Annotated in this window: 47 protein-coding genes, 2 tRNA genes, 5 pseudogenes and 1 riboswitch (1 of these 55 running past the window's edge); of the genes and pseudogenes, 19 read left to right on the top strand and 35 right to left on the bottom strand. The window is 69.7% G+C overall.

Going from position 1 to position 57,671, the window contains the following annotated elements:
• Positions 1 to 400: the 5' end (the start) of an RNA-guided endonuclease InsQ/TnpB family protein gene (locus VS93_RS09065; RefSeq protein WP_046469523.1), read on the bottom strand. The gene continues 818 nt to the left of window position 1, outside the view; only the first 400 of its 1,218 coding nucleotides appear in the window; it begins with the start codon at positions 398 to 400; its stop codon lies off the left edge, out of view.
• Between the two features lie 78 nt (positions 401 to 478).
• Here VS93_RS09065 and VS93_RS09060 point away from each other — a divergent pair, with 78 nt between their 5' ends.
• Together VS93_RS09060 and VS93_RS09055 are read left to right on the top strand one after the other, a co-directional pair.
• Positions 479 to 682: a helix-turn-helix transcriptional regulator gene (locus tag VS93_RS09060; protein WP_046469522.1), complete on the top strand. Its 204-nt coding sequence runs from the start codon at positions 479 to 481 to the stop codon at positions 680 to 682.
• A gap of 109 nt (positions 683 to 791) precedes the next feature.
• Positions 792 to 2,023: pseudogene (locus VS93_RS09055) on the top strand (hypothetical protein).
• 117 nt (positions 2,024 to 2,140) lie between these two features.
• Here VS93_RS09055 and VS93_RS09050 read toward each other — a convergent pair.
• Positions 2,141 to 3,588: pseudogene (locus VS93_RS09050) on the bottom strand (LVIVD repeat-containing protein).
• 246 nt (positions 3,589 to 3,834) lie between these two features.
• Between VS93_RS09050 and VS93_RS09045 the strand changes: the two are divergent.
• Entirely contained in the window at positions 3,835 to 4,524 is a 690-nt protein-coding gene (locus VS93_RS09045) for a DUF305 domain-containing protein (protein ID WP_046469521.1), read from the top strand.
• Positions 4,525 to 4,558: 34 nt separating this feature from the next.
• On the opposite strand, the gene clpX is transcribed toward VS93_RS09045, so the two are convergent.
• The 5 genes from clpX to VS93_RS09020 all read right to left on the bottom strand — a co-directional run bounded on the left by clpX (position 4,559) and on the right by VS93_RS09020 (position 9,447).
• Positions 4,559 to 5,833 (bottom strand): ATP-dependent Clp protease ATP-binding subunit ClpX, encoded by a 1,275-nt coding sequence (gene clpX, locus VS93_RS09040; RefSeq protein ID WP_046469520.1) that lies wholly within the window; start codon positions 5,831 to 5,833, stop codon positions 4,559 to 4,561.
• A 289-nt stretch (positions 5,834 to 6,122) separates the two neighbouring features.
• Positions 6,123 to 6,785 (bottom strand): ATP-dependent Clp protease proteolytic subunit, encoded by a 663-nt coding sequence (locus VS93_RS09035; protein ID WP_046469519.1) that lies wholly within the window; start codon positions 6,783 to 6,785, stop codon positions 6,123 to 6,125.
• Positions 6,786 to 6,832: 47 nt separating this feature from the next.
• Positions 6,833 to 7,435 carry a ClpP family protease gene (locus tag VS93_RS09030; RefSeq protein WP_082126746.1) on the bottom strand — a complete coding sequence of 201 codons (603 nt, stop codon included), beginning with the start codon at positions 7,433 to 7,435 and terminating at the stop codon, positions 6,833 to 6,835.
• A 256-nt stretch (positions 7,436 to 7,691) separates the two neighbouring features.
• Positions 7,692 to 9,146 carry a trigger factor gene (gene tig / locus VS93_RS09025; RefSeq protein ID WP_046469518.1) on the bottom strand — a complete coding sequence of 485 codons (1,455 nt, stop codon included), beginning with the start codon at positions 9,144 to 9,146 and terminating at the stop codon, positions 7,692 to 7,694.
• Between the two features lie 226 nt (positions 9,147 to 9,372).
• A tRNA-Pro gene (locus tag VS93_RS09020) sits at positions 9,373 to 9,447 on the bottom strand.
• A gap of 112 nt (positions 9,448 to 9,559) precedes the next feature.
• Here VS93_RS09020 and VS93_RS09015 point away from each other — a divergent pair.
• The 3 genes from VS93_RS09015 to VS93_RS09005 all read left to right on the top strand — a co-directional run bounded on the left by VS93_RS09015 (position 9,560) and on the right by VS93_RS09005 (position 12,390).
• Positions 9,560 to 9,630 (top strand) — tRNA-Gly (locus tag VS93_RS09015).
• A 206-nt stretch (positions 9,631 to 9,836) separates the two neighbouring features.
• On the top strand, positions 9,837 to 10,334 hold the full coding sequence (locus VS93_RS09010; protein WP_082126745.1) for an adenylyltransferase/cytidyltransferase family protein: 498 nt from the start codon (positions 9,837 to 9,839) through the stop codon (positions 10,332 to 10,334).
• A 169-nt stretch (positions 10,335 to 10,503) separates the two neighbouring features.
• Positions 10,504 to 12,390, top strand: coding sequence for an ABC transporter ATP-binding protein (locus VS93_RS09005; RefSeq protein WP_394298806.1), 1,887 nt, complete (start codon positions 10,504 to 10,506; stop codon positions 12,388 to 12,390).
• Positions 12,391 to 12,413: 23 nt separating this feature from the next.
• Here VS93_RS09005 and VS93_RS09000 read toward each other — a convergent pair whose 3' ends face one another.
• From VS93_RS09000 to VS93_RS08985, 4 genes are all read right to left on the bottom strand, one after another.
• A complete protein-coding gene (locus VS93_RS09000) occupies positions 12,414 to 12,911 on the bottom strand; it encodes a hypothetical protein (protein WP_046469550.1) in 498 nt (165 codons plus the stop codon).
• 261 nt (positions 12,912 to 13,172) lie between these two features.
• Entirely contained in the window at positions 13,173 to 13,385 is a 213-nt protein-coding gene (locus VS93_RS08995; RefSeq protein ID WP_046469516.1) for an antitoxin, read from the bottom strand.
• Positions 13,386 to 13,487: 102 nt separating this feature from the next.
• Positions 13,488 to 14,831 carry a magnesium transporter gene (mgtE, locus tag VS93_RS08990; protein WP_046469515.1) on the bottom strand — a complete coding sequence of 448 codons (1,344 nt, stop codon included), beginning with the start codon at positions 14,829 to 14,831 and terminating at the stop codon, positions 13,488 to 13,490.
• A gap of 327 nt (positions 14,832 to 15,158) precedes the next feature.
• Positions 15,159 to 16,262, bottom strand: a complete 1,104-nt coding sequence (locus VS93_RS08985; protein ID WP_046469549.1) for a PP2C family protein-serine/threonine phosphatase — start codon at positions 16,260 to 16,262, stop codon at positions 15,159 to 15,161.
• A 364-nt stretch (positions 16,263 to 16,626) separates the two neighbouring features.
• On the opposite strand from VS93_RS08985, the gene VS93_RS08980 reads away from it, so the two are divergent.
• Positions 16,627 to 17,895: a GNAT family N-acetyltransferase gene (locus tag VS93_RS08980; protein WP_046469514.1), complete on the top strand. Its 1,269-nt coding sequence runs from the start codon at positions 16,627 to 16,629 to the stop codon at positions 17,893 to 17,895.
• Between the two features lie 434 nt (positions 17,896 to 18,329).
• Here VS93_RS08980 and VS93_RS08975 read toward each other — a convergent pair whose 3' ends face one another.
• The 5 genes from VS93_RS08975 to VS93_RS08960 form a co-directional block, all read right to left on the bottom strand.
• A complete protein-coding gene (locus tag VS93_RS08975; protein WP_046469548.1) occupies positions 18,330 to 18,797 on the bottom strand; it encodes a ribose-5-phosphate isomerase in 468 nt (155 codons plus the stop codon).
• Positions 18,798 to 18,880: 83 nt separating this feature from the next.
• Entirely contained in the window at positions 18,881 to 19,024 is a 144-nt protein-coding gene (locus VS93_RS08970; protein ID WP_236700430.1) for a hypothetical protein, read from the bottom strand.
• Positions 19,025 to 19,176: 152 nt separating this feature from the next.
• A complete protein-coding gene (locus VS93_RS08965) occupies positions 19,177 to 20,604 on the bottom strand; it encodes an aldehyde dehydrogenase family protein (protein ID WP_046469512.1) in 1,428 nt (475 codons plus the stop codon).
• 56 nt (positions 20,605 to 20,660) lie between these two features.
• A complete protein-coding gene (locus tag VS93_RS30040; RefSeq protein WP_173434282.1) occupies positions 20,661 to 20,825 on the bottom strand; it encodes a hypothetical protein in 165 nt (54 codons plus the stop codon).
• 45 nt (positions 20,826 to 20,870) lie between these two features.
• Positions 20,871 to 21,482, bottom strand: a complete 612-nt coding sequence (locus VS93_RS08960) for a mycothiol-dependent nitroreductase Rv2466c family protein (protein WP_046469511.1) — start codon at positions 21,480 to 21,482, stop codon at positions 20,871 to 20,873.
• A 242-nt stretch (positions 21,483 to 21,724) separates the two neighbouring features.
• On the opposite strand from VS93_RS08960, the gene pepN reads away from it, so the two are divergent.
• Positions 21,725 to 24,286 carry an aminopeptidase N gene (gene pepN, locus VS93_RS08955; protein WP_046469510.1) on the top strand — a complete coding sequence of 854 codons (2,562 nt, stop codon included), beginning with the start codon at positions 21,725 to 21,727 and terminating at the stop codon, positions 24,284 to 24,286.
• Between the two features lie 40 nt (positions 24,287 to 24,326).
• On the opposite strand, the pseudogene malQ reads toward pepN, so the two are convergent.
• Positions 24,327 to 26,383 (bottom strand): annotated as a pseudogene (malQ, locus tag VS93_RS08950) (4-alpha-glucanotransferase).
• A gap of 38 nt (positions 26,384 to 26,421) precedes the next feature.
• Here malQ and VS93_RS32455 point away from each other — a divergent pair.
• Positions 26,422 to 26,751 (top strand): hypothetical protein, encoded by a 330-nt coding sequence (locus VS93_RS32455; RefSeq protein ID WP_046469509.1) that lies wholly within the window; start codon positions 26,422 to 26,424, stop codon positions 26,749 to 26,751.
• Positions 26,752 to 26,759: 8 nt separating this feature from the next.
• Here the strand turns inward: VS93_RS32455 and VS93_RS08940 are convergent, their stop codons facing one another.
• The gene (locus VS93_RS08940) at positions 26,760 to 28,184 is read right to left on the bottom strand and encodes an amidase (protein WP_046469508.1); all 1,425 of its coding nucleotides are present in this window, start codon (positions 28,182 to 28,184) and stop codon (positions 26,760 to 26,762) included.
• A 319-nt stretch (positions 28,185 to 28,503) separates the two neighbouring features.
• Here VS93_RS08940 and VS93_RS08935 point away from each other — a divergent pair, with 319 nt between their 5' ends.
• Both VS93_RS08935 and ilvD read left to right on the top strand, forming a co-directional pair.
• A complete protein-coding gene (locus tag VS93_RS08935) occupies positions 28,504 to 29,172 on the top strand; it encodes a nuclease-related domain-containing protein (RefSeq protein WP_236700433.1) in 669 nt (222 codons plus the stop codon).
• Between the two features lie 291 nt (positions 29,173 to 29,463).
• A complete protein-coding gene (gene ilvD, locus VS93_RS08930; protein WP_082126743.1) occupies positions 29,464 to 31,323 on the top strand; it encodes a dihydroxy-acid dehydratase in 1,860 nt (619 codons plus the stop codon).
• A gap of 85 nt (positions 31,324 to 31,408) precedes the next feature.
• On the opposite strand, the gene VS93_RS08925 is transcribed toward ilvD, so the two are convergent.
• Entirely contained in the window at positions 31,409 to 31,909 is a 501-nt protein-coding gene (locus VS93_RS08925; protein WP_046469507.1) for an HNH endonuclease, read from the bottom strand.
• Between the two features lie 342 nt (positions 31,910 to 32,251).
• Here VS93_RS08925 and VS93_RS08920 point away from each other — a divergent pair.
• The 4 genes and pseudogenes from VS93_RS08920 (at position 32,252) to VS93_RS08910 (ending at position 36,259) form a co-directional block, all read left to right on the top strand.
• Positions 32,252 to 34,358, top strand: a pseudogene (locus VS93_RS08920) (prolyl oligopeptidase family serine peptidase).
• An 81-nt stretch (positions 34,359 to 34,439) separates the two neighbouring features.
• On the top strand, positions 34,440 to 34,910 hold the full coding sequence (locus tag VS93_RS08915) for an acyl-CoA thioesterase (RefSeq protein ID WP_046469506.1): 471 nt from the start codon (positions 34,440 to 34,442) through the stop codon (positions 34,908 to 34,910).
• Between the two features lie 204 nt (positions 34,911 to 35,114).
• Positions 35,115 to 35,288: a hypothetical protein gene (locus VS93_RS32880; RefSeq protein WP_338022700.1), complete on the top strand. Its 174-nt coding sequence runs from the start codon at positions 35,115 to 35,117 to the stop codon at positions 35,286 to 35,288.
• The gene (locus tag VS93_RS08910; protein ID WP_338022699.1) at positions 35,285 to 36,259 is read left to right on the top strand and encodes an MFS transporter; all 975 of its coding nucleotides are present in this window, start codon (positions 35,285 to 35,287) and stop codon (positions 36,257 to 36,259) included. Before VS93_RS32880 ends, VS93_RS08910 begins: the two co-directional genes overlap by 4 nt.
• A gap of 121 nt (positions 36,260 to 36,380) precedes the next feature.
• Here VS93_RS08910 and VS93_RS08905 read toward each other — a convergent pair whose 3' ends face one another.
• From VS93_RS08905 to VS93_RS08850, 15 genes and pseudogenes are all read right to left on the bottom strand, one after another.
• Positions 36,381 to 36,893 (bottom strand): globin, encoded by a 513-nt coding sequence (locus VS93_RS08905; protein WP_082126742.1) that lies wholly within the window; start codon positions 36,891 to 36,893, stop codon positions 36,381 to 36,383.
• A 152-nt stretch (positions 36,894 to 37,045) separates the two neighbouring features.
• Positions 37,046 to 38,710 (bottom strand): energy-dependent translational throttle protein EttA, encoded by a 1,665-nt coding sequence (ettA, locus tag VS93_RS08900; protein WP_046469504.1) that lies wholly within the window; start codon positions 38,708 to 38,710, stop codon positions 37,046 to 37,048.
• Positions 38,711 to 38,749: 39 nt separating this feature from the next.
• Positions 38,750 to 39,082 carry a DUF4192 family protein gene (locus VS93_RS33320; RefSeq protein WP_394298805.1) on the bottom strand — a complete coding sequence of 111 codons (333 nt, stop codon included), beginning with the start codon at positions 39,080 to 39,082 and terminating at the stop codon, positions 38,750 to 38,752.
• Positions 39,076 to 39,852 (bottom strand): annotated as a pseudogene (locus VS93_RS08895) (DUF4192 domain-containing protein); the annotation flags it as partial. The pseudogene VS93_RS08895 and the gene VS93_RS33320, both read right to left, overlap by 7 nt.
• A gap of 86 nt (positions 39,853 to 39,938) precedes the next feature.
• A complete protein-coding gene (locus VS93_RS08890; protein ID WP_046469503.1) occupies positions 39,939 to 41,285 on the bottom strand; it encodes a GGDEF domain-containing protein in 1,347 nt (448 codons plus the stop codon).
• 470 nt (positions 41,286 to 41,755) lie between these two features.
• Positions 41,756 to 44,005, bottom strand: a complete 2,250-nt coding sequence (locus tag VS93_RS32875; RefSeq protein ID WP_082126741.1) for a GTPase — start codon at positions 44,003 to 44,005, stop codon at positions 41,756 to 41,758.
• 301 nt (positions 44,006 to 44,306) lie between these two features.
• Positions 44,307 to 46,307, bottom strand: a complete 2,001-nt coding sequence (locus tag VS93_RS08880) for a GTPase (RefSeq protein WP_046469544.1) — start codon at positions 46,305 to 46,307, stop codon at positions 44,307 to 44,309.
• A gap of 32 nt (positions 46,308 to 46,339) precedes the next feature.
• Entirely contained in the window at positions 46,340 to 47,641 is a 1,302-nt protein-coding gene (gene cobA / locus VS93_RS08875; protein ID WP_046469502.1) for a uroporphyrinogen-III C-methyltransferase, read from the bottom strand.
• A gap of 322 nt (positions 47,642 to 47,963) precedes the next feature.
• Complete coding sequence (cobT, locus tag VS93_RS33705; RefSeq protein ID WP_449353792.1) at positions 47,964 to 49,307, bottom strand: nicotinate-nucleotide--dimethylbenzimidazole phosphoribosyltransferase; 1,344 nt, start codon at positions 49,305 to 49,307, stop codon at positions 47,964 to 47,966.
• Positions 49,226 to 50,473 carry a nitroreductase family protein gene (locus tag VS93_RS33700; RefSeq protein ID WP_449353791.1) on the bottom strand — a complete coding sequence of 416 codons (1,248 nt, stop codon included), beginning with the start codon at positions 50,471 to 50,473 and terminating at the stop codon, positions 49,226 to 49,228. The genes cobT and VS93_RS33700 overlap by 82 nt, the downstream gene beginning before the upstream one ends.
• A gap of 224 nt (positions 50,474 to 50,697) precedes the next feature.
• Positions 50,698 to 51,759, bottom strand: a complete 1,062-nt coding sequence (gene cobC, locus VS93_RS08865) for an Rv2231c family pyridoxal phosphate-dependent protein CobC (protein WP_046469501.1) — start codon at positions 51,757 to 51,759, stop codon at positions 50,698 to 50,700.
• A 106-nt stretch (positions 51,760 to 51,865) separates the two neighbouring features.
• Complete coding sequence (locus VS93_RS31300; RefSeq protein ID WP_236700429.1) at positions 51,866 to 52,450, bottom strand: CbiX/SirB N-terminal domain-containing protein; 585 nt, start codon at positions 52,448 to 52,450, stop codon at positions 51,866 to 51,868.
• 175 nt (positions 52,451 to 52,625) lie between these two features.
• Positions 52,626 to 52,772, bottom strand: a complete 147-nt coding sequence (locus VS93_RS31290) for a sirohydrochlorin chelatase (RefSeq protein ID WP_236700428.1) — start codon at positions 52,770 to 52,772, stop codon at positions 52,626 to 52,628.
• 64 nt (positions 52,773 to 52,836) lie between these two features.
• Positions 52,837 to 53,436 carry a precorrin-8X methylmutase gene (locus VS93_RS08855; RefSeq protein WP_046469500.1) on the bottom strand — a complete coding sequence of 200 codons (600 nt, stop codon included), beginning with the start codon at positions 53,434 to 53,436 and terminating at the stop codon, positions 52,837 to 52,839.
• A gap of 73 nt (positions 53,437 to 53,509) precedes the next feature.
• Positions 53,510 to 53,728: a DUF362 domain-containing protein gene (locus VS93_RS08850; RefSeq protein WP_046469499.1), complete on the bottom strand. Its 219-nt coding sequence runs from the start codon at positions 53,726 to 53,728 to the stop codon at positions 53,510 to 53,512.
• Between the two features lie 176 nt (positions 53,729 to 53,904).
• A riboswitch (cobalamin riboswitch) is annotated at positions 53,905 to 54,123 on the top strand.
• Positions 54,124 to 54,156: 33 nt separating this feature from the next.
• Between VS93_RS08850 and VS93_RS08845 the strand changes: the two genes are divergently transcribed.
• The 4 genes from VS93_RS08845 to VS93_RS08830 are packed head-to-tail and all read left to right on the top strand — an operon-like array spanning position 54,157 to position 56,927.
• Complete coding sequence (locus VS93_RS08845; RefSeq protein WP_046469498.1) at positions 54,157 to 54,876, top strand: energy-coupling factor ABC transporter permease; 720 nt, start codon at positions 54,157 to 54,159, stop codon at positions 54,874 to 54,876.
• Positions 54,877 to 54,879: 3 nt separating this feature from the next.
• Positions 54,880 to 55,311, top strand: a complete 432-nt coding sequence (locus tag VS93_RS08840; protein WP_082126740.1) for an energy-coupling factor ABC transporter substrate-binding protein — start codon at positions 54,880 to 54,882, stop codon at positions 55,309 to 55,311.
• A gap of 12 nt (positions 55,312 to 55,323) precedes the next feature.
• Positions 55,324 to 56,070 (top strand): cobalt ECF transporter T component CbiQ, encoded by a 747-nt coding sequence (cbiQ, locus tag VS93_RS08835; RefSeq protein ID WP_046469497.1) that lies wholly within the window; start codon positions 55,324 to 55,326, stop codon positions 56,068 to 56,070.
• Positions 56,067 to 56,927 (top strand): energy-coupling factor ABC transporter ATP-binding protein, encoded by an 861-nt coding sequence (locus VS93_RS08830; protein WP_046469496.1) that lies wholly within the window; start codon positions 56,067 to 56,069, stop codon positions 56,925 to 56,927. The genes cbiQ and VS93_RS08830 overlap by 4 nt, the downstream gene beginning before the upstream one ends.
• A gap of 3 nt (positions 56,928 to 56,930) precedes the next feature.
• Here VS93_RS08830 and VS93_RS08825 read toward each other — a convergent pair whose 3' ends face one another.
• A complete protein-coding gene (locus VS93_RS08825; RefSeq protein WP_052745623.1) occupies positions 56,931 to 57,539 on the bottom strand; it encodes a Uma2 family endonuclease in 609 nt (202 codons plus the stop codon).
• Positions 57,540 to 57,671 lie beyond the last annotated feature (132 nt).

Genomic DNA, 57,671 nt, shown 5'->3' with positions numbered 1-57,671 from the left:
GCCCATTGTCCCGGACACGAAACCCGCCCGAATGCAGGCGGATGGCCTGCCGGTGATCCTTGCGGGAGCGGAACCGAGGGGCTCCCATGCGGGCACCGCGCCGGTGTCCGTTGAAGGAGGCGAAGAAGTTGCGATACGCAGTCTCGGCATCCCGGGCGGCCTGCTGGAGCACGATGTTGGACACCTCGCTCAGCCACGCGCGTTCAGGGGTCTTCTTCGCCTCGGTGATCAGCTTCTTCTGAAGCGCCCCACCGGAGGGGGGTTTCTCCCCGGCCCGGTGGGCCTGGTCGCGTGCGGCGACGAAGTCGTTGAATACGACCCGGGCGTACCCGAATGCGCGGGCGAGCGCGACGCACTGCCCGGGAGTGGGGTAGAGCCGGTACCGGTATCTGAGCCGCATCCCACACCCCCGATCGAGTACCTGAACCACCCCGAATTTACCAGTAGTTGAACTACTGTTCGCCGTTACCGTGGACTCATGGACCTGTCCGACTACCTCACTTCTGAGCAGGCCGCGCAGCGGCTCGGTATCCACCGGCAGTCCCTGTACAACCTCGCCAACCGCGACCCCGACTTCCCCCGGCCGACCAAGATCGGCCGCACCTCGCTTTGGCCGATCAAGGAACTTGACGCCTGGCGCGAACGACACCCAGCACGGCGGCACGGCTACCCCCACGCCTAAAGGCAAGGGCCTACACCGCGCAGAACCAACGGTCATGCGCTGGGTCGGTGTGCACACTTCTCCAGCCTACTCATTCGCACGCCGGCCCCGGCCTGCTGTACTGGGAACCATGGCGAGTATCGACGTCTTCTTCCAGGAGTGGCGGGAGCGCCGCCCGGGCCGGCAGCGGAGCCTCTCCCGGGCCGCCGACCTCATGCGCGAGCTGGGGTTTCCCGAGCCGTCCGGCGTTCCCGTCCTCGGGGTCGTGGGCTCCAAGGGCAAAGGGACGACCGCGACCTACGCCTCGGCGCACCTGGCCGCCGCGGGCCTGCGTGTGGTGACGGTCACCGGTCCCAGCTTCCGCGCTCACCGCGAGCGTGTCCGGGTCAACGGGCTCGCCTCCGGCGACGCCGAGATCGCCGCCCTCGCCGAGGAGATCGAGGCCGCGCGCCGCCGGCTGCTCCCCGCGGACGGCGGCTACCTCGCTCCCAGCGGACTGTTCCACATCGCCGGCCTGCTGCGGGCGCGCCGCTAAACGCCGATGCCTGCGTGCTGGAGGCCGGTATGGGCGGCCGCGGGGACGAACTGCGCCTGATCGGTCCGCGCGTGGTCGCGATGGCCAGCGTGTTCGCCGAGCACATCGGCGTCCTCGGCGACACCGTGGCGGAGATCGCCGAGGAGAAGGCGGCCGTGGCCGGCACCGGCACCGAGGCGTTCCTGCGCCTCCCCCAGTCCTCCGAGATCGCGGAGGTCGTCGACCGGATGGTGCGCAAGGTCGCCGCTGAGGGCACCCGGCCGCAGACCGTGCGCCCGCCGGACACCGGCCCGACGGGGTGGACTCCGCCCCACGGCCTCTCCGCCGCCTCGGCCCACCTGGGCGAGGCGGCCGCCCGGCGGCTGCTGGAGCTCCTGGGGCGTCCCCCCGCGGCGCCGCACCGGATCGCGGAGGTGCTGTCCTCCGTGCGTCTCCCGGCACGGCTCTCCCACCACCGGATACCCGGTGCCGAGCTGATCGTGGACTCGGCGATCAACCGCACCGGTGTCGCCGCGGCGATCGCGCACGCCCGGAGGCACTGGGGCGGGATCGACCACGTTCTGCTGTGCCTGCCCGACCACAAGGACGTCGACGGAGCAGCGGCCGAGCTCGACGGACTGCCCGTCACAGCCGTGACACTGGCCGAGGCCCACCTGCGCTTCGGTCACAGGGCACCGGAGCACTGGGGACGCAGGAACGCCGCGAGCCTGACCCCGGAGACGCTCGCGGGACTCGGCGACCGGGTACTGGTGCTGGGCACGGTCTATTTCACCGGCCGGATCCTGGATCTCATCGGCGCCGACACCGAGCGGCTGTTCACCGCATAGAAAAGTGCCGAGAGGGACCGACGGCCTTGGCCCGCCTCCATCGGCCGAGGCCGGAAACGCGATCAGCCCGGCCCACCCCTTCCGGGGTGGGCCGGGCTGCGTGGGCCGGGCGCCGCGTCAGCGGCCGTAGCGCGGTTGGCTCTGCGGGTTGAACTCGTCGTAGGTGACGTCCTCGGCCGGGTCGGTCCGTTTGTCGGTCAGTTTGAGGACGTCGAAGCCCTTCGTGATGTCCGACGAGTAGATGTGGCCGTTGTAGTAGTACGCCGACCAGGAGCCGCCGGTGACCAGGTTCTCGTCTGAGACCGGCCCGCGCTCGAAGTAGCCGATCTCCTTGGGTTTCTTGGACTTGTTGAAGTCCAGGACGGAGACGCCTCCCTGGTACCAGGCCTGCACGAAGAAATCCTTACCGGGCACCGGGATCAGCGATCCGTTGTGGGCCACGCAGTTCTCGGTGTCGGACTGGTGCCGCGGGAGCTTGAAGTAGCCGTCGAACTTCAGCTTCGGCGGCTTCTTGCCCCTGTCGAACTTGCCCTTGACGGAGTAGAAGGCGTTCGCGCCGCGCTCGGGGCCGACCTCCTCGTTGCAGGTGGCCGCGACACCGCCGCCGAGCTCGTCGGTGAAGAACACGGTGGAGGCGTCGTTGCCGAAGGTGGCCGAGTGCCAGAACGCGAAGTTCTCATCCTGCACCTGCTCGATGACCTCGGGTTCGAGCGGGTCGCTGATGTCCATCAGGATCCCGTCGCCCATGCATGCGCCCGCCGCGACGTCGAGTTCGGGGTAGGCCGTGATGTCGTGGCAGCCCTCGGTCGGCCGGAGCAGGCCGTCCTGGTCCTCGTTGCCCCCGTCCGGGAACAGCACCGGGGCGTTGGCGACCTCGGCCGAGGCCGGGTCGCTGCGCGGGACCTCGATGATCGAGATCTTGTCGTGCGGCGGCTGGCAGTTCGGGAAGTCCTCGGAGGGGGCGTAGGACGACACGTAGATGTAGTCGGTCTCGCCGTCCTTGCCCGGGACCAGCGTGTTGGTGTGCGAACCGCAGTCGGTGCGCACCGCCGAGACGTACTGCGGCTGGGTCTTGTCGGAGATGTCGAAGATCCGGATCCCCTCGAAGGCGTCCGGGTCGGCCGGGCTGCTCTCAGGGCTGCCGCACTCTTCCCCCTCGCGCGGGTAGTCCACCGAGAAGTACAGCAGGTCGCCGCTAACCGAGACGTCTCCCTGACCACCCTCGCACAGCACCCGGCTGACGGCCTGCGGGTCGGACGGGGTGGAGATGTCGTAGACGACGAAGCCTTGTAGTTGCCGGCGATGGCGTAGTCACCGGTGAAGGCCAGGTCGGTGCCGGTGGAGCCCGCCCCGTCCAGGGGCGGCTGGTGCGGGACATTCGCCAGGTGCTCGATGTTGTCGCTGGTGACGACCTCGTCCACCGGCGGGATATCGGAGGCGCCGGCCGCGGAGGGCAGGAGCGCCATGCTCAGGGTCAGGGCGGCCGTACCGAGGAGCGCGATCCCAGCGCGCCCCGCTCTTCGACCCGAACCCGGTCTTCTGGATCGTACGGGGGATGTCGGCATGTGAACTCCTTGTCCGGTGCACACCGAAAACATGAAAAAAATACACAGGTCAGTATTCCGGTGTACAGAGGAGCAGAATATTCGGTTTTGTCTTGAACATATTGCCGCAGATCAGCCGGGTAAACTACACACCGTGACAGGAAGGAAACTTTCCTCACCCTGGACAGGGCACCAGGGCAATGATGTAGAACCTGGAGGGAGCACCCAGGAGAAACATCCTCCTGGACTGCGGCGGAAGGAGCGCTCGTGCACCGTTGGGTTCTGGCAGCGGGGGCCGCGACGCTGGTCGCGGTGTCAGCCTGTACGGGATCGGACTCCGCCGAGGGCCCGCCCGTCCTGGACCCCGGTGCGCCGGGGGACTCTCCCTCCCCCGCGAGCGAGGAGCGGCTTGAGTCCGCGGCGGAGGACGGCGGCCACAACGAAGCCGACGTCGAGTACATGGCCAAGATGATCGAGCACCACAAGCAGGCGCTCGAGATGTCCGAACTGGCCGAGGACCGCGCCGAACACGACGGGGTCAAGGGGATCGCCGACCGTATCTCCGTCGCGCAGAGCTCTGAGATCGAGGCGATGGAGGGGTGGCTGGAGACCAACGTCTACGGCCCGGCCAAGGAGAACCCCAACCACCAGAACTACTGCGGGCTCGACGAGGAAGGGACCTCCCACCACGACGAGGACTGCCCCACTGACGTGGACCACTCCGACATGCCGGGGATGGCCACCGAGGCGGAGCTGGCGGAGCTGGCGGAGGTGACCGGGGCCGAGTTCGACGAACTGTTCGTCGAACTAATGGTGGACCACCACGAGGGCGGCGTCTCAATGGCCGAGGACATCCTCGTCGACGGCGACAGCTCCGCGATCCGCACGATGGCCTCTGACGTCATCGCCGAACAGAGGGCCGAGATCGCGCGGATGCGCGGCATGATCGAGGACTGACGCTCCTGGGGCCCGCCCCTGGGCGGGGATCCGCTCAGGCGCTCTTCTCCTCGCGCTCGGAGGCGAGCTTGGCGCGGGGCACGATGGTCGGGTTGACGTGCTCCAGCACCGCCTCCCGGGTGATGATCACCTGGCCGACGTCCTCGCGGCTGGGCACCTCGTACATCACCGAAAGCAGGACCTCCTCAATGATCGCACGCAGGCCGCGGGCACCGGTGCCGCGGATGATGCCCTGCTCGGCGATCGCGTCGAGGGCGTCGTCGCTGAACTCCAGCTCGACGTTGTCCAGCTCGAACAGCCGCTGGTACTGCTTGACCAGGGCGTTGCGGGGTTCGGTCAGGATCCTGATGAGGGCTTCGCGGTCGAGGTTGTGCACGCTGGTGATGACCGGCAACCGCCCGACGAACTCCGGGATCAGCCCGAACTTCAACAGGTCCTCGGGCATGACGTCGGAGAACTGGTCGGCGGCGTCGCCCGTGTCCTGCGAGTGCAGCACGGCGTTGAAGCCCATGCCCTGCTTGCCCACGCGCGACTCGATGATCTTCTCCAGGCCGGCGAAGGCGCCGCCGCAGATGAACAGCACGTTCGTGGTGTCGATCTGGATGAACTCCTGGTGCGGATGCTTGCGCCCGCCCTGCGGGGGCACGCTCGCGGTGGTGCCCTCCAGGATCTTCAGCAGCGCCTGCTGCACGCCCTCGCCGGAGACGTCCCGGGTGATCGAGGGGTTCTCGCTCTTACGGGCGACCTTGTCGACCTCGTCGATGTAGATGATCCCGGTCTCGGCCTTCTTGACGTCGTAGTCGGCCGCCTGGATCAGTTTGAGGAGGATGTTCTCGACGTCTTCGCCCACGTACCCGGCCTCGGTGAGCGCGGTCGCGTCGGCGATCGCGAAGGGGACGTTCAGGATCTTGGCCAGGGTCTGGGCGAGCAGCGTCTTCCCGGAACCTGTGGGGCCCAGAAGCAGGATGTTGGACTTGGCGATCTCGACATCCTCGTCGCGCGGGCGGTCGCCCTCGGACTGCACCCTCTTGTAGTGGTTGTAGACCGCGACCGACAGCGCCTTCTTCGCGGTCTCCTGGCCGATCACGTACGAGTCGAGGAACTCGTAGATCTCCCGAGGTTTGGGAAGGGTGTCCCACTTCAGCTCGGTGGTGTCGGCGAGCTCCTCTTCGATGATCTCGTTGCACAGGTCGATGCACTCGTCGCAGATGTAGACACCGGGGCCGGCAATGAGCTTCTTCACCTGCTTCTGGCTCTTGCCGCAGAACGAGCACTTCAGCAGGTCTCCACCGTCGCCGATGCGTGCCACCCAGCTACTCCTTAAAACGTAGGCCGTCCCGCCAGCGAGCCACCGAAGCGGTAAGGGGTCGTCCCTCGCGGGCGTCCCCGTATCCCGGAGGCGGTATCACGCCCTTCTCGTGCGCAAGCTACCGCTCTTGCAGGATATGCGCTCCCGGTGCCGATTTCGGACGGGCGGGCTGTGCGTCGTTCCCCCGAGACTAAGCGAAAAAGCGGGCCGGCTTCACCACGTAGCACTCTCCGGCGTGTGTTCCGCCGACCCGATTCGCTCGAACGGTTTCGGGAGCGACCTGCTCGCCTCAGCCCTTCAAGGACGCTTTGCGGTACGGGAAGACGTAGTCGATCAACCCGTACTCCACGGCCTCGTCGGCGGTGAGGATCTTGTCTCGCTCGATGTCCTTGGAGATCTGCTCCGCCGACCGGCCGGTGTGCCGGGCGAGCGTCTTCTCCAGTTGCTCCCGGATCCGCATGATCTCGTTGGCCTGGATCTCGATGTCGCTGGCCTGGCCGTACGTCCCCTCGGTGGCCGGCTGGTGCAGCAGGATCCGAGCGTTGGGCAGGCAGCCCCGCTTGCCCTTGGACCCCCCGGCGAGCAGCACCGCGGCGGCCGAGGCCGCCTGGCCGATGCACACTGTCTGGACGTCCGGGCGCACGAACTGCATCGTGTCGTAAATGGCCATCAGCGACGTGAAGGACCCACCCGGCGAGTTGATGTACATCTGGATGTCCCGATCGCTGTCGATCTGCTCCAGTGTGATCAGCTGCGCCATGATGTCGTTGGCGGAGGCGTCGTCGATCTGCACGCCGACGAAGATGATCCGTTCCTCGAAGAGCTTGTTGTACGGGTTCATCTCCTTCACGCCGTACGACGTGCGCTCGACGTAGGACGGGAGGATGTACCGGCTCTGCGGGGCCATCGGTGCCATGCCGCCGCCGTAAGGGCTTGGGTTGTACTCGGTCATGTTCGGGCCTTCCACACTGCACCTATCCAAACGGGCTGGATCTCCGATCAACTGCTCTCACCGGCTACGTCGAGCGTGCCCTCTAGCACCTCGTCGATGAAGCCGTAGTCCCGGGCCTCCCGCGCGGTGAACCAGCGGTCCCGGTCGGAATCCTTCTCGAGCTGCTCCACGCTCTGGCCCGTGTGGAACGAGACCCGCTCCATGAACAGCCTCTTCACGTACAGGAGTTGGTCGGCCAGGATCCGGATGTCGGAGGCGGTACCCCCGATACCACCCGAAGGCTGGTGCATCATGACACGGGTGTGCGGGAGCGCGTAGCGCTTCCCCTGCGTCCCGGCGCACAGCAGCATCTGCCCCATGGAGGCGGCCATCCCCATGCCCACGGTCCGGACATCGTTGGGGATGTACTGCATGACGTCGTAAATCGCCATACCGGCGGTCACCGAACCGCCCGGCGAGTTGACGTAAAGCGTAATGTCCCGGTTCCTGTCCTCGGCGGACAGCAGTAGCAGTTCTCCCACGATGCGGTTGGCGATCTCGTCGTCGACCTGCTGGCCGAGGAAGATGATGCGCTGGCGCAGCAGGCGCTGAGACGTCTGCTCGTAAAGCGAGGGAAGAGGCGACTCGACCGTACGGGCGTCGATTCGCATGGACTCATCATTGGTCGGCGGCACTCTCGTCACCTGCTCCGAAATCGAAACGGTTGCGACGCTTGCGACACTAACGCTCCTCGCCCCCCTGCTTGGTACGGATGGCAGCGCTGTTCGCTTTGAGCGCAGGTATAAAGCCGTTTGACGTGCGGTTTCCGCAAAAAGTGAACGCGCCCCGCGCCGACTCCTGAACAGGATGGCGCGGGGCGCGGGCTCCGCGTCCGCGCGGCCGCGGACCGAGGAGGCCGGGGCGAGCTTACTTCTCGGTGTCCTTCGCCTCCGCGCTCTCGGTCTCCGTCGCTTCAGAGGCCGTCTCGGAGGCCGCCTCCGGGGCGTCGCCCTCCGGGGTCTCGGTGGGCTCGCCCTCCTCGGCGTCGGCGGTGTCCTGCTCGGTCTGCCGCTCTTCGCTCTCCTGCTCGATCACGTTGCCCGACTCGTCGGTGATCCTGGCCTTCTCCAGGACCAGTTCCATCGCCTTGGCGCGGACGACCTCAGTGTAGGCGACGCGGATCTGGTTGGACTCGACGAGATGCTGCGCGAGCTGGTCCGGAGAGACTCCCATGCGCTGGGCCTGCTCGACGACGTACTGGCTGAGCTCGCTCTGGTCGGCGGACAACTCCTCCTGCAGAGCGAGCTGGTCGAGGATGAACCCGGCCTTGACGGCGGTGTGCGCGCCCTTGGTGAGCTCCTCCTCGAACTCCTCCTCGGTCTGCTCCTGCGACTCGAGGTAGGCCTCCTTGGTCAGGCCGCTCTGCTCAAGCTGCTTCTCCAGGCTCTCGCGGCGGCGCGTGATCTCGTCCTCGACGACCGACTCCGGCAGCGGCACGTCGATGGACTCGACGAGCTGCTCCAGCGCCCGGTCGCGCGCCTGGGAGAGCTGCTGCAGATGGCGCGTCTGCTCCATGCGGGAGCGGACGTCGTCGCGCAGCTCCTGGATGGTGTCGAACTCGCTCGCCATCTGAGCGAACTCGTCGTCGAGCTCGGGAAGCTCCTTGACCTTGACGGTGTGGACGGTGACGGTGACGTCGGCCTCCTTGCCTTCGTACTCACCGCCGACGAGCGTCGTCGCGAACGTCTTCGACTCACCCTCCGACATGCCTTCCAGGGCATCGTCGAGCCCTTCGAGCATGGTGTTGGTGCCGACCTCGTAAGAGATCCCGCTGGCCTGCACGTCCTCCAGCTTCTCACCGTCGATGGCGGCGGAGAGGTCGATGGAGAGGTGGTCGCCTCCCTGCACCGGGCGGTCCGCGCCGACGAGGGTGGAGAAGCGCTCACGCAGGTTGGAGACCTGCTCATCGACCTGTTCGTCGGTGGCCTCCGCGTCGTCGACGGTCACCTCAAGGCCCTCGTAATCGGTGACCTCGAACTTCGGCCGGACGTCGACCTCGGCGGTGAACGCGAGCTCGTCGTTGTCCTCGAGTTTGGTGATCTCCACGTCGGGCTGGCCGAGCGTGAAGAGCTCCTGCTGCTGGACGGCCTGGTTGTAGAGCTCCGGAACGGCGTGGTTCACCGCCTCGCTGATCACCGCTCCGCGCCCGACGTAGCGGTCGATCAGCCGAGCCGGCGCCTTGCCCGGGCGGAAGCCCTTGATCCGGACCTGCTTGGCGAGCGACTTGTATGTCTCGTCGAAGGCGTGCTCGAGTTCCTTGAAGGGAACCTCGACGGTCAGCTTGACCCGGGTCGGGCTGAGCTCCTCGACATCGGTCTTCACGGGGCGGTACTCCTAGATTTCCGGCTGTTTTCCGGGACGATCCGCGGCACACTGCCCGGCCCCGGTATACGGCAAGCACCGGCGGGCACGGACCGTGGCGCCGGGCTCTGACGAAAGCACTGGATCTGATCTCGCAGTTTTCTGCTGATCGTGCCGAGTCTACGGCAGATACGCGGCTGCTCACGGCCCGTTGACGCCGCACGTCCGCGGACCACGAACGTCATCGTCGGGGAGGCGGGATTCGAACCCGCGGCCTCATGCTCCCAAAGCATGCGCGCTAACCAAGCTGCGCTACTCCCCGTGGACCTCGCGCGGGCACCACCGGGAGGTGGCACAACCAGCGCTGTGGAGACTGTAGTCTTGTCCCCGTCGGCTCAACGAGTCTAGAGGAAACTCAGGCGGGCTGATGCCACGCGGGCGTAGTTCAATGGTAGAACTCCAGCCTTCCAAGCTGGCCATGCGGGTTCGATTCCCGTCGCCCGCTCCGCACGACAAAGGGCCAGGTGACCGGACGACCCCGACCGCCTGGCCCTTGGTCGTTCCAGCGGGCGCCCTGCTGCGCGGCAGAGGCCTCATTGCCGGACCCGGCCATACCAGGGACGTCCCTGGCGCGGGTATGTTATCGATGCGGGCCACGCCGGCATGGCGGCCCAGGGTCGATCGTGCGCTTGGGTTGCGAGGTTGGAGCTGATGACGAGTCCCGAGTCGGCGCGTGCGGGGGAACTCGAGCTGCGGTGGTCCTCCGCGCCCTCCGCCGCATCGACCCCCGTCGTTGTCACCGGGGTCTTCGACGTACTGCACGTAGGGCACGTGCGCTTCCTGCGCAGCATCCGCGAACGCGGCCTCCCCCTCGTGATCGGGGTCGAGGACGACGAACGCGTCAGCGCCTGGAAGGGGCCGGAGCGGCCGGTGAACCCGGCCGACGAACGCGCCGAGGTGCTCAGCGCCCTTCGCTGCACCGACGCCGTGTTCATCATCTCCGGGCCGCCGGAGGTCACGGGCTGGGACGCCTACGCCGACCTGCTACGCCCGCTGGCCCCCTCCGCCCTGGCCTTCACCATCGGTGATCCCTACACCGAGGCCAAGCGGCATGGAGCCGAGGCCCTGGGAGCCGAGACGTGGGAGCTGCCGCTGACTCCCGGCCGCTCCACCACCAGCGCGCTTGGCAGACTCACGACATCCCTGTAGCACCTGCCCGCGAGGCGTCGCCGATCGGCCCGTTCCGCGACCGGCGTAATTCCCCTGGGCCCTTCGCCGGGGATCGTGGGAAGCAGCCAATGCCGGTCCGTGTTGACGTTGCTGTCCCAGCCGCGGCATCCGCGGAGAGAACGCGCGAGACGATACGGGGTTCACAATGATGACGGGTGGCGGACCACCCATTTACCGGTCCCTGGTCAACGACGGCAGCGCCAAAAGCACCAGCCTGTCTCCGGGAACCGTGCGCAGGATCGGCGAGTACGCCAGGCCGCACTGGCGGTCCATTCTGCTGTTCGTGCTGGTGACATCGGTCGGTTCGGCGATTGTCGTCGCCAACCCGCTGCTGCTCAAGACGATCATCGACCACGGCGTCGCGCGGCAGGACAGCACCCTGGTGGTCTGGCTGGCGATCGCGGTCGCCGTGCTCGCGCTGCTGGAGGCCACGCTGGGGCTGACCGGCAGGTGGCTGTCGGCGCGTATCGGCGAAGGCGTCATCTACCTGCTGCGCACCCAGGTGTTCGCCCACGTCCAGCGGATGCCTATGGCGTTCTTCACCCGCACGCAAACCGGTTCGCTCATCAGCCGGCTGAACACCGATGTCGTAGGCGCCCAGCGCGCCATCACCTCGGTACTGCAATCGGTGGTGTCGAACGTGATCAGCACCCTCGCGGTGGTGACCACGATGCTGCTGCTCTCGTGGCAGATCACTCTCATCGCGCTGCTGCTGGTGCCCCTGTTCGTGCTGCCCGCCAAGTTCATCGGCCGCAAGGTCGCCAGGATCTCCCGCGACGGCATGGACCTGAACGCCGAGATGAGCTCGCTGATGACCGAGCGGTTCAACGTCGGCGGCGCGATGCTGGTGAAGCTGTACGGCAGGCCCGAGGAGGAGTCCGAGGGGTTCGCCCGGCAGGCGGCCCAGGTGCGCAACATAGGCGTGGTCCAAGCCGTGTTCGGCGGGCTGCTGTTCACCCTGCTCGGCCTGATCACCGCCCTCGCCACGGCCGTGGTCTACGGCGTGGGCGGCAACCTGGTGATCAGCGGTGCTTTCGAGCTGGGAACCCTCGTGGCGCTGACGACGCTGCTGGCTCGCCTCTACGCTCCGGTCACGGCGCTGTCCAACGTGCACGTGGAGATCATGACCGCACTGGTCAGCTTCGACCGGGTCTTCGAGGTCCTGGACCTCACACCGATGGTCGAGGAGAAGGCCGACGCGAGGGACCTGCCCGACGGCCCGTTGACCGTCGAGTTCGACCACGTCTCGTTCCGCTACCCCAGCGCCGACGAATCCTCGCTGGCCTCACTGGAGCTGACGCCGCACGCCGAGACCATCGAGAACACCCAGGTGCTGAGCGAGGTCTCGTTCACCGCCGAGCCGGGGCGGCTGGTGGCGCTGGTGGGCCCCTCGGGCGCGGGTAAGACGACCCTGACCCACCTGGTCTCGCGGCTGTACGACCCGACGGAGGGGAGCGTACGGATCGGCGGGCTGGACCTGCGCGACGCCAGGTCGCAGTCGCTGCGCGGCAGCGTCGGCGTGGTCACCCAGGACCCGCAGCTGTTCCACGACACCGTCGGGGCGAACCTCCGCTACGCCCGGCCCGGCGCCACCGACGAGGAACTGGTCGAGGCGATGCGCGCCGCCCAGCTCGGTCAGCTTCTGCAGACCCTGCCCGATGGCCTGAAGACGATGGTGGGCGACCGCGGGTACCGGCTTTCCGGTGGTGAGAAGCAGCGGTTGGCGATCGCGCGGCTGCTGCTGAAGGCCCCGTCCGTCGTCGTGCTGGACGAGGCCACGGCGCACCTGGACTCGGAGTCCGAGGCCGCCGTTCAGGAGGCGCTGCGGACCGCGCTGACCGGGCGGACCTCCCTCGTGATCGCCCACAGGCTGGCGACGGTGCGCGAAGCCGATCTGCTCCTGGTCCTGGAGGACGGCCGGATCCTGGAGCGGGGAACCCACGAGGAGCTGCTGGCCCAGGGCGGCCTCTACGCGGCGCTGTACCGCACCCAGTTCGCCTCGCAGGAGAGGCCGGGCACCCCGTCGAGCCGGTGACGCCGGGGCGGCGGAGCCCGCGCCTACGCCTTCTTGCTCTTCTTCTTGCGTTCCTTCTTGGCGGGCCGCTGCTTCGCCGGGAGGGGCCCGGCGGGCGCCTCGGCGGATTTCTTCGCCTTCTTTTCCTTCTTGGCCTTCTTGGCCTTCTTCGGTTTCTTGGCGTCCTTGGAGGTCACGTGGATTTCCAGGGACTCCGGAATCGGGGCGACGCCGGGCCCGCCCTCGAAGATCCAGTCGTCGAGCTCCTCGATGAGGCGCTCCTCGGTCATCTCACCGAACCACACCGGGCGGCCGCCCCGGGCGCGCCCCTGCGAGGAGGGGTGCACGACGACGACGTTGGCCTGGAAGCAGATGTCGAGGCACTCGCTGACACGCACGGGGATATCGCGCCCCTTGTGGTCGTGCACCTCGCTCAACCGCCGCAGCTGCCCCTCGTGGTCGACGCCGGGGCGCTTCTTGCGGGTACCGCAGCAGCAACCACGGCACACCACGAGCCGGCACGGCTTGTCCGATGGCGTCACCTGGGTCCGCTCCTCTTCATACCCGCGGGTCCTGCCGAGTGGATGCACCGGTGCGGCATCCGCGCTGACCGGCACCTGCCGTCCCGTCTCGTCCCAGCTCATTCCGGGCGCGGCCGGACGACCGCCGCAATAGGTGAGGTTACCCTAAGAGTTTCCTGGCGCCGCGCCGCCCGGCGCGGGAGGCCTGCAGCCCGGGAGGCCACGGGCGCCAAACAGGACGGCCCCGGGCCCGTGGCCCGGGGCCGCTCGCGCTGCAGCGGATCACTGCTCGTCGCGCTCTGTTCGCTCCTTCTCTGCCCGCTTGCGGAGGTATTCGGTCGCCGTCCCACTGGCCTTGTCGATCTTGTCGTCGTGTTCGCTGCCGGTCTTCCGCTTCGCGGTCTTCGCGACTTTCTCGACCTGTTCAGCGATCTTCTCGCTGTTCTTCTCGGCCGTCCTTTTGACTTTGTTGAAGGCGTCTCCGAGACCGGACATGCACCTCACCTCCGAATGCGATACGTCCCACCTGTGGCGGGCAGGAGGAGCGATACCCGTAAAACAGCGCGTTATACCAGATAAGACACGTGGAAGTGACGATCAGATCCCGAGGAGGACACGGGCGGTGCTGAAGTAGATGAGCAGCCCCGTCGCGTCGACCAGCGTCGTGACCATGGGAGCCGAGACCACCGCGGGGTCGACGCCGACGCGGCGGGCCAGCAGCGGCATCGTGCTCCCGATGATCGCGGCCCACGTGCAGATCGCGATGACAGAGCTCGCGACCGCCAACGCGACCCCTCCCGGAACCACCGCCCACCCGACGGTCAGCGCGATCGTCGCCAGAATGCACCCGAGCATGAGTCCGACCCGGCTCTCCTTCCAGGCGACCTTCGGCAGGTCCCGGAGCCGCACCTCGCCCACCGCGAGCGCGCGCACGATCGCGGTGGCCGACTGGGAGCCGACGTTACCGCCGGTCCCCATGAGCATCGGGATGAACAGCGCCAGCGCGGTGACCTGCTCCAAGGTCCCCTCGAACCCCTGCAGAACGGTCACCGTAAGGGTAGAGGCGATGATGAGCAGCAGGAGCCAGACCACGCGCGCCCGCGCGAGCTTCGTCACCGTCACGGCGACATAGTGCCCGGCGACCGGGCTGGCCGCCGACTGACGGGCGATGTCCTCGGAGTCGGCCGCCTCGATCAGTTCCAGGGCGTCGTCGAAGGTCAGCAGCCCGACGAAACGCTCCTCGGAGTCCACGACCGGCAGCGCGACCAGGTTCGCCTCCTGCATGAGGCGCGCGGCCCCCTCGGCCGGCTCGGTCGCCCGCACCCGAGGGACGAGGATATCGACGATGTCCTTCAGGAGCGTCTCGTCGTCGTTGATGACGAGATCGCTCAGCTCCACGGTTCCGGCGAGCCGCCGGCCGTCGTCGACCACGGGCAGCGTGTAGACGGTCTCGGCCTCGGCGCCCTTCGCCCGGACGACCTCCAGAGCCCGCCCCACGGTGAGATCCCGGTGCAGGATGATGGTCTCCGGCGTCATGTACCGGCCGACCGACTCCTCGGGGTAGCCCAGCAGGGCCGCGGTCATCTTCCGTTCCGCAGGGCTCAGGCCGGCCAGCGCGCGGGTGGCGATCTTGGCCGGCGCCTCTCCGATGAGCCGCGCCCGGTCGTCGGGGTCCATCTCCTCCAGGAGCTCGTGGAAGGCGACGTCGCGCAATCCGAGGAGGATCTCCTGCTGGTGAACCGGGTCGAGCTCCTCGAAGACCTCCAGTTCGCGGTCCTTGTCCAGGAGCCGGAAGGGGACGATCGCGAGACGGCTGTCCATGCGTTCCAACTCGTCCGCGATCTCATAAGGGGGATGCTCGGCCAGCCACAGCCGGATCTCGGTGAGGTCGTTCGCCTCGACCAGCTGGGTGAGTTCCGCGACGGGCTCGTCGTTGGCCATCCTGAGCACCCCCTCCGTGCGTCCCGTATACCCCCGGGCGGGCCCAATGGGGATCGTCAGTTCATCCGACAGCTCCAGAACACACCGATTCCACGCGAACACGCGTGTTGGCACAGGCGGATGGGCGTGTCGGTCGTCCAGGCGGCGCCTCGACGCCATGGGTCGGATCCCGTGGTGAACACCGTGATCGCACAGCGGAGCCCACCTCAGCCGGTGTTCCGGGGCCGCTCCTCTTCCCGGGGAGCACCCCGACCCTACCGGCACCGCCCCTTGCTGCGGACATCTGGCCGCCCTGCGTCTCCACCGCGCGGGGAGAGGCACGCGGAGTCAGGAGCGCCAGATGACCACCAGCGCGCAGTCGTCGTTCTTTTCCCTGCTGAGGCCGTCCACAAGGGGGCCTGCCCCCGGGCCGAAGCCTTCGGTGACCAACTGCTCGGCCGCTCCCAGGAGGCGGTCCACTCCCGCGTCCAGGTCCTCTCCCGGTGTCTCGATAAGGCCGTCGGTATAGAGCATGATCGCGTCGCCCGGGCGCAGCCTCCCCTTTACGGGCGTGTAACTCATCTCCGGGATGACACCGAGAACGACCCCTTTGGCATCGGCGGTGCTCCAGGTGCCGGCGCCGTTGTCGAACTGGACGGCGGGCGGATGACCTGCGGAGGCGATGATGTAGTCGCCGCTCTCCAGGTCGATACTGAGATGCACCGCTGTGACGAACCCCTCACCCATGGAGGTCCGCATCAAATAGTCGTTGCAGTGCGACAGGAACTCGCTGCTGGGGACCGCGCTGATGAGTCCGCCGAACGCGCCCGAGAGCATCAGAGCGCGGGTTCCGGCGTCCACGCCCTTGCCGGAGACGTCCACGACGGCGAGGTCGAGCCGCTCATCATGGCGCATCGAGACGACGAAGTCACCGCCGAACGACGACCCGCCGGCCTGGCGGAGGATCGCCGTACCGCCCCAGCCGGCGGGCAGGCGCGGCAGGCGCCCCTGGGCGAGCAGGCGGTCGCGCAGGTCGAGCAGCATCCGCTCGCCTCCGAGTCCCTGAACCCCGATCCGTTCGCGGACCCCCGACAGCAGGTAGGCCAGGACCGCTGTGACGCCGATGGTCACCAGCAGCCCCGGGCCCACCTGCCCGAAGTCCAGCTTGAACGTCACGAACAGCAGCACGGCCGCGACAACACCGAGGAGGAACGCCAGGCTCTTGCGCTTCAGCAGCAGCCCGCCGGCCAGCACGGTGAGGATCACCGCGCTGGGCGGGAACCAGCCGGACGGCCCCCACACAGCACCGACACCGATACCGACGGCCAGCACCACCAGGGTGATCAGCACGATCCGGTACCGGAACAGCACGTTGCGCCGGAGTACGGCGAGCACGCGCTGGCTCGCCGAACGAGCGCAGCGCAGGAGCTTGGGGGTTACTGAAGCGTTCATCGTGCCCGAACTGTAGCGTCCACCTGAGGACCTGGCACGCAGCTGCGGAATCGCTTCCAGCACGGCGGCGGATAGCAGACAGACCGATATCCGCCCAGCGTGTGCCCGAAAAACCACACAGGAATACGCATGGTCCAGTATGGGCAGAGAAGCGCCGCCGCGTCAGGCCTCCGGAGGCAATCCGACGGTGATTCGCCGGAAAATCCCGGACCCGGTCGACCGTCAATCCGGGCTTCGGACGGCTCGCAACTGTGACTGCTCGCTTCCCCCACTGCCACTGTTCTCCGCCGGCGTGATCGGCGCCCCGCGGCCGAGCGGAAAATCCGTTGGCCGCCCTGTACCGCCGGTGATAGGCAAAGGAAGTATGTCGCGATCACACACCGCCAGAACCGACGACGCCGCTACGTGGAGCCCCGGCCCCATCGACGACGACCGGTTCGCCGCCTTCGCGCGGTTATGCGCCGAGGCGCTGAACAGCCATAACGCCTCCGTAGAGCGGCTGGAACACTACCGCGCCATCACCGACCTCGACCGTACCCTGGCGGTGTTCGACGGTGAGCAGATGGTGGGCACGGCGGTGGCGCACTCCTTCACGATGACGCTGCCCGGCGGGCAGCGCCCCGTCGCCGGGGTGTCCGGCGTGGGGGTCTGGCCCACCCATCGCCGCCGGGGGATCCTCAGCGCGCTGATGCGCCGCCAGCTCGCCGACATCCGCGAGCGGGGCGAGGCGGTCGCGGCGCTGTTCGCCAGCGAGGGCGGCATCTACGGACGCTTCGGGTACGGTTCCGCCTCCGCCTCGGCCATGATCACGCTGCGGCGGGGCGAGGCCGCCCTGCGTCCCGACCTGCCGCGCGACCCCGGACTCCAGCTCAGGCTGGCCTCGCCCGGCGAGGTCCGCGACGAGCTGTCGCTGGTACACCAGGCCGCGGCCTCCACCCTGGTCGGCGAGTTCGCCCGCGACAAGGCGCGGTGGGACCTCCTCCTCTCCGGCGAGGAGCGGGACCGCGCCGGGTTCAGTTCCCTGAAGTGCGCACTCGCTGAGGACGGCACCGGCCCGAGCGGCTACGCGCTCTACCGGATCAGGCAGCAGTGGGACGACCACGGCGTGGCCGACTGCCCGCTGCGTGTCGACCAGCTCTACGCCACAACCCCCGCGGCGCACGCGCTGCTCTGGGAGCACGTCCTCACGCGCGACCTCGTCTCCACGGTCAGCACCGCGCTGCGCCCGCTGGACGACCCGCTCTTCCACCTGCTCAGCGACAAGTACCCGGCCCGCTCGCGGCTCACCGACGGGCTCTGGATCCGGCTCGTGGACCTGCCCGCCGCCCTGGAGCAGCGGTCCTACGCCGCACCCGTTGACGTGGTGATCGAGGCGACCGACACGTACTGCCCGTGGAACGCCGGCCGGTGGCGGCTCGCGGCGGACACCGGTTCCGCACACTGCACCATGACCGACGCCGAGCCGGACATCCGGCTGGACGTCTCCCATCTGGGAGCGGCCTACCTGGGGGACACCCGGCTGTCCTCCCACCTCGCGGCCGGGTCGCTCACCGAGGAGACAGCGGGAGCGGCGCAGCGATTGGACACCGCGCTCAGCCTCCCCACCCGTCCCTTCTGCGGCGTGATCTTCTAGACCCGCGGGCAGCCCGCTGCCCGGGAGCCTTTTCACGGCCGGGTAATCGTATTACCGTCACCGCAAGGCGTGAACGGGTGGAAAAGGGAAGGGGCGGGCGGAGTCGAAGTGCCACGTACACATATCAGCCTGGCCGCGGCGATGCGCGTGCGCGACGTGTCACGTCCGCGCACGGACCGCGATCCCCTCCCCCGGATTTCCCATCCCGCCACGTCGGGCCCGGCCCGGTCACGGGAGAACGTGGAAGCGTCGGATCCGCGCCATCTGATCGGCAGCGCCGCGGATCCGGCGAACCGCCCGCTGGTCCTCCGGAACAGACGACCGGGCCGGACGCCCTGGCGATCCCGCCCGCTCCGCGCGAGGCGAAGCGCGCAACCAGGCACGGCCGGCGGCGCGAGCGCCGCCGCCGGCGCTGATCCGCCGACCGCTGCCGCTCAGGGCAGCGGCGGCAGTTCGCCGTTCTGTTCGTAGCGGCTGATCATCTCGATCCGGCGGGTGTGGCGCTCGCCACCGCTGTAGGGAGTGGTGAGGAAGACCTCGACGAAGCGGGTCGACTCCTCCAGCGGGTGCATCCGGCCTCCGATGCTGAGCACGTTGGCGTTGTTGTGCTCACGGGCGAGCCGGGCGGTCTCCTCGCTCCAGGCCAGCGCGGCGCGGATGCCGGCCACCTTGTTCGCGGCCATCTGCTCGCCGTTGCCGGATCCTCCGAGGACGACCCCCACGGCTCCTTTGTCGGCCGCAACCCCCTCCGCGGCGCGCAGGACAAAGGGCGGGTAGTCGTCCTCCGCGTCATAGACGGCGGGTCCGGCGTCCACCACCTCGTATCCCCGCTCCTTGAGCCAGGAGACGAGGTGCTCCTTCAGTTCGAAGCCTGCATGATCGGATCCAAGGTATACACGCACACCCATAGTCTTGCAGGCCGTCCGACACAGAGGACGCCCGCCCCGCTGAGCGGAGGCGGGCGCGGCCGGGCCGCGCGCCGGAGCTAGGCGGCGGCCCCCACAGTGGCTATGCCCAGGCCCATCGCGGCGAAGAGGAGCAGTGACACCGCCGCGATGAGGTTCACCCAGAGGATGGCTTTAAGGTCCTTGCTCAGTGGCTCGGCCTTCGACACCTTCGGCTTGCTCAACTCGCACCTCGACTCTTGGACACTGACTGACGCGTGGGGCATCTTTTCACAGCCGACAACGTGTGATCCCGGTGCCCTGGTTCCGCTAAGACGCGGCGAGCCGTTCGTGACACTGCTCACCCCGGACGCGGCCGAGCCTCGCCGCCCTGGGGTCAGGCGCCAAGCTGTACCGCCTTGACCTCGCAGAACTCGTCGAGCCCGTGGATGCCCCACTCGCGTCCGACACCGGACTGCTTGTAGCCGCCGAACGGGACGCGCGGGTTGAAGTCGCCGCCGTTCACCTCGACCTGCCCCGCCCGGAGCCTCCGGGCCACAGCGAGCCCGTGATCGCGGTCGCCCGCCCACACCGCGGCGTTGAGTCCGTAGACCGTGTCGTTGGCGATCTCGACGGCCTCCTCCTCGGAGTCGTACGGGATCAGCACGAGGACGGGACCGAAGATCTCCTCCTGGGCGATGCGCATGTCATTGCGCACGTCGGCGAAGACCGTCGGTTGGACGTAGTAGCCCTGCTCGCGGCCCTCGGGCGGCTCGGCACCACCGGTGACCAGCCGTGCGCCCTCCTTCACACCGATACCGATGTAGTCGCGGACGCGGTCGAGCTGGGCCTTGGAGACCAGCGGCCCCATGCGGGTGCCCTCCTCAAGGGGGTCGCCGGGGGCGTGCTTCGCGGCGGCTTCGGCGGCCGTCCGTACGGCCTCGTCGTACTGGTCCCGGTGCACGAGCATCCGGGTGAGCGCGTTGCAGCTCTGCCCGGTGTTGCGCATCACATCGGCCACGCCGCGCTTGACCGCGTGCCGGAGATCGGCATCGGGCAGGATCACGTTGGGCGACTTCCCGCCGAGTTCCAAGGCGACCCTTTTCACCGTGGCCGAGGCGACCTCGCTCACCCGCCGGCCGGCCCGCCCGGAACCGGTGAAGGAGACCATGTCCACGTCGGGGTGGGCGGCGATCGCCTCACCGACGACCGGACCGGTACCGGAGACGAGGTTGAACACGCCCGCCGGCAGCCCGGCGTCGTGGAAGACTTCAGCGAGCGCGTACGCGCCGAGCGGGGCGATCTCGCTGGGTTTGAGCACCACGGTGTTGCCCGCCGCGAGCGCCGGGATCACCTTCAGCACGATCTGGTGCAGGGGGTAGTTCCACGGGGTGATGGCGCCGACGACGCCGACCGGTTCACGGACGACCAGGGACTCACCGACCCTCTCACCGGTGAAGTAGCGTTCGCCCACCTCGTCCAGCAGGTCCAGGTAGGTCTGGAACATCACCATCGGAAGGCCCGCTTGGATCTTGGTGGCGAACTTCAGAGGGGCCCCCATGTCGGCGGCCATGGTGGCGGCGACGTCCTCGGCGCGCCGCCGGAACAGTTCCAGGGCACGCTCGAGGTACGAGCGGCGCTCCGCGACGCTCAGAGCCGACCAGGAGGGAAAGGCCGCCTTGGCCGCCGCCACGGCACGGTCGACGTCAGCCGGGTCGCCCGCCGGCACGGAGTCGATGACCTGCTCGGTCGCGGGGTTGATCACGTCGAGGGCCTGGTCCGAGGAGGAGCCGGTCCAGGCCCCGTTGAGGTAAAGGGATCGCATGGAAGCCACTTTCCCAGAACCGGATTCTGGTATTCACGGCCAGGGTTCCCCGGGGATCAGTCCCAGTGCGGCGGGCGCTCCTCCAGCAGCCGGGCGATGTCGTCTCCCCCGAAGAGGGCCCCTCCCCACCCGGCGCCATGTTCGTCGCCGGGTCCGTCGGGCAGGATCTCCAACTCGTCGTCGGACAGCTCGACCTGCCGCTCATCATCCGGTGCGCTCATCTTTCACGCCCCTTCACGCCGTACGAGACGGTTATCGCTCGGATGTCAGTCGAAGACGGGGTCGCGGTCCCGGCTCCGCTTGAGTTCGTAGAAGCCATCGGTGCCGGCGACCAGCAGGACACCGTCCCACAGCTTCCCGGCCTGCTCACCCTTTGGAGCGGGTGTCACCACGGGACCGAAGAACGACACGCCATCGACCGAGACCGCCGGGGTGCCGACCTCGTACCCGACACGGTCCATGCCGTCCTTGTGCGACCTGCGCAGTGCCCCATCGTAGTCACTGGAGCCGGCGGCCTGCGCCAGATCCCCGGGAAGGCCGGTATCGGCCAGGGCCGCCGTGATCGTCTCGGTCGTCGCGGGCTCCTTGTGAACGTGGAAGCGGGTGCCCAGAGCGGTGTAAAGGGGGCCCAGTACCTCGTTCCCGAAGCGCTGCTCGGCGGCGATGGCGACCCGGACCGGTCCCCACGCCTCCGCGATCAACCGCCGGTACTCCTCCGAGACCTCCTTGTCCTCGTTGAGCACGGCCAGGCTCATCACGTGCCAGCGCGCCCGCACCGGTCGGACCTTCTCGACTTCCAGCAGCCATCGCGACGTGATCCACGCCCACGGGCACTTCGGGTCGAACCAGAAGTCGACGGTGGCCGGTTGCTCGCTCACCCTGCATTCCTCCTCGTTCCGGCTGCGTTCGCGCCCTATGCGCGGCCGTTGCGCCGGTCGCGCTTTGGGGGGTTCCGCCTCGCCCCAACCGATTCGCCGGGTTCCGCATTCCGCGACGATGCGTGGCAGGATCGGAAACAGACGATGTTCAAGGTCAGTAGGTCGGTGCCGCGCGGCTTCGCGACGAGACCGACCATCAGCGACCCGGCCGGCGGAGGCGACGGCCGTGAAGGGAGCAGGACGTGGCGGGCAACCTGACACGTGACGAGGCACGAGAGCGGGCTCGAATCCTCGACGTCTCCTCCTACGGTGTGGAACTCGACCTCACCCAGGGCGACCAGACCTTCCAGTCCGCGACGGTGGTCCGGTTCGACTGCTCCGAGCCCGGTGCCGGCACCTTCATCGACCTCGTCGCGCAGAGGGTCAACAGCATCGAACTCAACGGGCGCGAACTGGACCCGGAGAAGGTGTTCGACGGCGGGCGCATCACGCTGCCCGGCCTGGAGGCCAGCAACGTGCTGCGGGTCCTGGCCGACGCCAACTACATGCGCACCGGCGAGGGCCTGCACCGCTTCGTGGATCCGGTCGACGGAAAGACCTACCTGTACACGCAGTTCGAGACGTGTGACGCGCACCGGATGTACACCTGCTTCGACCAGCCCGACCTCAAGGCGCGGTTCGAGTTGACGGTGTTGGCCCCGGCCGACTTCGAAGTCGTCTCGAACACCGCGCCGGACGTCGTCCGCGAAGCGGTCGAGGGGATCGAGGGCGAGCCGCCCAAGGTCCGGTGGCACTTCCCGGCCTCCCAGCCGATGTCGACCTACATCACCGCGCTGATCGCCGGCCCATACCACGTGGTGCGCGACGAGCACGACGGCATCCCGCTCGGCGTGTTCTGCCGCGCCTCCCTCTCCGAACACCTCGACGCCGACGCGATCATCGAGGTCACGAGGCAGGGCTTCGACTTCTACCACGACCTCTTCGGCCTGCGGTACCCGTTCGACAAGTACGACCAGCTGTTCGTGCCGGAGTTCAACGCCGGAGCCATGGAGAACGCCGGGGCCGTCACGTTCCTGGAGGACTACGTCTTCCGCTCCCGCGTCACCGACGCCCGCTACGAGCGCCGCGCCGAGACGATCCTGCACGAGATGGCGCACATGTGGTTCGGCGACCTGGTCACCATGCGCTGGTGGGACGATCTGTGGCTGAACGAGTCCTTCGCCACCTTCGCCAGCGTGTACTGCCAGGCCCAGGCCACCAAATGGAAGGACGCCTGGACGACGTTCGCCAACATCGAGAAGGCGTGGGCGCTCCGCCAGGACCAGCTGCCCTCGACGCACCCGATCGCGGCGGACATCCCCGACATCCAGGCCGTTGAGGTCAACTTCGACGGCATCACCTACGCCAAGGGCGCTGCGGTGCTCAAGCAGCTCGTCGCCTACGTGGGGGTGGACGCGTTCTTCGCCGGGGTGCGCGAGTACTTCAAGGAACACGCCTGGGGCAACACCGAGCTGAGCGACCTGCTGCGCCAGCTGGAGCACGCTTCGGGCCGCGACCTGTCCGCCTGGTCGCGGGAGTGGCTGGAGACCGCGGGCGTCAACACCATGCGCGCGGACTTCGAGACGGACACCGATGGCGCCTTCACCTCCTTCGCCGTGCTGCAGGAGGCCGCCCCCGACTACCCGACGCTGCGGTCGCACCGGCTCGCCATCGGCCTGTACGACCGCACCGACGAGGGGATCGTGCGCCGCGAACGCGTGGAGCTGGACGTCATCGGCGAGCGCACCGAGGTACCGCAGCTGGTCGGCAAGGCACAGCCCGACCTGGTGCTGATCAACGACGACGACCTGACCTTCACCAAGATCAGGCTGGATGAGCGATCGCTGCGTACCGTGGTCGCGGGTGTCGGGGAGATCCGCGAGTCGCTGCCGCGCGCGCTGTGCTTCTCCGCCGCCTGGGACATGACCCGCGACGCCGAGATGGCCGCGCGCGACTACGTCCGGCTGGTGGTGTCGGGTATCGGCGGGGTGCGCGACGTCTCCGTGACGCAGATGCTGCTGCGCCAGGCGGTCGCGGTACTGCACAACTACGCCGCCCCCGAATGGCGCGAAACCGGGTTCTCGCTTCTCGCCGGGCGGCTGCGCGAGCTGCTCACCGCCGCCGAACCGGGCAGCGACCTGCAGCTCGCCTACGCGCAGGGCTTCGCCGACGCGGCCGTTGACAACGAGCACCTGTCACTGCTGCAGGGGCTGCTCGACGGCGCCATCACCGTCGACGGGCTGACCATCGACACCGACCTGCGCTGGGCCCTGCTACGCCGGCTGGTGGTTAACGGCAGGGCCGAGGAGAAGGAGATCACCGTCCAGCTGGAGTCCGACCCGACCGCCACGGGCGAACGCCAGGCGGCCGGCTGCCGGGCCGCGATCCCGACACCGGAGGCCAAGGCCCAGGCCTGGGAGCGGATCAGGTCGGCCACCGAAATGGCCAATGCCGAGTTCCGGGCCACGCTGGGCGGGTTCACCGAACCGGCACACCGCGAGCTGTACCGGCCCTACGTGGAGAAGTACTTCGCCCTGCTCGGCGACGCGTGGCAGAACTGGACCGGGGAGTTCGCCCAGTCCTTCGCCGAGATCGCCTATCCGAGCCACCTCATCGAGGAGGAGACCCTGCGCCGGACCGATGCCTACATCGAGGTGGAGAACCCGCCTCCGGCGCTGCGCCGGCTGCTGGTCGAGGGCCGCGCGGGCGTCGAGCGCGCGCTGCGCGCCCAGCGCAGGGACGGAAAGGCCGCAACCGCAAACTGATCCGCAGTGGCCCGCCGCTCCGCCGGGGCGGTGGGCCTTCTCACTGCTCGACGGAGGAATGGTTCAACAGCGGGCGCAGCACGCGCCGGACCAACGTGGTGACCTGCGGATCGGCGGCCAGCTCGTCAAGCAGCACCGGCTCTCCTTCGGCGTTGGCCAGCGGGATGCGCCAGTTCGGGTACTCGTCTCTGGTGCCGGGCTGGTTCTGCATCCGCCGATCGCCGACGACGTCGGCCAGGGCCACCCCGATCATCCTGGCCGGGGTCCGGGCGAGGTAGCCGTGCAGGGCGGCCACGACCTTGGCCGGTTCGGAGACCGGGTCCGTATCGGCGTCCAGCAGCCCCAGCTCGACGAGCATCGCGCACCAGGAACGCACCAGCTGTTCGGCCGCGGCGCGCTCCTCGTGCACCGGCCGTTTCAGCAGCCCCAGCCGGTCTCGCAGTTCGATGTGCTCCGACGACAGGTAGGAGGCGACGGGCGGGAAATCGTGGGTGGCCACTGTGGCCAGGCAATCGCGCCGCCACTGATCAGGCGCCGGGGGTTGCCGTCCTCGTCGCGCTCGAACCACAGCACCGACGTGCCGAGGATCCCGCGCTCGGCCAGATGGCGGCGGACCCACGGCTCCACCGTCCCGAGATCCTCGCCCACCACGAGAGCGTCCGACTCGTGCGCGGTCAGCGCCAGGGCACCGACCATGCCCTCGTGGTCGTAGCGCACATAGGTCCCCTGGTCGGGGGAGGCTCCCTCGGGTACCCACCAGAGCCGGAACAGCCCCGCGATGTGGTCCATCCGCAGACCGCCGGCGTGCCGCATGGTCTGCCGGAGCACCTGCCGGAACGGGCCGTAACCCTGCTCGGCGAGCCGGACGGGGTGCCAGGGCGGTTGCCCCCAGTCCTGTCCCTGCTGGTTGAACTCGTCAGGCGGCGCCCCCACGCTCACCCCGGCGACCAGCGCGTCGCGGTGCATCCAGGCCTCGGCTCCGCCGGGCTGCACGCCAATGGCGAGGTCGTGCACGATGCCGACCGGCATGCCCGCCGCGCGCGCGGTGGCCTGCGCGGCGGCCAGCTGATCGTCGATGACCCATTGCAGCCAGCGGTGGAACTCGATACCGGGCCAGCGACGCAGCGCCTCGGCCCCCACTGGGTGCGTGGAGACGTCTCGCAGCCGCTCGGGCCAGGATCGGTAGTCGGAGCCGTGCTCCTCGGCCAGCGCGCACCACGTGGCGAACTCCACCAGCCAGACCCCTTCGCGTTCCAGGAACGCCTGGTAGGAGGCCTGCCGTTCGGGGGGTCTGGGAGCCTCGAAGAGGATCTCCAAGGCCGCGCGCTTGGCACGCCACATGGCGTCGCGGTCCAGCAGGTCCGCGGTGCGCCCCTGCTCGCGCAGCGGGCGGGCGAGCCGCTGTATCTCCTCGCGTCGCGCCGGTTCCAGGCGCGCGTATTCGGGAACGTCCTCGATCCGGATGTACAGAGGGCTCGCGTAACGACGGCTCACCGGGAGGTAGGGGGAGGGTTCGATCGGCGGTACGGGCTCGGTGGCGTGCACCGGGTTGATCGCGGTGAACCCCGCCCCCAGGTCGCGCGCGCTCCAATCGGCGAGCTCGGCGAGATCGCGCAGGTCGCCCATTCCCCAGGAGGCGCGGGAGCGCAACGAGTAGAGCTGCACCATGAGGCCCCACACCCGGTGCTCGCTCAAGGCCTCGGCGGTTTCCAGGCGGTCGGGGACGACCAGCAGCGGGGCCCGCTGGTGGACACCGCCGTACTCCGCGTGCAGTGCATGCACCCCCATCGGCAGGCCGGGACCCAGCGGCGTCCGGCGATCATGCTCCAGTTCCACCCAGGTCTCGGCCCCCGGGGGCAGCCGGAGCCGCGGCGTGCGCCCCCAGCGGGCGACGGCGGCGGGCGGGAGCAGCCGGCGCGCGGCCTCCTCCTGGCGCGCCCGCAACGCGGCGCCCGGATCGGTGACGTCCACCCCGAGGGTCGTCAGGACGTGTCGGAGCGTGTCGATCCCAACACGCACTCGGCGGCCGCGCCAGTCCTCGTACTCCGTCGCCACCGCCAGCTCTTCGGCCAGCCGGGTCAACTCCGCATCACTCACAGACACCGATCATGCCGCACCCAGCGGACACGTGATAGGTGCGCCATGCCAGCACCCCCTTCCGGACGACCTTTTCCGCCGATTCCTCCGGTTTCTTCGGACGGATCGGGCGGAAGCCGAGCCACTGGAACCGCATCGGTCACACGCTGTTCGTTCGGGCCGCCCCGGGGTACGTGATCGTCCTGGCCGCGATCTGGGCGCTGGGCTCGCTGGTCGGCCGGATCGTCGCCGGTACGTTGCCCGGGACGCACCGGCCGCTCCAGCGCGCGTTCGCCGCCGCGCTGGGGATGGGCCTGCTCGTCCCGCTGCTCCCGCCGGTGCCGGCGGAGGCGCGGACCACCGCGGATCCCGACCTCGCGCCGCGGTGATCCGGCGGTCAACCGGTCCAGATCGGGGGCGTGCGATGCAGCCACGGCCGCGCCGCCTCCAGTTGCGCGGAGAGGGAGAGCAGTGTCGGCTCACCGCCCATGCGCCCGGAGAGCATGACCCCGATCGGCAGTCCGCCGTCCGTCCAGTGCAACGGGACGCTGACCGACGGCTGACCGGTGACGTTGAACATCGAGGTGAACGGGGTGAAGTGCGCCATACGGCGGAACTCCTCCTCCGGTTCGGCGTCGAAGTGGCCGACAGGCACCGGAGGCAGCGCCAGCGTCGGGGTGAGGACCGCGTCATAGGACAGCATCTTGGGCAGCGCCGCCCGGACCTGCTGTTGCAGTCGGATGGTCGCCCGCAGATACCCGGCGACCGTGGTGTTCCGGGCCTGCTCGCGCAACCAGCGGTTGATGGGGCGCAGGCGCGCCTCCTGCTCGCGCGGCACCGGGTTGGCGATCGTCATCGCGGCCCAGACCGTCAGGAAGTCCCCGGCGATCGACTCGTCGAACGGCGGCTCGATCTCCTCGATCTCGTGGCCCAGGCCCGCGAGGAGCTCCGTCGCCGAGTCGTAGCCGGCGACGACATCGGGGTGGACCTCGACCCCGGTCAGCGCCGGGGCGCGGAACCGGGCGATGCGCAGCCGTCCCGGCTCGCGGCGGGCATGGTCGAGGAAGGTCTCCCCTTCGGGCAACGGCGGCGCGGTGTAGTAGTCTCCCGGCTGGTTGACCGCCATGACGTCGAGCAGCAGGGCGGCGTCGCTCACTGTCCGGCTGAGCGGCCCGGCCGTCGACAGCCCGAGGAGATCGGGTTTGAGCGGTGCTCCCGTAATGCGGCCGCGCGTGGGTTTGAGACCGTAGATCCCGCACACGCTCGCGGGGATCCGGATCGACCCGCCGCCGTCGCCCCCCTGTGCGACCGGCGCCAGTCCCCCGGCCACGGCCGCCGCGGCGCCGCCGCTGGATCCCCCCGCCGAACGCGCCAGGTCCCAGGGCGTGCGGGCCGGCGAGGCGATATCGTTCTCGGTGTAGCAGGGCGAGCCGAATTCGGGGGTGTTCGTCTTGCCGGGGAAGACGGCGCCCGCTTTGCGCAGTTCGGCGACGAATTCCGCGTCGACGTCGGCGACCCTGTCGGCATAGACCGCGGAGCCGTAGGTATGGCGCACCCCCGCGAGCGGTTCGAGGTCCTTGACCGGCACCGGGATGCCGAGCAGCGGGGGCAGCTCGTCCGGCGTGTCGCGAAGAACACGCTTCTCCGCGTTCCGGGCTTGCAGGCGGGCAGAGTCCTCGGTGACCGTAATGAAGGCCCCGAGCTGCCGGTCGTGCCGCTCAATGCGCCCCAGGTAGTGCTCGGTGACCTCCACCGGGGAGAGTTCGCGGCGCCGGACCCGCTCCATCAGCTCGATCGCGGTCAGATCATGAATCTGGTTCATGTGCTGAGGCTAGTGGGTCCCCTGCCGGACCGGAGGCCCGGCCGGCCGAAACATCTCTAGAGAGGTGGAAAAGACTAGTTATTCCCCGGAGTCGGCCGCCGGACACGTGACATTCGGACCACTCGGGGAAAGAAAAGTGTGAGATTCAATGGGCTAGGACTCGCATACGGATCGAACTACCCTTCTGTGCGTGGAATCGGCGACCAGACTCCAAGACGGCGACCAACAGCAGAGCGGGACGGCGAACGCATCGCCTTTCGTAGGTGGCCGCGGCGAAAGCTCCGGGGGCTCCGCGGGACCCCGGAAAACGTACGCTGCCCTGGTGTCCTCAGAGTCGGGGCGGCGGTGGGTGATCCGTGGCGGTGCCGCGGCGGCGGTGGGGTTGGCCGTGGGCCTCCTCACGGCCGACTGGCGCATCGGGGCCACGTTCGCCATCGCCACCGTCATCGCCTTCACCGTCCGTTCCGCGCGCCGCCAGTCCGAGGTACCGCGGTGGCGCACGCCCTCAGCGGCGCAAAGACGAACCGAGGCCCAGCTCAAGGTCATGAAGCGGCTCGGCTACCGGGTGCTGCACGCACGGGGGATCCCCGGCGGGAACGGGCAGATCGACCACTTCATCGTCGGGCGCCGGGGAGCGTTCTCGATCGACTCCGAGTCCTGGGATCGGCGGCTCCCCCTCCGGAACAAGCTGGAGAAGCTCTACCACGGCCGCTTCTCCAAGAACGAGCGCATCGACGAAGCTCTGGAGGAGGCCCGCACCGCCGAGCGGCTCATCAGTGAGGAAGTGGGCCGCGACATCAAGGTCCGCGCGTCGCTGGCGATCTACGGGCCGACCATGCCGTGGGACAGCCACCGCCTGCGCGGGGTCGACATCATCAGCGGAACCAAGGTCCGCAAGTGGCTGCGCAGCGGCAGTGACCGGCTGAGCGAGGACGAGATCACGGAGATCTACCAGGCCGCCAAGAAGGTCCTCCCGGCGCGCTACTGAGCCCTGCTGAACCCGCGCCGGGCATCAGGCGGGCGCCCTCCGCCGACACCGCAGCCCATTCCGCGTCCGGGGGTACCGCCGGGGTCTCCTGGTTTCGGAACGTGCGCCGCCTGGGCCGCTGGTCCCCGGAGTCCGGGACGCGAGCAGGCCGTTTCCGGGCTACCATCGGAAGGAACGGCATCCATATCCGCCCAAAGGCGAGGGCCGGCGACCGCGACCCTTGCAGCCCTGGCCGTACCCCGGCCTACCTTGGGCGCCCGGTTCACGTTCGTCTCGATGGGAGTTCACCCCATGCCCGCGCTACGCTCACGCACGGTCACCCATGGCAGGAACATGGCCGGCGCGCGCGCCCTCATGCGCGCCACCGGTGTGGAACGGGAGGACTTCGGCAAGCCGATCGTCGCGGTAGCCAACAGCTTCACCCAGTTCGTTCCCGGCCACGTCCACCTCCGCGAGGTGGCCGACGTCGTGGCGGGTGCCGTGCGCGAGGCCGGAGGCATCCCTCGCGAGTTCAACACCATCGCGGTCGACGACGGCATCGCCATGGGCCACGGCGGCATGCTCTACTCGCTGCCCAGCCGCGAGATGATCGCCGACGCGGTCGAGTACATGGTCAACGCCCACTGCGCCGACGCGCTGGTCTGCGTGTCCAACTGCGACAAGATCACTCCTGGCATGCTGCTCGCGGCTATGCGGCTGAACGTCCCCACGGTGTTCGTCTCGGGCGGTCCGATGGAGGCGGGCAAGGTCACCGTCGTCGACGGCACGGCCACCAGGGTCCGCAAGCTCGACCTGATCAACCCGATGATCGCCTCCGCCGACGAGAGCGTCTCCCAGGAGGAGCTCGACGAGATGGAGGAGAACGCCTGCCCCACATGCGGCTCCTGCTCGGGGATGTTCACCGCCAACTCGATGAACTGCCTGACCGAGGCGATCGGGCTCGCGTTGCCGGGCAACGGCAGCGTTCTGGCGACCCACGTCGCCCGCAAGAGACTCTACGAGGACGCCGGGCGGTTGGTGGTCCAGGCCGCGCGGCGCTACTACGAGGACGACGACGACTCGGTGCTGCCGCTGTCGATAGCGACCCCCGAGGCCTTCGGCAACGCCATGGCGCTCGATGTCGCCATGGGGGGCTCCACCAACACGATCCTGCACCTGCTGGCCGCGGCCACCGAGGCCGGCGTGGACTTCGGCCTTCCCGAGATCAACGAAGTGTCGCGGCGGGTCCCCTGCCTGTGCAAGGTCGCGCCGAACACCGACAAGTACCACATCGAGGATGTCCACCGCGCCGGAGGCATTCCCTCGATCCTGGGCGAACTGGCGCGCGGCGGACTGCTCGACACCTCGCTGCCCACGGTCCACGGGCAGACGGTGGGCGAGTACCTGGCCCAGTGGGACATCATCTCCGACCAGGTGCTCCCGGAGGCCGTGGAGCTGTTCCACGCCGCCCCCGGAGGAAAGCGCACCACCAAGGCCTACTCCCAGGACGTCCGCTGGGACAGCCTAGACACCGACCGGGAGTCCGGCTGCATCCGCAGCGTCGAGCACGCCTACACCGCCGACGGCGGTCTCGCGGTGCTCTTCGGCAACCTCGCCCCCGACGGCGCCATCGTGAAGACAGCGGGTGTCGAGGAGGAGCTGTGGACGTTCAGCGGCCCGGCCAAGGTCTTCGAGAGCCAGGAGGAGGCCGTCGACGGCATCCTGAACAAGCGGGTCGAGCCCGGGGACGTCGTGGTCATCCGCTACGAGGGGCCCAAGGGCGGCCCCGGTATGCAGGAGATGCTCTACCCCACCAGCTTCCTGAAGGGCCGCGGCCTGGGCAAGGCATGCGCCCTCGTTACCGACGGCCGCTTCTCGGGCGGGACATCGGGGCTCTCCATCGGCCACGCCTCCCCTGAGGCGGGTGCCGGGGGCGACATCGCCCTGGTGGAGGACGGTGATGTCATCAGCATCGACATCCCCAACCGGGGCATTGCCCTGGAGATCAGCGAGGACGAGCTGGCGGCGCGGCGCGAGCGGCTGCTCAAGGAACTCGGCGGGTTCCGCCCCAGGGACCGGGAGCGCCCGGTGACGGCGGCGCTGCGTGCGTACGCCGCCATGGCCACCTCGGCCTCGACCGGGGCCGCGCGGGACGTCAGCCAGGTGGAGTGACTCCCCGGATACGACGAAGGCCGCGCCGGCCGTATCCGGCCCCGGGGAACCGGGCACACCCCGGCGCCCCGGGCGCCATGTGCGGCTAAGCCGCCTGCTTGGCCATGTACGGCGCCCATTGGGGGTCGCCATGGTGCTCACCGTTGATGAGCCGCCAGTGCAGACCCCGCGGAACCTTGGGTGTGACGTTCAGCTTCCATCCCAGTTCGTCCAGAAGGCGGTCGGCCTTACGGTGGTTGCAGGACTTGCAGGAGGCCACGACGTTCTCCCACACATGCGCTCCACCGCGGCTGCGCGGGATGACGTGGTCGATGGTCTCGGCCCGTTTTCCGCAGTAACCACAGTGGTGGCCGTCCCGCCGCATGAGCGCCACCCGGGTGAGCGGCACCCGTCTGCGGTAGGGAACGCGGATGTAGCGCCGGAGCCGGATCACCGACGGTACGGACAGAGCCGTGGTGGCCGAGTGCAGGACGGCACCCGCGGCGTCGCCGTGCACGACTTCGGCCTTTTCCCGCAGCACCAGAAGAATCGCCCTGCGCAGCGGTACGGTCGTCAATGGTTCATAGCTGGCGTTGAGCAACAGCACGTGACGGTGGGCTGGGCCACCCTCCGTACCGCGCCCGGCGCTCATGGCTTCTCCTGAGCCGTCGCGCCGAACGGCTGTGTCTCTTCCCCGGCCAGCCGATCGGCCAGCCAGGAGACCTCCCTTTGTACCGGCCATACGGCCGGCTCTGCACGTTTTGCCACACGGACCTCCCGTGGGTGGGTTCCCGCCGAGTAACGTCCCGCATTCAGTTTGCTTGGTCGGACCGCTCCGCCGCCACCCCAATTTTCGCCGCGCCATCGAAATAGCACCTGAAATACACCATCAGGCAGCCGGTCCTTCGTCCGGTGAACCGCCCTGATACGGGTGGATAGAGTCTTAGGCATGCCTGAACGCCGCTATCCCATCGCCGAACGTGTGAAGCTCACCGAGACTCTGCACGGGCGCGAGATCGACGATCCCTACCGCTGGCTGGAAGACCCCGACTCCCCCCGGACCAAGGAATGGTCGGCCGCCCAGGACTCCCTCTTCGCGGCTGTCGCCGAAGAGCTGCCGGCCCGCGACTGGTTCGGCGAGCGGATCCGGGAACTCATGGGCGCGGGATTCGTCGGCGCACCGGTCTGGCGCGAAGGCCGCAGGTTCTTCACCCGGCGCACCGCCGACCAGGAGCACGGGGTCCTGATCACCGTGGCGCCCGATAGCGGCACCGAACGCATCCTCATCGATCCGACGGCGCTCGATCCCAGCGGCGCCACCACCCTTGATTCGTGGCGCCCCGACCGTGAAGGACGGCTGCTCGCCTACCAGCTCTCCAAGGGGGGCGACGAGGAGTCGCTGCTGTGGGTCATGGACGTCGCCACCGGCGAGAACGTTGATGGTCCGATCGACCGCTGCCGATACTCCCCCATCGCGTGGCTGCCCGGAGAGGCGGCGTTCCTCTACGTACGGCGGCTGCCGGAGGAGGAGGTCCCCGAAGGGAGGAGCAGTACCACCGGCGCGTCTACCTGCACCGGGTCGGTACTCCCGTCGACGAGGACGTACTGATCTTCGGGAAGGGACGCGACAAGATCAGCTACTACGGGGTCTCGGTCAGCCGGGACGGCCGGTGGCTGCTGATCGACTGCACCAAGGGCACCGCCTCGCGCAACGACGCCTGGATCGCCGACCTGCACGAGACCGGACCGGAGGCCCCTCAGTTCACCGCGATCCAGGAGGAGGTGGACGCCCTGGCCTGGCCCTATGTCGGGCGTGACGGGCGCCTCTACCTTTTCACCGACCGCGACGCGCCGCGGGGACGAGTGTGTGTGACCGACCCGACAACGCCGGGCTACGACCACTGGCGCACCCTCATCGCCGCCGACTCCGACGCGGTTCTCAGCGGTTTCGCCATCCTGGACGGCCCGGAGCTGGAACGCCCGGTGATGCTGGCCTCCTGGCGGCGCCACGCGGTCAGCGAGGTCACCGTGCACGACCTGGTGGCCGGGGAACGGAAGGGCACGGTCCCGCTCCCCGGCCTGGGCTCGGTCGGCGGGCTCCTGGAGCGCCCCGAAGGCGGCCACGAGGCGTGGTTCAACTACACCGACAACACCTCCCCCAGTGCGGTGTACCGCTACGACGCCCGGACCGGCGAGGTCGCCCTCTGGGAGTCGGCGCCGGGCACGCTGGACCTGCCGGAGGTACGCACTGAGCAGGTCACCTACACCTCGCGTGACGGCACCCCGGTGCGGATGCTGGTGGTCTCACCCCCCGACATGGACGGACCGCGCCCGGCCATCCTGTACGGCTACGGGGGGTTCTCGATCTCGCTCACCCCCGGCTACTCGGCGACGATCCTGGCCTGGGTGCGGGCCGGCGGGGTCTATGCGGTCGCCGGTCTGCGCGGCGGCCTGGAAGAGGGCGAGGAGTGGCATCGCGGGGGATGCTCGGCGAGAAGCAGAACGTGTTCGACGACTGCGCCAGCGCGGCGGAGCACCTGATCGCCACCGGTGTGACGGCCGCCGACCGGCTCGCGGTCATGGGCGGCAGCAACGGTGGGTTGCTGGTCGGCGCGGTGACCACCCAGCGCCCCGAACTGTTCGCCGCCGCTGTGTGCTCGGCTCCGTTACTGGACATGGTGCGCTACGAGCACTTCGGTCTGGGCCAGCTGTGGAACGTCGAGTACGGCAGCGCCGACGACCCCGAAGCGCTCGGCTGGCTGCTGGCCTACTCCCCGTACCACAACGTGCGCGAGGGGGTACGCTACCCGGCGACGCTGTTCACCGTCTTCGAAAACGACACCCGTGTCGATCCGCTGCACGCACGCAAGATGTGCGCCGCCATGCAGTACGCCACCGCGGCTCCCATCGGCGACCGCCCCGTCGTGCTGCGCAGGGAGACCGACGTGGGGCACAGTTCCCGCGCGGTGAGCCGCAGCGTCCGGCTCAGCGCCGACCAGATGGCCTTCCTCGCCCACTACACGGGGTTGCGCGTGGCTGCGGGCGACGAACGCTGAGGGCGGAGCACCGCGTAGAGCACCGTGTTTGCGACACTGGCCACCATCGACACAGGCCATGGCCGAGAAGGGATGAGAACAGTGACAGAGGCCACGGCGAGGGAGCGCGTTGACCGCGGTGCGGGGGACCGCAGCGGGAACGGCGGGCCTCGAAGGCACCTCCACTTCGCGCATATCCGGTTCGCCGACCTCGACCCGCTGAACCACGTCAACAATGTGCGGATGCTGACGTACCTGGAGGACGCCCGTGTCTCGTTCCTGCACTGGGACAGCGAGATCGACGGGGCGTCCAGGATGGGCCGCCTGGTGGTCGCCCGGCACGAGGTGGACTACGTGCGGCCGCTGCTGCTGCGCCGGGAACCGGTCCGGGTGGAGACCTGGGTGACCGAGGTGAAGAACGCCAGCTTCACGCTGGCCTACGAGGTCCGCGACCCCGACACGGTCTATCTGAAGGCGATCTCGGTCCTGGTGGGCTTCGATCCGCAGACCCAGGGGATTCGCCGCCTCGATGAGAGCGAGCGGGAATACCTGCGGGGTTACCTGCACGGTTAGCGCCCCGCCAGGGAACGGCGGGGTGCGCTTCCTCCCCATGGGCCTCAGACGGCCGTCGGAAAGCCGGCTCCGCGCTCCCGGCTCCGCCGGGGAGGACCTCGGCGCTGTGGGGGCCGGACACACTGCCTCGCTGTTTCTTTCCCCACTGTGAGCAGGAGCGACTGCGGTCACTACGCTGGCCCGGTGAGCACGCGGAATCGTTGGGTGATCCTAGCTGTTGCGCTCGTGGCCCAGATCGCGAGCGTGAGCGCGCTGTTCGGCGTCCCGTTCGTCCTCCCCGAACTGCGCGTCGCCTACGACCTGACGACCGCGCAGGCCGGAACGCTGGCCGGGTTGTCCAGCCTGGGGCTGCTGCTGACGCTCCTGGCTGGGGAGTGATCATCGACCGCTACGGCGAGCGGTTCACGATGACGGCCAGCCTGCTCCTGACAGCGTTCTTCCTCGGCCTGCTCAACACGGCGGAGGGTCCGATCGGGGCCGGCGCCGTGCTGGTTCTCGTGGGCGCCGCCGCCGGTCCGGTGAACGCCGCCAGCGGCCGGCTGATCCTCGGCTGGTTCACCATGCGCGAGCGGGGTCTGGCGATGGGGATACGGCAGACGGCCCAGCCTCTGGGAATAGCGCTGTCAGCCGCCGCGCTCCCCATCGCCGCCGCTCACTGGGGATTCACTGGAGCGATGCTGCTGCCCGCCGCCCTCGCCATGGTCATGGCGCCCCTGGTGGCGGTTCTGACCGCCACGCCGCGGCAGAAGGGGACCGATCCCGGGCCGGCGACCGCGTCTCGGCCCGCTTCCCCCTACCGGCATCCGACCATCTGGCGGGTCCACGGGGCGTCCATGCTGCTAGGGGTTCCGCAGTTCACCGTTATGACGTACGCGCTGGTCTACCTCGTCCAGGAGCACGGATGGAGCGCACCGGCCGCCGGCGCCGTCCTCGCGGTCGCCCAGGTCCCGGGGGCGGCGTCCCGGCTGCTGCTGGGGGTGTGGTCGGATCGTGTGGGCAGCCGGCTGCGGCCCGTGCGCACCATCGCGGCGGTCTCCGGCGCGGCCCTGCTCCTGCTGTCCCTGAGCCCGCTCGTACTGCCGGTCGCGGGAGTGCCACTGCTCCTGGCCTGCGTGGTGCTTTCGATGAGTCACAACGGTCTGACGTTCACCTCCGTGGCCGAGACCGCGGGGCTGCCCTGGGCGGGGCGGGCGATGGCGGCGCAGAACTCGCTCCAGGCTCTCAGCAGCATGCTCACACCGTTCATGATGGCGGTGGTGATCCACTGGTACGGGCTGTCCCCCGTGTTCGCCGTGTCCGCCGCCTTCTGCGCGGCGGCCATCGTCGCCGTACCGATCGCCCGGCGGTGACGCGATCCGTCACCCGGCGGAGCGCCTTATCGCGGACCACGTGCCGCCCCTCGCCGAGTACCCCAACGGGAGTCGGGGCACCTCACGGAAAGTCCAGGAGGCCTCGGGGCCGGCCGGTTCGTCAGGGCTGCAGCGAGATCCGGATGGGCCCGTCCCCGTCATCGCCGCCGGAATCGCCGGCCCCCGCCGCCGGTGCGGAGTCGGCCACCGGAGCCGCCGTCTGCATGGTCTCCTCGGAGACGTTGACCATGCTGTGCGCCGCCATGACCATGTACTCCCACATCTGCCGGTCGAGCGCGGCGGGGAGTGCGATGCCGTCCATCGCCGCGCGCATATGCGCCAGCCAGCGGTCGCGCTCCTGGGCCCCGACCCGGAAAGGGGCGTGCCGCATCCGCAACCGGGGATGTCCGCGCTGCTCGCTGTAGGTGCGGGGACCTCCCCAGTACTGCATGAGGAACAGGCGCAGCCGCTCCTCGGCGGGGCCGAGGTCGTCGCCAGGGTAGAGCGGGCGCAGGACGGGATCCTCGGCGACGCCCTCATAGAACCGGCGGACAAGGCGGACGAAGGTCTCTTCCCCGCCAACGGCCTCGTAGAAGGTCACTTGGGCTTCACTGTCATCGCGCGCGAAACTCATAATCGCCTGCCAGCTTATGTCCTGACGGCGCGCGAGGCGACCACCCGGGGCGGAACCGCCGCGGAACGGCCCTGTCCGGGGAGTGCGCCGCGCCCTCGGGCCGCCGGACAAAGGACCTGCCGGACGGGCCCCTGGTCCGACCGGCCACCGGGTCAGCCGCGGGTGAGCTTGCGGCGGGTGACCGCGTGCGGGCGCGCGGCCTCGGCCCCGAGGCGCTCGATCTTGTTCTTCTCGTAGGCGTCGAAGTTGCCCTCGAACCAGAACCAGTTGGCGTCGTTCTCCCAAGCGAGGATGTGCGTAGCGACCCGGTCCAGGAACCAGCGGTCGTGGCTGGTGATGACGGCGCAGCCGGGGAAGTCCAGCAGTGCGTTCTCCAGCGACCCCAAGGTGTCGACGTCGAGGTCGTTGGTGGGCTCGTCCAGCAGCAGCAGGTTTCCGCCCTGTTTGAGGGTGAGCGCGAGGTTCACCCGGTTGCGCTCGCCACCGGAGAGCACGCCGGCCGGCTTCTGCTGGTCGGAGCCCTTGAACCCGAAAGCCGCGACGTAGGCGCGGCTCGGGATCTCGACGTTGCCGACCTGGATGAACGTCTCGCCATCGGAGATGGCCTCCCAGACGTTCTTGTCGCCGGCGATCCGGTCCCGAGACTGGTCGACGTAGGAGATCTTGACGGTGTCGCCGATCATGATCGACCCGGAGTCGGGGGTCTCCTCACCGACGATCATCTTGAACAGCGTCGTCTTGCCGACACCGTTGGGACCGATGACGCCGACGATGCCGTTCGGCGGCAGCGAGAAGTTCAGTTCCTCGATGAGCATGCGGTCGTCGAACCCCTTGGAGAGGTTCTTCGCCTCCACCACTGTGCTGCCCAGCCGCGGCCCCGGCGGGATCTGGATCTCCTCGAAGTCCAGTTTGCGCTTCTGGTCGGCCTCGGTGGCCATCTCCTCGTAGCGTGCCAAGCGGGCCTTGCTCTTGGTCTGGCGGGCCTTGGCATTGGACCGGACCCATTCGAGCTCTTCCTTCAGCCGTTTCTGGCGCTTGGCGTCCTTCTGGCCCTCGACCTTCAGGCGGGCCGCCTTGGTGTCGAGGTAGGTGGTGTAGTTCCCCTCGTAGGGGTAGAGCTTGCCGCGGTCCAGTTCCAGGATCCACGTGGCGACGTTGTCGAGGAAGTAGCGGTCGTGCGTGATCGCGATGATGGTGCCGGGGTACTTCTCCAGGTGCTGCTCCAACCACTGCACGCTCTCGGCGTCGAGGTGGTTGGTGGGCTCGTCCAGCAGTAGCAGGTCGGGCTGCTCCAACAGCAGCCTGCACAGCGCCACCCGCCGCTTCTCACCTCCGGAGAGCTTCGAGACCTCAGCGTCCGGGGGCGGGCAGCGCAGGGCGTCCATCGCCTGGCTGAGCTGGCTGTCGAGGTTCCAGGCGTCGCGGTGGTCAAGCTGCTCCTGCAACTTGCCCATTTCTTCGAGCAGTTCATCAGAGTAGTCCGTCGCCATCTTCTCGGCGATCTCGTTGAACCGGGCGAGCAGCGCCTTCGTCTCGGCGACGCCGTCCTCGACGTTCTCCAACACTGTCTTGTCCGGATCGAGGCGGGGTTCCTGGGCCAGCAGCCCCACCGTGTACCCGGGCATCAGCCGGGCCTCACCGTTGGAGGGCTGTTCGAGGCCGGCCATGAGCTTCAGCAGCGAGGATTTGCCCGCGCCATTGGGACCCACGACACCGATCTTGGCCCCGGGGAGGAACGATCCCGAGACGTTGTCCAAGACGACCTTGTCGCCGTGCGCCTTGCGCACGCTGCGCATCGTATAGATGTACTCCGGCATGTCTCCAGCCTAGGACGTCATCACCGGTGCCTCGGACAGTCACGGCGCCCGCTTCTCTCCCGTCCGCGCATCGGCGACCGGCCAGACCTCCTCAAGCCATTCCGGAGTGAGGTCGCAACAGTCGTCCAGTGAGATCCCCGACCTCAGTCCCTGACGGATCAGCCCGGCCATCGAGTAGTCGGGGGCCGTCTTGGCGACCTCGTCCAGTGCGGCTTCGGCGAGTGCGCGGTCGCCGCTGCGCCAGGCCGCCACGGCGAGCAGGGAGCCCGGGGCCGCCACGTAGGCGGGTTCGACGTGCCGCAGGAGCTGCCGCCACAGGCGCACGTGCGCACCGACCGCGTCGCGCCGGTGTCGGAGCTGATCCGCGCCCATGCCTCGTCGCGCACCCGCACGGAGGTGAGCAGTACGCCCAGCCACGCGATCCGGTCCGGATCGTCGGGGAGTTCCCCGCGGAGCGCGGCCGTGATCGTCTCGCGCACCGTACGGACCCCCTCGATCCGGAACGCGGTTCCGAAGGCGTCGCGCCCTCCGGCGTCCGCCCGCTTCTCCCGCAGCTGTCCGCCGCGCCTTTCCGCCTCCTCCGTGGCCTGTCTCATACGCAGGCGGTCCGCGCCTTCCACAGGAGCGAGGAACCGCCGGACCTGGTCGCGGTCGCGCCAGGCGGTGAATCCGCTGAGCACGGCCGCGGCCGTGACGGGCGAGCGGCTGGTGTCGACGGGGACGCCCTCGGCGGGGCAGCACGCCGGGGCGGAACACAGGTAGGACCAGTAGCGGCCGTCCGTGAAGCGGAGCGCCTCGCGCAGGGCGACCCCGGCCTCGCCGGCGCGCGCCCGCAGTGCGTCCACGCAGGGAGTCGCCCGGGCCGCCGGACCGTACGCGACGGCCAGGGCGGCGTCGCACCCCTCAGCGCTCAGAGTGCCGGTGACCTGCTCGGCCAGCTCTGTGGCGTGCTCCGGCGCGTCGGCGGCGAGATCGCAGCGGAAGGTGATGCGTACCCGGGCCGCCGGCCCGTGGAGACCGAGGACTACCAGCATGTCGGTGGGGTGGTAGCCGAGAAGGTAGGGGATGACGGCGATGATCTCGGCGGGCTCGCCGAGGGTGAACGTGGGTGAGACCGGACCGGAGGCGTGTTCGGTGACCATGCCTTCACCGTGCGCCGCGCACCGCCGCACCGGCAATCGGGAGTCTCCGCCTGTGGACGAGTGCGCGGCACCAAAACCTCAGGTGTTCACCCTTCGCGGCCGGACGCCACCCGGCCGCCGCGTGTCCCGCCGGGAATCGCCCAGGGTCCCGTGAACGGGAGGCACACCCGGTTGCGCCCGGCCCCCTTGGCCCGGTAGAGGGCGAGATCGGCGGAGCCGACAAGCTCGATCACGTCATCTCCGTGCACCCGGAGCAGCGCCACCCCGATCGAGATCGTGATGGTGACGCTGTTCTCGCCGGCCATCAGCCTCATACGCCCCACCCGCGAGCGCAGCCGTTCGGCCACGCGGCATGCCTCGGCCATGTCGGCTCCGGGTAGCAGGACCACGAACTCCTCCCCGCCGAAGCGGCCCAGCACATCGGACTGGCGCAGGTGGTGGGTGAGGGTGTTGGCCACCCCGAGCAGCACCTGGTCGCCGAACACGTGCCCGTAGGTGTCGTTGACCTGCTTGAAGTGGTCGATGTCGATGATGAGCACCGCCACGGAGCGCCGCGCCTGGAGAGCGCGCGCGAGCTGTACCCCGGCCTCCTGCTCCCAGGTCGCAGCGTTGAGCAGCCCGGTCTTGGAATCGGTGCGCGCGGCCGTCTGCAGCTGCTGGAACAGCAGGCTGCGCTGCAGCAGCACCACCGGGGGCAGGGCGATGAGCAGCAGAGCCACGGAAAGGCCGGCCAGGATGGCGACCGTCAACCCGACGCACAGCTCCACGCTGTCGAGCACGAGAGTCTCGCGATCCCACAGCAGGCGCCGCCACGGGGTCTCCGGCGAGCTCAGGCGCACCGCGATCGCTACGATAGCCGTCTTCAGCAGGGTGAACAGCGCGCAGCACGACAGAGCGTAGAACAGCCCCGGGGCGGCGACCAGCGTCCCGTCGGCCACCATGACCGGACCCTCGACGGCCCGGGCGGCGTCGCCGGCGAGAAGGCCGTGGAAGACCCAGGACGAGACGAATCCCGACAGTGCGATCGAGGCCGCTTCGAAGATCCGCCGGTGCACCGCTCTGCGCCGGATCCGGAGCTGCAGAAGCAGGAAGAGCGGGACCGGGATAAGCAGCGAGTACAGTGGGGGAAGAAGCAGGATCGCCGGCAGCCACCAGGCTCCGAGCAGGTCACGGGCCAGTCTGGTCGGGGGTCCGAGGCGCCGCATGGCCTCCACGCAGATCACGGCGCACAGCACCAGCGCCCCGAAGGTGGCGATCTCTGCTAGGCGAGCCGGAGTGATCCACCACGTCAGGACGACGGACAGCAGGTCGCAGGTCAGCACCAGGCCCATGAAGCAGACCAGGAGCCGCGGCCGGGGAAGTACCGGCCGGCCCCGCAGGCCCCGGATCCAGGATCGTCGACGATCGGTAACGGCTCGCCGGGTTACCGCCACTTCGCCCCCTCACTCGTGCCCCGGAACCCGATCCGGCTCACGTCGGTCGGTTCCTTTCACCGGCCTCTCACCGCTTCCATGGAACAGTGCTGGAGAGCCAAGGTGAAATTACGTTCAGTAACACCTTAATCGCCGCTTGTGTAGCGTCGGGGGAAAACCGAACATTGACCTCACCGCAGTCCGGTGGAGGCAGGAGGGCGGCAGCGTCTCCGGGCAGCCGGACGCGGGAAGGCGCCCTACGCCGGGACGGAGGGGCTCCAGGGGCGTCGGGGACAGCAAGAAGGAGCGGCCGGAGGTTCTCCCGGTACCTCGCGCACGGGGAAACCGGGTCCCCGGTCGCCGCTTCGGCAACGGGCGGCTCGGTAAGCCCTGGCGCCGACGGAGCCGGACCGCTGCGGACAAGGGATCGGGGTGCGAGCCGGGCCCGCACCCCGATCCCCGCGTTCGTCGCCCGCCGCGGCGGTCGCGAGTCAGGCCGGCTTCGCCAGGGCCGCGTTAAGGGCCGCGTTGTAGAAGCGGTACCGCTTCAACTCCTCCTCCAGAGGGGCCACGACCCGTTCATCGGTCAGGGAGCGGACCCGTTCGACGCTCTGCTGCTCCACCTGCTCCCGCCGTTGCGCCGCGTCGACCTCCACCAGGTTCTGGCATCCGATATCGGTCAGCTTGCCCGCGGCCAGCGTCGCCACGACCACGGCGGCGGCGTAGCCGATGTAGACGAAATCGTCCAGAAGGGGGACCCCTGTCATACCGCCACCGAGCCAGCTGACCAACGCGGTGCCGAACCAGGCCAGCCCGGCGCCGGCCACCGCGGCCAGCAGGTACTGCACCACCCGCACCGTCTGCCACCACGAGGGGGTGTCCACGGAGCCGGGGACCGTCTGGGCGATCGTGCTCCCGAGTTCGCCGGGCAGTTCGGTCACATTGCTCCGCGCCGCCGCCCGCATCCGCCGGGGCCACGGGGCCGGCAGCGAACCACCGACGCGATCGGCGACCTCGGCGATGGCGGTCTCCACCTCCGGCAACTGGACGCCGACCAGGCCGTTCGGGCTGTCCTCCGATCCCTCGCGCAGGAAGTCCAGCTGCACCGCGCGCAGCGGGTCGCGCCACAGCCTGCGCGTCCACTGGGACACCGGCCAGCCCACGCACCGCTGCCCTCGACGCTGGTATGCGGTTCCGGTGGCACCGGCGATACCCGCGACCCCGCAGGCCTCCACCAGATCGTTCGCCAGTCTCCGGCGGGCGTCGTCGGGCACCTGTACCACGGGCCGCTCGGACGCGCGGTACCGCTCGAACCCGCTGACGACCTGGTCCAGGTCGGCGACCAGCCGGTCGATCAAAACACGGCGCTCGGTGACGGTCTCGGTCAGCAGATCGCGCAATCCGCGCAGCCCCTGGCCGGTGAGCGTGGACGTGGTGAGCATCCGCGGATGCACACCGGATTCGGTCTCCAGCAGCCGGCGCAGGTCCGTCAGAAGCTCCTCCAGCTCCTCCGGCTCGACCCGGTCGATCTGGTTCAGAACGGCCACCATGACCGCTCCGTGCCCGGCCATTTCGGCGAGGTAGCGGTGATGGACCGCGGCGTCGGCGTACTTCTGCGGATCGAGTATCCACACCACCAGATCGGCGGTGCTGATCAGCCGGTCGGACTCCTCCATGTGAACGGCCCGCACCGAGTCGTGGTCGGGCAGATCGAGCAGGATCAGCCCGTTCAGCTCCGAAGCGCCCTTGTCGAGCTCGCTGACCCTGGAATGGCGGTAGCGCGGCGGGACCCCGAGCCACTCCAGGAGATCGTCGGCGCCCTCGTTGCCCCACACGCAGGCGTGCGCCGATGACGTCGTGGGGCGTGTGACCCCGACTCGGGAGAACTCCAGTCCGCACAGCGCATTGAAGAGCGATGACTTGCCGCTGCCGGTGCCGCCCGCGAGCGCGACCACCGTGTGCTCGCCGGACAGCCGCAGCCGGGCTCCGGCGTGCACCAGGAGGCCCCGCGCGCGCTCGATCAGCTCGGACTCGAAGTCGTCCCTGCCCAGCTCCACGAGTGTCGCCAGGTTGTCGAGCCGCGTGATCAGCTCGGCCCGTGTCGTCGCCGGCATGGGCTGCCACGGCTCGGCGGTCGAGGGGCGGTACTCGTCGGGGTCGTCGTCCTCGGAGATCCGCGGCGCCCAGCCGACCTCCTCCTCGGCGTCACCAGTGGCCGGTTCGTCGTCAGCAGGTCCCTCCGGCTCGATGACCGACGACCCGTGCGCCGCGGTCTGCGAGGCCGTATGCCGCCCGGCGATCACGGCCTCCTCGTCCACGGCGTCGGCCAGACTGCCGACCCAGTCCGCGAGGTCATCGGGATCGTCACTGACGGAGCGGGAGGGTTTCGCGTGCCTCCCACCGCGCGCCGGCGTCTCGGCCGCCGCGCCCGCGCGGTCGCCGGGCCGGCGGGACCGCTCCGGCTCGGCCCCCTCGCCCTCCTGCGGTTTCGCGGCACGGTGCGGCGCCGGGTAGGCGCTGGGCCTCTCAGTCCCGGCGCCTTCCCCGCCCGCGTCGCCGCGCGGTTGGGTACCGCTTTCCTGTGCCTGAGGCGTGTCCCCTGCGGCTTCCTCTTCAGTGGCCTGGGGGTCGCCGGGGGCGGAGTCCGTGCCGGCGCTCTCAGAGGGATTAGGCGACCGGGCACTACCGGCGGGCGGAGTCCACCCGGCGTCATAAGCGCCTGGTGGCCTCCGGTCACCCACGCCGGTGTCTCAGGCGCCGATGCCGCCTCGCCGGGTGAGTCCGACTCTCCGTCCGCACCTGCCTGCGCGGACGAGGGAATCACGTAGCCCTCCCATTCTTCCGCCCTCCGGGCGGGCTCGCTTCCCGCTGATTCCCGGTCCTCCGCCGCGTTCGGAGCGGACCGCTCGGGGTCTTCCCCGGCGGACCTGCGCTCTGCGGACCCCGGGTCGCGAACGCCGCCGGTGTCGGGGCCCGGCGTGTCCACCCGGGCCGCCGAAACGGGCCGTTCCTCGTCCGCCTCCGGGGTATGCCGCTGAGTCGTCATCGCACAATCTCAAGGTTGTATGTTGCCTGGTAGAGCTGGACGGCATCGGCCTCACCAGGGAGCTTCGCGGCGGCCAACGCGTCGTTGAAACGCGCCTTCTCCTCATCGAGCAGGCTGCTGATGCGCCTGTGCAGGTCCTCTTGAGCCTCAGTGCCAATGCTACGCAGCGACTCGGAGCCGAAGAGCCCCTTGAGCAGCCGCCGGGGCGGTGGAGCGGACTGGCGCCCCGACGCGGCTTCCGTGGACCCATACCCCAGGAGCTCGATGATCAGGACGAGGGCGAGCGCCTCCTTGTCGATGGTCACCACGCGCGCCACCGAGCGTTTGGTGGCGCCGTCGGCGGAGATCATCTCCTGCACACTGGTCTGCCACTCGGTGATCGCCTCGCGTACGCGGCGCCCGAAATCCTCGGGCCACTGCGGGCCGCCGATGTGTCCGGTCAGGGCGCGCGCCCCGGGGATGGTGTCCCAGCTCGCCATGACGTCGTCGGCGGCGTATTCCGCCACCGAGACCACCAGCGCCTCCAGGGCATCGTGGATGGCCTGCTCCAGGGCCCGCACCCGGGCGGCGGCCTCTTCGGCGGCCTCGGCCCTGCGCCTGCTGCGCAGCCGCATCGCCTGGATGGCCTGATCGAAGGGCCCCGCGGGGGTCGCCTCCTCGGTGTCCTCGGTCTTGCGCCTGCTGCGCAGCCGCATCGTGCGGACCAGTTCGCCGCTGGCCGCGATGTCCTGCCAGCGGGCGAGAAGGTTGCCGCTCAGCAGCGAGCCGTTGCCAACGGTTTCGATGGCGCGTTCAAACGCCGAGGCGTAGGCGGACTCAACGGACGAACCGAGCGTCCGGCCGATCTCCACCTGCACCTCCACCTGCTTGGTGAGCTCGGGGACGCGGGTGCGGAAGCTGTCGATTACACCGATGAAGGTACGGCGCGACACGCGGTCGCGCTGTGCGAGGTCGCCGGCGACATCGGCCAGGTAGGAGCGGATGTCGTCGGCCGTGTTGGCGGTGAAGCGCTCCCCCGCGATCTGGTCGGTCTCGGGGATGGCGAAACGGGTGGCGCTGCCGAGGCCGTTGGCCTCCAGCATCGCCCCGAAATGATCGAGGAGCTGGACGCGCCCGCGCCGCGGCACACGTGACAGCACGACCGCCAGTGAGGTATTGCGGTCCCGGGCGACCTGCAGGAACTCCCAGACGCGGGCGTCGGCGTAGCGTCTGCTGGTGGTGACGAAGACCCACAGGTCGGCGGCGTCGAGGAACTTCGCGGCGAACTCGTGGTGCGCGGCGACCGCCGAGTCGACGTCGGGGGTGTCGAGCAGCGCCACCCCCTCGGGCATGCACTCGCTGGCGGCCAGCACGAGCATGCCGTCCTTCCCCGGCATGGCCAGGCCCTGCTGGCGCACACGCGGCAGCGTCGGCAGGAAGGAGGCCTCGCTGAACCAGTCGACATCGGCGGGATTGCAGGCGAGGACCGGGCTGTTGGTCGTGGGGCGACGCACACCGGTGGTCGTCACCTGCTCCCCGACAAGGCTGTTGACCAGGGTGGACTTACCGGCGCCCGTCGAACCGGCGACGGCCACCAGCAGCGGGACGTCGGGACGGCGTACTCGCGGCAGGATGTACTCGTCGAGCTGGTTCAGCACGTCCTTGCGCGCGGCCTTGCCTTCGGTCGCCCCGGGAAGCCCCTCGGAGAACTCGATGCCGCGGATCCGGGTCCGCAGTGCCTCCAGGGCCTTTTCGAAGCGGGCGTCGTTGGTCACCGCTCCACGGTGCTTCGCCCTGCTCGGGGGAACCACGCCGCCAAGGGCGGTGTCGTCGCGGGGGCGTCCGTGCCGATCTGTCCCGTGCTTCCCGGCGGACCACTGGTCAGAGGTGTGCTCAGGACCGGACCGGCCGCCGTGCCCCCGCGGAGTGTCCGCGGTACCGGGGGCGGCCCGGTCGGCCCCGTCCGGCTCTGTCTCGCCTGTCCCTGTCACTTCCGGCGCAGCAGGCGGCCGGGTCATCGCGGTTCCGTCCTTCTCATCGTTGTTCGAGGTCACAACACCCGATCTTCCCTCGGGGATGCAGGCCCACCCGATCGTGCCACGGGATCGTCGCCATGATGCCCCTCGTGCAGTATGTCAAGTTCCCCGGCTACATTGACCACTTCACCGATGACCATAACGGCGGGAGGCCGGACCCCTTCCGCACCCATTACCCGGGCGGCCGTTTCCAGGGTCGCGACCACCGTCCGTTGGGTAGGCAGCGTAGCGTCCTGGACGGCGGCGACCGGAGTCCGCGCGGAGCGGCCGTGTTCGATCAGCGCGCCGGCGATGGCGCCAATGCGCTCCACGCCCATCAGCACCACGATGGTGCCTTCGGACCGGGCGATTCCCGCCCAGTCGACGGTGGAACGCTCGTCCTCCGGAGCGACATGCGCGGAGACCACGTGCACATCCTGGGCGACCCCGCGGTGGCTGACCGGGATCCCCGCACTCGCCGGCGCGGAAAAGGCGCTGGTCACCCCGGGCACGACGGTAACCGGGACGCCCGCTGCCGCGCAGGCCGCGGCTTCCTCCCCGCCGCGCCCGAACAGGAAAGAGTCACCGCCCTTGAGGCGGACGACGAACTCGCCCGCACGGGCGCGCTCCACCAAGAGCCCGTTGATGTCGTCCTGGCTCATGGAGCGACCATAGGGGATCTTGGCGGCATCGACGATCTCGACATCGCTGGGAAGCTGATCGAGCAGGGAGGTGGGGGCGAGCCGGTCCACCACGACGACGTCGGCCTGCGACAGCAACTGGCGACCGCGCACCGTGATCAGGCCGGGATCGCCCGGGCCGCCGCCCACCAGCGCCACGCCCCGCAGCGGTTCGCGTCCCCGACGCGCGTCGAGCGTGCCGTCGGAAAGCCCGTCGGCGATGGTGTCGCGCAGACCGGCGGCACGGCGGGGGTCGCCGTCGGCGATGACGCCGACGGTGATGCCGGCGGCGCCGCCGCTGGCGGGTGTCCAAGCGCTGGAGGCGTGCCGGTTGTCAGCACGGACGCACCACAGCCGGGCGGCCTCCGCCTCATCGGCGACGGCGGCGTTGACCTCGGGGACGTCGGTGGCGGCGTGTACGAGCCAGAAGTCGCCGATGCGGCCCTCGCGCACGTCTCCGCTCTCGAAGCCGCGGCGGTGCCAGGTGATGCGCCCCGCATCGGCGAGATCCTCAAGCGTCGCCGTGGCCTCCGGAGCGATGACGGTGACGCGTGCTCCCGCTTCGAGCAGTACCGGAACCCTGCGCTGGGCCACGCGGCCGCCCCCGACGACAAGGGCGTCGCGACCGTCCATGCGCAAGCCAAGAAGATACGTCACCGAGGTAGTCCTCCAGATCTGCAGATCATGGCCTTGCGTCAGAGCCCTGGCGTGACCGTGTGGTTTCCGCAGCCTCGACGGCACCGGTCCGCCACCTCGCGTCCCGTTCTCCGGTCACGCCCTCGCCCGGCACTCGGCCACGCTGTTCGTTCCGTTCCCGCGTTCGACACTGAAGCGGGAGGCATGGATGCCCAAAAAATACCGTGCCAAACCGCGTTTCGCCCCGTATAGGCGTGTCCTGTGCATTCCGTCACCGAATACGACCCTAACCGCGATGTCCCGAGGCGCGGCACGACCGACACCGGATGCGCCGCCCCGCCAGTCACGTGTGTCCGGAGACGCCCGCGGAGTCGAACGTGGCGACATCGCGGAGCGCGCGCACCGACGCCTGCAGCAAGGGCAGCGCCAACAGGGCGCCCGATCCCTCACCCAGCCGAAGTTCCAGGTCGACGAGCGGACGCAGCCCCAAATGCTGCAGCGCCGCCGAATGCCCCGGCTCGGCGGAGCGGTGGCCGGCGAAGCAGGCGTTCATCGACCCGGGTTCCAGGGCCGCGGCCGCCAGCGCGGCCGCGCCGGCGATCACACCGTCGAGCAGCACCGGTACACCCGCGGCGGACGCGCCGAGGATGAACCCGGCGAGCGCGGCGTGCTCCAGGCCGCCGACCGCCGCCAGCACGCCCCGCGGGTCGGCGGGATCGACCTCGTTCACCGCCAGCGCCCGGCGCACGACCTCGATCTTGTGCTCGTGCGCGGCGTCGTCCAACCCGGTGCCCCGCCCGGTGACCTCGGCCGGATCGGCACCGGTGAACACCGCGATGAGCGCCGCCGAGGGGGTCGTGTTGGCGATCCCCATGTCACCGGTGATCAGGCATCGGTTACCCGCTGAGACCAGATCGCGGGCGACCTCGATACCGGCCTCAAGAGCGTAGGCCACCTGGGTCCTGGTCATCGCCGGGCCCTTGGTGAAGTCGGCCGTCCCCCGCGCCACCTTGCGCGGCAGCAGGCCGGCGACACTGGGCAGATCGGCGACCACTCCCACGTCGACGACGGTGACCTCGGTCCCGACCTGCTCGGCGAAGGCGTTGACGACCGCGCCGCCGTCAAGGAAGTTGTGCACCATCTGGGAGGTGACCTCCTGGGGCCAGGAGGTCACCCCTTGGGCGTGCACCCCGTGGTCCCCGGCGAAGACCGCCACGGCCGCCGGCTCCGGGATGGGCGGCGGGCACTCCCCCGCCAGACCGGCCAGCCGGACCGAGACCTCCTCCAGGACGCCCAGCGAACCGGGGGGCTTGGTCATCCGCTCCTGGCGGTCCCTCGCCTCGTTGACCGCACGCTGGTGCAGCGGTTCGATGGCGGCAATGGTCTCCTCCAGCAGGCTTGTCGGCTCTTCCCCCGGTAGACCCCGCCGTCCGTAGTTCTCACGGTGCACCGCCCAGGACAGGGGGCGGCGCTTCGCCCAACCGCCCAGGCTGAGCTCCGGCTCGGGGGGAAAGTCGTCAACATAGCCGACGCACAGGTACGCCACCACCTCCAGGTGCGGAGGAAGGTCGAGGATCCGCGCGAGGTCCCGTTCCCGGAAGAAGCTCACCCACCCGACGCCGAGCCCTTCGGCCCGGGCCGCCAGCCACAGGTTCTCCACGGCCAGAGCGGTGGAGTAGCCGGACATCCGGGGCTGGGTGTGCCGGCCAGGGTGTGCCGCCCGCCGCGTGTCGGGTCCATCGTGACCACGATGTTGACGGGGGTGTCGAGGATCGCCTCGACCTTGAGGCCGGAGAAGGCGCGGGCCCGCGCGCCGGGCAGCGCCCGAGCGTACTCCTCGCGCTGGCGCTGGACGAGCTCCTGCACCTGGGACCGTACGTCGCCGCTCTCGATGACGACGAAGTCCCACGGCTGGGAGAAGCCGACCGACGGTGCCTGGTGGGCCGCGGAGAGGATGCGCGTGAGCACCTCGCCGGGGATCGGGTCGGAGCGGAACCCCACGCGGACGTCGCGCCGTTCCCGGATCACGCGGTACACGGCGTCGCGCTCCGCCTGGCCGTAGGCGTGCGGATCAGCCTCCGGCACGCGGTGGCCGCCCGCCGGGACCGCACCAGGATGCTCCGTGTCGGGACACTCGGGCGCGGCTTCGCGGGCGCGCCCCTCCGCATCGCCGTCCCGCACGTCCTCCGTCGCATGGGCGGCCGCATCGGGCGCCGGGACCGTTTCCGGCTCCCCGGAAGCGCCCTCCGAAGCGGAGGCGGTGCTGTGGGCGCCGCCGGTGCCGTCCGCGTGCGGGACGGTGTACACGTGAGTGCGGCCCTGGCCGGCACTGCGGAATGGTATGACGTTCGGCTGCAACGGCTGTTCCGTGTCCTGCTCCGGCTGCTGGTGGAAAGGGGGCTCGGGCTCCGGAGGCGGCTCCGGCTCCGGCTCTGGGGCGGGTTCCGCGGTCGGCTCCAGCTCGGGCTCTGGTTCGGGTTCCTGAGGGCCCGCGGCCGGGGACACGGAACGCACCGGAGACGCCGGCGCCGGAGGGCCGGTGGGATCCGGAGGGGTCTGGAAGGGATTGGGCCGTGCGGGCGCCGCGTCACCGGAACCGGCGACATGGCCGCCAGAGGACCGGTCATGCTGCCCGCGCTCCCTCTCCGGGGCGACGAGCGGCCCGGCGCCCCGCCCGGTTTCGGGCAGGTCGTCGAGGAGCCCCCCACCGGTCTGCCCCGAGAGCAGATCGGGTTCCCCTGCCGACCGGCGGCCGCGCTTCCCGTTGTGTCGGGCGGTTTCGGCGTGCTGAGAGTCCGGGTCCTCTCCCCCGCCCTGGGACCTCGAGTCGCGACGGTGGTCGTCACCGCTCATCGGAGACCTCCAGCATCATGCCCGGCCACCGACCGGTCCGTGCCGCGGTCCCGCGGGGTAGCGGTGCCGCCCCGCGCCCTGGCGTCGTTGGTGTCCACATAACCTTCCCCCTCGGCCGAAAGGCCGCTCAGCAGGCGCCGGATCCGGCCCCGCGCCTCGCCCCCTTCTCAATCCCCTCTCCAATCGTCTTTACCAGGCACAAACGAACGAGCGCCCGAACCGGTTCAGAGCAACTGTGCCAGAGCCAGGGTCATCCGCCTATTGCTCTCGCTGTCCCGGACCGCTACACGTAACCAGTCGGGTCCGAGACCGGGAAACGTATCGCAGCGCCGGACGGCGATCCCGTGTTCCCGCAGCCCGATCCGGATCCGTTCTCCCTCCACCACCTTGACGAGGAGGAACGAGGCCGCCGCTCCGGGGAGCACGTCCGCCCCGGCCTCGCGCAGCGCGTCGGCGAAGGCGGCGCGTTCCACGCACAGGTCGCGCGCCCAGGTGTCGGCTTCGGCGACCGCCTCCGGCGCGCAGCACGCCTCGGTGGCCACGAGCGCCGGCGTCGAGACCGACCACAGGGGTTGCGCCCGCCCGAGGCGGGCGACCAGGTCCGGAGGGGCCAGCAGGTACCCCGCCCGCAGCCCCGCCAGCCCCCAGGTCTTGGTAAGACTGCGCAGGACGACGAGACCGGGGAGGTCGGTGCGCCCGGCGACGGACTCCGGTTCACCGGGGACGCAGTCGGCGAACGCCTCGTCGACGACCAGGATCCGGCCGGGACGCGCCAGCCGGGCCAGGGTGTCCGCCGGGTGCAGGAGTGATGTGGGGTTGGTGGGGTTGCCCACCATCACCAGGTCGGCGTCCGGGGGGACCGAAGAGGGGTCGAGCGCGAATCCGCCCTGCTCGATCACCCGCTCCACAGTGTGCCCGGCGGCGCGCAGTGCGGCCTCGGGCTCGGTGAACTGCGGATGGAGCACGACCGCCCGACGCGGCCGCAGCACCCGCGCCAGGAGCACGAACGCTTCCGCCGCACCGGCGGTGAGCAGGACGCCGGCCGGATCGCACCGGTGCCTGCGGGCGACAGCGCGGCGCGCGGGGGCCGGATCCGGGTAGGCCGCGAGATCGGCGACGGATGCGGAGATCCGCTCCGCCAGCCATTGGGGCGGAGTCCCCGTTCGCACGTTCACCGCGAAGTCCAGCAGGCCGGGACCGGTCTCGGCGTCACCGTGGTGGCGCAGATCGATCCCACTGTCCTGGGACGACACGCCCGGCGCGGGGCCATGCGTGTCCGCCAGCATCGAGTAGCTCCTCTTGTACACAGTCCGTCCGCAACGGCATTCGTCCGCCTGTTGCCCGCCGTCGCACCCTAGCTCTCCGCCGAGGAGGCGATCCGCGTCGGGCCCGTCAATGCCCGTGCCCGTGGCCGTGCCCGTGCGTCGGGTCATCAGGATGGTGATGCGGGGTCTGGGGCGCCCCGACCTTGTCCTCGAATCCGGGCATGGCGATACGGTAGACGCAGGTGTCGCAGTTCATCCGGATGTCGCCGGCCAGGGCCTCCTCGTAGCGTTCGCCGATCACGTCGGCGAGGCCGTCGCAGTCGCCGATCACCGGGGCGCAGCGGACGTCCAGCTCACCGTGCTCGGCGGCGAACGACATGGACTGGTCCACCACCCGATCCGGCAGCACGCCGGAGAAGAGGAAGTAGGGCAGCACCACGATCCGGCGCGCTCCGAGACGGCGGACACGCTCAAGCCCTTCCGGCACCCCCGGCCAGGCCAGCGAAATGAACGCCGCCTCCACGAACGCGATTCCGCGTTTCCTGGCGTGGCCCTCCTGCAGCAGCCGGGCGGCCTTGCACACTTCGGCGTTGGCGTCGGGATCGGTGGAGCCGCGCCCGACCAGCAGGACCGCGGTGTCCCCCTGCTCGGACAGCTCCTCGGCGGGGGCGTCCAGCACGCCGTCCAGACGCTCGGCGAGCAGCCGGAGCATCGTGGGGTGCGGGCCGAGCGGACGGCCGTAGGCGTAGCCGAACCCCTCGTAGCGCTCCTTCTCCCGTGCCAGGCGCCCGGGATGTCCCCCTTGGCGTGCCCCGCCGCGACCAGCATCATCGGTACCGCCACCAGGCGCCTGTGCCCCTTCCCGTGCAGCTCGCCGACGGCGTCGGTCAGCGGGGGCGGCGACAGCTCGATGAACCTCCGGCGACTTCGCGGTCGTCGAACCGGCGCTCCAGGCGTCCGACGAACGACATGAAGTCGGCGACGCCCTTCTCGTCGCGGGTTCCATGTCCGACCAGCAGAAGCGGGGGTTTCATCCCAGTCCTTTCAGGGTGTGGTTCAACGCGGGCGCTCCGGAGCGAGGGGGAGGATGGTCGCTCCTCACGGTTCGGGGACTTCGGTCGGGCCGTAGAGGAGGGCGTTCAGCGCCGCCGCGGCCACGGCGGACCCGCCCTTCTCCGAGACGTTGCTGACCTGGGGCAACCCACTGGCCCGCAGAGCCTCCTTGGATTCGGCGGCACCCACGAACCCCACGGGCAGACCGATGACCAGCGCCGGGTCGACCCTGCGGGTGATGATCTCCTGCAACGCTGTCGGCGCGCAGCCGACCACCCAGACCGCACCGGGGCCGACCTCGGAGTGGGCCGTGCGGATCGCGGCGGCGGAACGGGTGATGCCGGCGGTCCGGGCCAGCCGGGCAGAGAGCTGGTCCCCGATGTGGCAGACGCAGTCGCGTCCGGTGATTCCGGAGGCGACCATGGCGACGTCGGCGACGACGGGAGCGCCTCCGGCCAGCAGCTCAGCGGCCTTGGCCACGGCGTCGTCGTCGATGACCAAGTCGTCGACGTACTCCAGGTCCGCGCTGGCGTGGACGACGCGCTCGGCGACGGCCCGGCTCACAGGGGGCATGTGGGAGAGGTCGACGCGTGAGCGCAGAATGCGGTACGACTCCACCTCGATCGGATGGACCTGGCGGTTCACGTGCGTATCCCCCCTGTTCTCCCCTGGTGCGGCCAATGGGCCCTCTCGGACGTCGCCCGCGGGCGCGCTCCCATCAGCGCGTGCCCGGTGTGCCCCGGTCGTCGACCATGACGATGGCGTCCGCGGGGCAGACTTCCAGGCATTCCAGGCATCCCGTGCACAGCTCGACGAGGATGTCGAGCGGGCGGCCGTGCGGCCTGATCGCGTGCTCGGGACAGGTGAGCAGGCAGGCTCCGCACCCCGTGCACGCCGCTGTCACGGCGACCGGTGCCGCCCCAACGGGCCAGGACACGCCTGCCTCCCTCCCGCGTACCGTCCGCGCGGCTCGGTCCGCCATTGTTCGACGAGCCCGATCAGCGTACATGCCCCACCCGGGGAGCCGAGGGGGGTGGGGCGGCGTTGCCCACCCTCGTCTGTACATTCCCGACCTCGAACTATGCCCACTATTGCAAATGACTTGCATCGGACGTACCGTCATAGAGCCGTGGTGATCGGGAAGTCCGGCGCGAAACCGGCGCGGCCCTCGCCACTGTGAACGGGTAGCCCGGCGCCCCGTCTACCGCTACCGCACGGCAGCGGTCGGCGGCAACGCCACTGGGGAGGCGTCCACCCGGACGGCCCCTGGGAAGGCAGGCGTCAGGGCGAAGACCCGCAAGCCAGGAGACCGGCCACGGCACACGACGACCGTCCACGAGGTGCTGGAGAGTTGGTCCCCCACTCATGCATATCGCCGAGGGTTTCCTTCCCCCTGCGCACGCGGCCGCCTGGACCGCCGCTGCCGCCCCCTTCGTCATCCACGGCGTCCGCTCCCTGACACAGGCCGTCCGAGCCAATCCCGACGCGAAACTGCTGCTCGGAGCGTCCGGGGCGTTCTGCTTCGTGCTGTCGGCGCTGAAGATCCCGTCGGTGACGGGCAGCTGCTCCCACCCCACCGGCGTGGGCCTCGGGGCGATCCTGTTCCGGCCGCCCGTCATGGCGGCCCTCGGCACGATCACCCTGTTATTCCAAGCCCTGTTACTGGCGCACGGCGGCCTGACCACGCTCGGCGCCAACGTCTTCTCGATGGCGGTCGTGGGCCCGTGGGTCGCCTACGGCGTCTACCGGCTGGTCCGCGCCCTCACCGGCGCGCTGCCCGAAACGACCTCGCTGGGGCTGGCCGTGTTCTGCGGCGCCTCACTGGCCAGCCTGGGCACGTACACGGTGACCAGCCTGCAGCTCGCCCTGGCCTTTCCCGACGCGCAGAGCGGTGTTCCCGGCGCGTTCGCGAAGTTCGGCGCCGTCTTCTCGGTGACCCAGATCCCACTGGCGATCATCGAAGGGCTGATCACAGTGGTCATCGTCCGGCTGCTGATCACCGCGAGCCGCAGCGATCTGCTGCGCCTGGGGATACTGCGCGCGGACGCGGCGGCCACCGAGCCGGCCGACGGAAAGGCGGTGTGAGCGATGACACGCGCACAGGAGCAGTCCGGCGGGGGGATCATCCCGCAGCAGACCGGCCCCACGCCCCGGGCCTGGGTCACCTGGACCATCGTCGCCGTTATCGCGGCCATCGCCGTGCTGCCGCTGGCGATCGGCGCCGCGGACCACATGGCGGAACCGTTCTCGGGAGCCGACGGCCAGGCCGAGGAGACGATCGAGGTGGTCGCTCCGGACTACGAGCCGTGGTGGGACCCGATCTACGAGGCCCCTTCAGGTGAGATCGAGTCGGCGCTGTTCGCCCTGCAGGCGGCCATCGGCGCGGGTGTCATCGGCTACTTCTTCGGCGCCGCGCGCACCCGCAGCCGTCTGCAGCGCGAAAGCGCGGCGGCGAGCGGCGCCCACGGCGACTCGGCCGCGCACGACTCCCGGGACGACCCGGGAACCGCAGAGCGCTGACAGGCCGGGGTCGTGCTCGCCATCGACGCGGCGGCCTACCGCAGCCCGTGGCGGCGGCTGCACCCCGCCGTCAAGGGGATCTTCTGCGGTGGACTGCTGGTCTGCGCGCTCGCCCTGCCGGCCTGGCCGGGGGCCGCCCTCACCGCGGCCGTGGTCCTCGCGGCGGCATTCGGCCCGGCCGGGGTCCCACCGCGCGCGTTCGCCCGCGCGGCGTGGGTGCCGCTGGGCTTCATCCTCACCGGGGCGGTCACCCTGCTGGTCAGCGTCGGCGGTCCGGACGGCGCCGTGGCCTGGGATCCCGACGGCTGGCAGCGGGCGGCGGAGATCTGCGGCCGGGCGTCCGCGGCGCTGCTGTGCCAACTGCTGTTCGCGTTCAGCACACCGCTGGCCGAACTGCTGCCCCGGCTGACCCGGATCGGCCTGCCGAGCGCGCTGGTCGAGATCATCGCGCTGATCTACCGGATGCTGTTCGTCACACTCGACACCGCCCGCCGCATCGGGCTCGGGCAGGCGGGGCGGCTGGGCTACACCTCCCGGCGCGCGTGGATCCGCTCGGTGGGCGCTCTCGGCGCCACCCTGTTCATCCGGTCCTACGACCGGGCGCGGCGAATGCAGCGCGGCCTGGAGTGCCGCGGCTACACCGGCGATCTGAGGGTCCTCGTCGAGTCCCTCCCCCTCCGGGCGGGGCAGGTGCTCGCGGCCGCGGCCCCGCCCCTCCTCGTCGCCTCGACGGCCCTCGGCTACGGAGTCCTGCTTTGACCCCACCCGACACCACTGGTAACGCCCCAGCCGTCCTGTCCGGGTCCCGCCTCCGCTTCGGCTACGACGCGGCCGAGGCGGGGCCCGTCTTCGACGCGCTGGACGTGGAGGTGCGGCGAGAGGAGGTACTGGCGGTGCTCGGCCCCAACGGCGGCGGGAAGACGACGCTGCTGCGGCTGCTGTCCGGAAGCCTGGCCCCGCAGGCGGGAACGGTCCGCCTGGACGGCGCGGAGGTCCGGTGGAACCGGCGCGGCCTGGAAGAGCTGCGACGCAGCGTCCAGCTGGTCTTCCAGGACCCCGACGACCAGCTGTTCTCCGCGAGCGTCACCCAGGACGTCTCCTTCGGCCCGCTGAACCAGGGCCTGGACACCGGCGCGGTGCGGGAACGGGTGGCCTGGGCGCTGGAGGCGCTCGGGATCACCGCGCTCGCCGACCAGCCGACCCACCTGCTCTCCTACGGCCAGCGCAAACGCGTGGTACTGGCCGGGGCGGTCGCGATGCGCCCGTCGGTGCTGATCCTGGACGAACCCACCGCGGGGCTCGACCCCGCCGGGGTGGAGTCGCTGCTGGAGACTCTGGAGGGGCTGCGTTCGGCGGGGACCACACTCGTGGTGTCGACCCATGACGTCGACCTGGCCTACCGCTGGGCCGACCGGGCCCTGCTGCTCGACCGCGGGCTCCTCGGGGTCGGGCCGGTACCGGAGATCCTCGGCGACCCGTCGCTGCTGGCGGCGGCCCGGCTTCGCCCGGCCTGGGGGCCCGCGGTAGGACGCGCGCTGCGCAAGGCCGCCCTCCTGCCCGACGGCGCCCCGGACCCGGCCACCCCGGAGGAGGTTGCCGAGATCACCGGTGAGTAGGGGTCAGGGCTTCTTCCTTCCCTTCTCCTTCTCGTAGCGGGGGAAGTCGGAGGTGTCGATCTCGATGTCCTTGAGCGGAACCTGCAGGGTCAGGGGCTCGCCGAACTCGATGTTCTGCTGCGCGCGGTACTTGCGTCCATCGGAATCCCAGTGCAGCCGGATCGCGCCCGTCCGTGGGTCGACCAGCAGGTACTGCGGAATGCCCCACTCTGCGTAGTCCAATGGCTTGACAGTGGTGTCATTGGTCGCATTGGTGGGGGAGACCACCTCGACGACGAGGTCCACGGCATCTGCGGGTACCAGCCAGCCTTCCTCGCGACGCACTTCTTCGGGCACGATCGCCAGATCGGGGACACTGTAGTCGTCAGGATCCAGCGGCGAGGCGACCGCGTACATCTGCCGTGCGATCCGATTGTCGAGACGCCCCGACAACTGCTCCTGGATCTGATGGACGATATCGCCGTGCTTGAACGACGGCACAGGTGACATCACGATGGTCCCCCTGATGATCTCCGCTCGGAAGCCTTCGGGGACGTCGAGATGCTCGACCCACGCGCGCAGTCCACCGTGCCGGGGCGCTGCCGCGGGTCGATCCTCCAGTGTGGCGGGCATCGACGCTCCTCCTCCCTTTCGACGGGTCATCGTAGAGTCCTCCTCGCCCGCGCGCCGGCCGTTTCCACAATCTTCCGCCGTCCGGATCCGGCGGGGCAAGCACCCCTGGTACGCCCCGTTCGGTGCTCCCCC

This window comes from Allosalinactinospora lopnorensis, from assembly GCF_000981225.1.
GTDB lineage: Bacteria > Actinomycetota > Actinomycetes > Streptosporangiales > Streptosporangiaceae > Allosalinactinospora > Allosalinactinospora lopnorensis.
This window is presented reverse-complemented; position numbering and strand designations above follow the sequence as displayed.

Excerpts from the sequence above, each read along its gene's own strand:
- VS93_RS09060 (WP_046469522.1), top strand. The coding sequence starts at position 479 with ATGGACCTGTCCGACTACCTCACTTCTGAGCAGGCCGCGCAGCGGCTC.
- VS93_RS09035 (WP_046469519.1), bottom strand. The coding sequence starts at position 6,785 with ATGACCGAGTACAACCCAAGCCCTTACGGCGGCGGCATGGCACCGATG.
- VS93_RS09030 (WP_082126746.1), bottom strand. The coding sequence starts at position 7,435 with ATGCGAATCGACGCCCGTACGGTCGAGTCGCCTCTTCCCTCGCTTTAC.
- VS93_RS09010 (WP_082126745.1), top strand. The coding sequence starts at position 9,837 with ATGACGAGTCCCGAGTCGGCGCGTGCGGGGGAACTCGAGCTGCGGTGG.
- VS93_RS09005 (WP_394298806.1), top strand. The coding sequence starts at position 10,504 with ATGACGGGTGGCGGACCACCCATTTACCGGTCCCTGGTCAACGACGGC.
- VS93_RS08995 (WP_046469516.1), bottom strand. The coding sequence starts at position 13,385 with ATGTCCGGTCTCGGAGACGCCTTCAACAAAGTCAAAAGGACGGCCGAG.
- mgtE (WP_046469515.1), bottom strand. The coding sequence starts at position 14,831 with ATGGCCAACGACGAGCCCGTCGCGGAACTCACCCAGCTGGTCGAGGCG.
- VS93_RS08985 (WP_046469549.1), bottom strand. The coding sequence starts at position 16,262 with ATGAACGCTTCAGTAACCCCCAAGCTCCTGCGCTGCGCTCGTTCGGCG.
- VS93_RS08980 (WP_046469514.1), top strand. The coding sequence starts at position 16,627 with ATGTCGCGATCACACACCGCCAGAACCGACGACGCCGCTACGTGGAGC.
- VS93_RS08965 (WP_046469512.1), bottom strand. The coding sequence starts at position 20,604 with ATGCGATCCCTTTACCTCAACGGGGCCTGGACCGGCTCCTCCTCGGAC.
- VS93_RS30040 (WP_173434282.1), bottom strand. The coding sequence starts at position 20,825 with ATGAGCGCACCGGATGATGAGCGGCAGGTCGAGCTGTCCGACGACGAG.
- VS93_RS08940 (WP_046469508.1), bottom strand. The coding sequence starts at position 28,184 with ATGAACCAGATTCATGATCTGACCGCGATCGAGCTGATGGAGCGGGTC.
- ilvD (WP_082126743.1), top strand. The coding sequence starts at position 29,464 with ATGCCCGCGCTACGCTCACGCACGGTCACCCATGGCAGGAACATGGCC.
- VS93_RS08905 (WP_082126742.1), bottom strand. The coding sequence starts at position 36,893 with ATGAGTTTCGCGCGCGATGACAGTGAAGCCCAAGTGACCTTCTACGAG.
- ettA (WP_046469504.1), bottom strand. The coding sequence starts at position 38,710 with ATGCCGGAGTACATCTATACGATGCGCAGCGTGCGCAAGGCGCACGGC.
- VS93_RS33320 (WP_394298805.1), bottom strand. The coding sequence starts at position 39,082 with ATGGGCGCGGATCAGCTCCGACACCGGCGCGACGCGGTCGGTGCGCAC.
- VS93_RS08880 (WP_046469544.1), bottom strand. The coding sequence starts at position 46,307 with ATGACCCGGCCGCCTGCTGCGCCGGAAGTGACAGGGACAGGCGAGACA.
- cobT (WP_449353792.1), bottom strand. The coding sequence starts at position 49,307 with ATGTCCGGCTACTCCACCGCTCTGGCCGTGGAGAACCTGTGGCTGGCG.
- VS93_RS33700 (WP_449353791.1), bottom strand. The coding sequence starts at position 50,473 with ATGAGCGGTGACGACCACCGTCGCGACTCGAGGTCCCAGGGCGGGGGA.
- cobC (WP_046469501.1), bottom strand. The coding sequence starts at position 51,759 with ATGCTGGCGGACACGCATGGCCCCGCGCCGGGCGTGTCGTCCCAGGAC.
- VS93_RS31300 (WP_236700429.1), bottom strand. The coding sequence starts at position 52,450 with ATGCTCCGGCTGCTCGCCGAGCGTCTGGACGGCGTGCTGGACGCCCCC.
- VS93_RS31290 (WP_236700428.1), bottom strand. The coding sequence starts at position 52,772 with ATGAAACCCCCGCTTCTGCTGGTCGGACATGGAACCCGCGACGAGAAG.
- VS93_RS08845 (WP_046469498.1), top strand. The coding sequence starts at position 54,157 with ATGCATATCGCCGAGGGTTTCCTTCCCCCTGCGCACGCGGCCGCCTGG.
- VS93_RS08840 (WP_082126740.1), top strand. The coding sequence starts at position 54,880 with ATGACACGCGCACAGGAGCAGTCCGGCGGGGGGATCATCCCGCAGCAG.
- VS93_RS08825 (WP_052745623.1), bottom strand. The coding sequence starts at position 57,539 with ATGCCCGCCACACTGGAGGATCGACCCGCGGCAGCGCCCCGGCACGGT.